The sequence below is a fragment of the Nocardioides proteolyticus genome, from assembly GCF_051280635.3.
In the GTDB taxonomy this organism is placed as follows: domain Bacteria; phylum Actinomycetota; class Actinomycetes; order Propionibacteriales; family Nocardioidaceae; genus Nocardioides.
In genome coordinates this window covers 1-56710 of record NZ_JBNBPO030000026.1, presented here as the reverse complement: position 1 = coordinate 56710, position 56710 = coordinate 1, and the positions used below count along the sequence as shown (strand labels likewise).

Below are 56710 nucleotides of genomic sequence, written 5' to 3'. Positions count from 1 at the left end.
CTGGCCGGCAGCGTCGCGCTCACCGGCTGCATCAGCAGTGGCAGCGGCGACGACAGCGGCAGCGACGACACGATCACCATCGGCATCTCGCTGCCGCTGACCGGCGACTTCTCCGAGCCGGGCAAGGGCGTGGAGCGCGGCTACGAAGCGTGGGCGAAGTACGTCAACGACAACGGCGGCCTGCTGGGCAAGCAGGTGGAGCTGAAGATCCTCGACGACCAGTCCAACGCGGACCGGGTCGCCTCCGACTACGAGAAGCTGATCAACCAGGACAACGTCGACCTCGTCTTCGGCCCGTTCTCGACGCGGCTCGTGGTGCCGGCCGCCCAGGTCGCGCAGGACTACGGGTTCCTCTTCGTGGAGCCCGCGGGCGCCGCCCCGGAGGTCTTCGAGCAGGGCTTCGACAACCTCTTCTACGCCGCGCCCGCGGTGGCCGACGACCACTACGACCACCTCGCCGACTACATCGAGTCGATGCCCGCCGACCAGCGGCCGAAGACCGCCGCCTACGCCGCCATGGACGACCCGTTCGCCCAGGGCACCGCCTACGGCCTCAAGGACCGGCTCGAGGAGATGGGCGTGCGCACCCTGGTCGACGAGGTCTACCCGCCGAACACGACCGACTTCAGCAGCATCGCGGCGAAGATCAAGGACAGCAACGCCGACATCATCGTCGGCGGCACCCAGTACCAGGACGCGGTGAACCTGATCATCGCCCTGCAGCAGCTGAACTACCAGCCGAAGATGGCCGCGTTCTCCACCGCGCCGACCAACCCCGAGTTCCCCGAGGCCATCGGCGAGAAGACCGAGGGCATCCTCTCCCCCACCGGCTACACGCCGGAGGCGGACTTCCCGGCCAACCAGGAGTTCGTCGACTTCTACACCGAGCTCCACGGCAACCCGCCGGGCGAGGACGAGGCCAACGCCTGGACGACCGGCGAGGTCGTGGCCGCGGCGGTCGAGGCCGTCGGCTGCGCCGACCCCGACCCGGAGTGCCAGCAGCAGCTGATCGACTGGCTGCACGAGAACGAGGTGGACACCGTGGTGGGTCCGCTGTCCTGGGACGAGGCCGGCCGCCCGCAGAGCGCCCACCTGATCCAGCAGTACGTCGACGGCGAGATCCGCATCGTCCTGCCCGAGGAGCAGGCCGAGGCGGAGATCATCCCCGTCAAGCCGAAGTGGTGACCGGCGCGAGCCGCGCGTCCACCGAGCCCCGACAGAGAGCCTGACCTGCCATGTCCCTGCTCTTCCAGAGCCTCATCCTCGGCGTGCTGCTCGGAGGCCTCTACGCCCTCCTGGCAGCGGGCCTGACCCTCTACTTCGGCGTGATGCGCGTGGTGATGATCGCCCACTCGGCGTTCCTGATCCTCGCCGCCTACCTGGGGTGGTGGTTCTCCACCGAGACCGGGCTGGACCCGCTGCTCTCGCTGATCGTCACCGTGCCGCTGTTCTTCGGCATCGGCGTGGGGATGCAGCGGCTGCTGATGGCCCGGCTGCGCCCCGCGACGATGACGATGATGTCGGTGCTGCTGACCTTCGCCGTGGCCCTGACCATCGAGGGGCTGCTCGGCTACGTGTTCACCGGCACGCAGCGCCGGGTGCGCCTGCCCTACGGCGGCGGCGACTTCGAGGTCCTCGGCGCCCACATCGCGGTGGTGAAGCTGATCGCGTTCGGTCTCGCCGCCGCCTCGCTGCTCGCGCTCTACCTGCTGCTCACCCGCACCAAGTTCGGCCAGGCGCTACGGGCCACCATCCAGCACCCGGAGGCGGCGCGCCTGGTCGGCATCAACACCGACCGGATCGCCGGCTACGGGTTCGGCCTCGGCCTCGCCACTGCTGCGATCGGCGGCACCGCCCTGTCGCTGGACTCCACCATCTATCCGTCCCTGCACTGGCACTGGATCGGCCCGCTGATGGCGATCATCGTGGTGGGCGGCCTGGGCAGCATCCCCGGCGCTGCGATCGCCGCGATGGTCCTGGGGCTCGGCCAGAGCCTGCTGCAGATCCCGCTCGGGACCACGTGGGCGCAGACGTTCTTCTACATCGCGCTCTTCGCGACGCTGATGGTTCGCCCGCAGGGATTCTTCGGAGGTCGTCTTGCCCAGCGTTTCTGACACCCGCAGCCGGGCCGTCCCGACGGTGCTCAGGGCCGTCGGCGTCCTCGCCCTCGCAGCCGCCGTGCTGTCCTTCCCCACGGTCGCCGCGAACCCGTTCATCCTGTCGGTGGGCGTGGTGATCATGAGCTACGCCGTGCTCGCCACGTCGTGGAACTACGTCGGCGGCTTCACCGGCTACATGTCGCTGGGCCACGCCGCCTACTCCGGCCTGGGCGGCTACGCCACCGGGCTGATCATCATCCACTCCGACATCAACCCGTGGGTGGCGCTGCTGCTCGGCGGGCTGCTGGTCGCAGCCATCGCCGTCCCGGTGGGCATCGCCAGCCTCCGGGTCCGCGGTGCGTCGTTCGTCATCGTGTCCATCGCCCTCGTGCTGATCCTGCTGCTGGTGTTCCAGTCGTGGGGCGAGTTCACCGGCGGCTCCAACGGCCTCCGCGTGCCGCGCCCGTTCGGCCCCGACGTGCTCCGCCCCGAGCAGCACGAGCGGTTCTTCTACCTGCACGCCGCGCTGCTGGCCGTGGCGCTGCTCGGCTGGTGGCTGATCGACCGGTCCCGGTTCGGCATCGGGCTCAAGGCGATCCGCGAGGACGAGGACAAGGCGCAGGCGCTCGGCGTGCCGACCTTCAACTACAAGCTGGTCGCCTTCGTGATCTCCGCGTTCCTCACCGCGCTCGGCGGCGGCCTCTACGCCCTCTGGTTCGGCTTCCTCGACCCGATCTTCCAGTTCTCCATCCTGGTCGGCTCCTACATGGTGCTGATGAGCCTGCTGGGCGGCATCCGCAGCCTCTTCGGGCCGCTGCTCGGCGCCGTGATCGTCGGCTACGCGCTGGAGTTCTTCAAGGCCGAGTACGGCGACACGCAGTTCCACCTCGTCGCGCTGGGCCTGCTGCTCGGGATCGTCGTGCTGTTCATGCCCGACGGCATCATCCCGGCGGTGACCTCGCTGGCGCGGCGGTTCGCTCCGGAGGCCTCGAGCATCCGCGAGATGACGCAGGCCGACCTGGCCGAGCAGCGGCGCGCCGGCCAGGACGGAGCAGACGGATCAGACGGAGCAGGTGGACCGGGCGGATCGTCCGACGAGACCAACGGGACCGAGCGCCCCGTGACGGAAGGAGCGCGGTCGTGACCGCCACCGAGCACCCCACATCCGCGCACGCCGCGCCCGAGGCTCAGCCGCCCGCCGAGGTGGGCCTCGCCACCGAGGGGCTGAGCAAGGCGTTCGGCGGCGTCCGGGCCGTCGACGGCGCCACCGTGCAGTTCCACCACGGCAAGGTCAACGCCCTGATCGGCCCCAACGGCTCGGGGAAGACGACGTTCTTCAACTGCGTCACCGGGATGATCAAGCCCGACAGCGGCAGCGTCTCCTACCGTGGCCGCGACATCACCGGACGGGCGCCGCACCGCATCGCGCGGGCCGGCATCGGCCGCAGCTTCCAGCTGTGCCGGGTGTTCCCGCGGATGACGGTGCTGGAGAACGTGCTGGCCGCGGTGCGGCCCGGCGGCCTCTCGCGGATGCTGGCGCCGGCCCATCACCACGACGACGTCGAGCGGGCCCGCGAGCTGCTCACCCGGGTCGGCATCGAGCACCTCGAGCGCGCCGAGGCACGGGACATCTCCTACGGCCAGCAGAAGCTGCTCGAGCTCGCCGGGGTGCTGATGGCCGACCCCGAGACGATCATGCTCGACGAGCCCGCCGGCGGCGTGAACCCCGCCCTGATCGACCGCATCGCCGGGCTGGTCCGCTCGCTCAACGCGGAGGGCCGCACGTTCATCGTGGTCGAGCACAACATGGACCTCGTCATGAGCCTCTCCGACCACGTGGTCGTCTTCGACCGCGGTCGGCCCATCTGCGAGGGACCGCCCTCGGTCGTGCAGAACGACCCCCGAGTCCTGGAGGCCTACCTTGGCATCTGAGTACCTGCTCGAGCTCGACGACATCGAGGCGGGCTACGGCCGCGCGGCGCTGGTGCTGCGCGGGCTCACCGTGAAGGTCCCGCCGGCCACCGTCGTCTGCCTCGTCGGGCCCAACGGCGCCGGCAAGTCCACGGTCCTCAAGGTCGCCAGCGGCATGCTGCCGCCCCGGTCCGGCACCATCCGGGTCGCCGGCCAGGACGTGACCGGCCACAACCCCCAGCGGATGCTGGGCGCCGGCCTCTCCCACGTGCTCCAGGGACACAGCGTGTTCAAGGAGATGACGGTCGAGGAGAACGTCCACCTCGGCGCCTACTCATTGACCGACCGGGCTGAGATCGCCGAGCGCGTGGCGTTCGTGAAGGACCTGTTCCCGGTCGTCGCCGAGCGCTGGAAGGCGCTGGCCGGCGCGCTCTCCGGCGGCCAGCAGAAGCAGGTGGAGTTCGCCCGATCGCTGATGGTCAGCCCGCAGGTGGTACTCCTCGACGAGCCGTCGATGGGTCTGGACCCCAAGGCCACGGCGACCGTGTTCGAGCAGGTGGTCCGGATGCGGGACGCCGGCACCGCGGTGCTGCTCGTCGAGCAGAACGCCCGGCGCGCGCTCGAGACCGCCGACCTCGGCTGCGTGCTCGACCTCGGCCGGGTGCACATCGCGGGCTCGGCCTCCGAGCTGCTCGCCGACCCGCAGCTCGCCGAGCTCTACCTCGGCGGCCGGCCGGCGCCGACGACCACCAGCTGACCCCCCGATCGCGACACGACGAGGAACCTCCATGCCCGACACCACCTACCGCATCCTCATGAACGGCGTGACCGGCCGGATGGGCTACCGCCAGCACCTGCTCCGGTCGATCCTCGCCATCCGCGACGAGGGCGGGGTCCCGCTGCCCGACGGCAGCCGGCTCCAGGTCGAGCCGGTGCTGATCGGGCGCAACGCCGACAAGCTGGCCCGGCTCGCCGCCGAGCACCGGATCGCCGACTGGACCACCGACCTCGACGCCGTGCTCGCCGAGGACGGCGACAGGGCGGCGCCGATCTACTTCGACGCCCAGGTGACCAGCGAGCGCAAGAAGGCGATCCTCAAGGCGGCGGCGGCCGGCAAGCACGTCTTCACCGAGAAGCCGATCGCGGAGTCCGTGGAGGAGGGGCTCGAGCTCGTCGAGGCCGCCGAGCGGCACGGCATCCTCAACGGCGTCGTGCACGACAAGCTGTACCTCCCCGGACTGATGAAGCTGAAGCGGCTGATCGACGGCGGCTTCTTCGGCCGCATCCTCTCCGTCCGCGGCGAGTTCGGCTACTGGGTCTTCGAGGGCGACTACCTGCCGGCGCAGCGGCCGAGCTGGAACTACCGCGCCGCCGACGGTGGCGGGATGGTCCTGGACATGTTCTGCCACTGGAACTACGTGCTGGAGAACCTCTTCGGCCGGGTCGAGGCGGTCACCGCCAAGGCGGTGACGCACATCCCCGAGCGGTGGGACGAGAACGGCGAGCGGTACGACGCCACGGCCGACGACGCGGCGTACGCGATCTTCGAGCTGGCGGGCGGCGTGATCGCGCAGGTGAACTCCTCGTGGGCCGTGCGCGTCGAGCGCAAGGAGCTGGTGGAGTTCCAGGTGGACGGCACCCACGGCTCCGCCGTCGCCGGCCTCTTCGGCTGCCGGGTGCAGCCGCGCGAGCTGACGCCGATGCCGGTGTGGAACCCCGACCTGCCGACGACCGAGGACTTCCGCGCCCAGTGGGCGGAGGTGCCCGACAACACCCGGTTCGGCAACGGGTTCCGGGCGCAGTGGGAGCAGTTCCTGCTCGACGTGCACCACGGCCGGCCGCACCCGTACGACTTCGCCGCCGGCGTCCGCGGGCTGCAGCTCGTCGACGCCGGGCTCCGCTCGTCGGCGGAGGGTCGCCGAATCGAGATGCCCGCGCGATGACGCACGTGGACCGGGTCGAGATCCCCCTCGCCGACGGCGGGTGGGAGACGGTGGCGCTCCGCGAGCCGCGGCAGTGGAAGGACCACCCCGGGCCGCACGCGAGCCGGGTGGCGTTCGCCGCCGCCCACGTCGTCGCCGACCCCCGCGGCGAGAACGTGCCGGGCGCGCCTGCCGCCGTCGACTGGGAGTCGACCCTCGCCTTCCGGCGCGAGCTGTTCCGCTACGGGTTCGGCGTCGCGGAGGCGATGGACACCGCCCAGCGCAACATGGGGCTGGACTGGGCGGCCGTGCAGGAGCTGGTCCGCCGCAGCGCCGAGCAGGCCGCCGACTACGGCGCCCGCATCGCCTCCGGCGCCGGGACCGACCACCGGGAGCGGCTCGGCTCCCTCGCCGAGGTCCGCGACGCCTACCTCGAGCAGGTGGCCTTCGTCGAGTCGACCGGGTCCCAGGTGATCCTGATGGCGTCCCGCCACCTCGCGGCGGTCGCCGCCGGCCCCGACGACTACCTCGCGGTGTACGCCGACCTGCTCGGCCAGGTGCGCGAGCCGGTGGTGCTCCACTGGCTCGGCGAGGCGTTCGACCCGCAGCTGCGCGGCTACTGGGGATCGGCCGACGTCGCCGCCGCGACCGCGACCTTCCTCGACCTGGTGGCCGCCCACGCCGACAAGGTCGACGGGGTGAAGGTCTCCCTGCTCTCCGCCGACCACGAGATCGGGCTGCGCGCGGCGCTTCCCGCCGGCGTGCGGCTCTACACCGGCGACGACTTCAACTATCCCGAGCTCATCCGCGGCGACGGCACCCACCACTCCGACGCCCTGCTCGGCGCGTTCGCCGCCATCGCCCCGGCCGCCTCCGCGGCGCTCACCGCGCTCGACGACGGCGACCTGGCGACGTACGACGCCGAGCTGGCGCCGACGCTGCCGCTCTCGCGCCACCTGTTCGAGGCGCCGACCTGGCACTACAAGACCGGCATCGCCTTCCTGTCCTGGCTGTGCGGCCACCAGCCGGGCTTCACCATGGTCGGCGGGATGCAGTCGGCCCGCAGCGTCGTGCACCTCGGCCGCCTCTTCGCCCTCGCCAACGGCGCCCAGCTGCTGCCCGACCCGGAGCTCGCGGCGCACCGCCTGCGGCTGTGGCTCGAGGCCGCCGGAGCGGCGCGATGACCGCTCTCGACGTGCCCTCGGGCTCGACGCCGCGGGTCCCGACCCCCGCGCCGGGCGACCCTCGGCTGGCGCGGCTCTCCCTGAACCAGAAGACGGTCGACGGGTGGTCGCTCCGTGACGCGGTCGAGGGCTGTGTCCGTCACGGCATCCCGGCGCTCGGTGTCTGGCGCGAGCCGCTGGCCGAGGCCGGCGTCGACAAGGGCGTCCGCTGGGTCCAGGAGGCGGGGCTGCGGGTCTCCTCGCTGTGCCGCGGCGGGTTCTTCACCGTCGCCGACGGTGCGGAGCGACGGCGCCGCCACGACGACAACCTCCGCGCCCTCGACGAGGCGGCCGCCCTCGGCGCCCCGTGCCTGGTGCTGGTGCCGGGCGGCCTCCCGGCCGGCGACCGCGACCTCCGGGGTGCCCGCGACCGTGCCGCGGAGGCGATCGAGGAGCTCGTGCCGCACGCGCTCGAGGTCGGCGTGCGGCTGGCCATCGAGCCGATGCACCCGATCTTCGCTGCCGACCGCGGCGTCGTCTCCACGCTGGGCCAGGCCCTCGACATCGCCGAGCCGCTCCCGGTCGACGCGGTCGGGGTCGTCGTGGACACCTTCCACGTCTGGTGGGAGCCGGGGGTCGAGGAGCAGATCGCCCGTGCCGGCGACCGCGTCGCGTCCTACCAGGTCTGCGAGTGGATCACCCCACTGCCGCCCGACGCCCTGCTCTCGCGCGGGATGATGGGCGACGGCCACATCGACTTCGCGCACCTCTCGCGCTGCGTGGCCGCCACCGGCTACGGCGGCGACGTCGAGGTCGAGATCTTCAACGCCGACGTCTGGGCCGCCGACGGCGACGCCGTGCTCGACACCCTGGCCCGCCGCTACGCCGAGCTCGTGGAGCCGCACGTGTAGCGATCGACCGATCCCTCGGGCGGACCCGCCCGACTCGGAAGGAGTGAGGAATGAAGCGCACACACAGGAGAGCTGTCGGCCTCGCCGCCAGTGCCGGTCTCGGGGCGGCACTGGTCGGCGGGCCGGCGCCCGCGGTGGCCGACCGTCCCGACCAGCCGGTCGGGCCGTCGCAGGTACGGGTGCAGGCGGCGCCGGCGCCGCACCACTGGGACCCGCTGACGGACGCGAAGTGGTCCTTCGAGCGCGGCCAGGTCGTGCTCACCGAGCGCGGCACCAACCCCGGCGGGCCCCGGCGCCCGTTCGAGTTCGCGGTCGTGACGCAGGGCCCGGAGCTGTCCTCGGTGGACATCTCCGCCGAGGTCCGGATCGACGAGCCGGTCGAGTTCAGCAACCGCGACGTGATCGTGATCTGGAACTACCAGTCGCCCACCCGCTTCTACTACGCGCACCTGTCGCAGGACAACACGATCTACCCGCACAACGGGATCTTCGTCGTCGACGACACCGACCGGCGCCGGATCGACGACCAGTGGAACGGGTCGGTCGGCGCTCCCCCGGCGATCGACGACACCGACTGGCACGACGTGCGGGTCGCCTACGACGCCGCGACCGGCGCCGTCGAGGTGTACGTCGACGGGTCGGCCGAGCCGCTGATGACGGCCACCGACACCACCTTCTCGGGAGGACGCGTGGGCTTCGGCTCCTTCGACAACTACGGCCGCACCCGCCACTTCTCCGTCGTCGGCACGCCCACCGGCTCCGGCACCCCCTGATCCCCGTCGGTCCCGGGGCATCGCCTCGGGACCGACGAGGGCTGCCGGCCGCCACCGGCAGCAGTTGTCTCCAACCAACCCCACAGTGAGGGACGAGAACACGATGCGCAAAACACGCTGGTGGCTCGGCGCCGTCGCGAGCAGCACGCTGCTCGCGGTGACGCTCACGCCGCTCGCGCCGTCCGCCACGGCCGACGACGCCGACACACCCATCACCGACCCCATCCCCCAGCAGATCAAGCCGTCCACCCTCGGGCTGGTGCTCGAGGAGTACGCCCAGCTCCCCGCGTCGACCCCCAACGGTCCGGTGACCGACGCGCGGATCGGCAGCCGCCACAACCGGATCAACTACATCGGCGAGCTGCCGGACGGCTCCGGCCGGATGCAGGTGCCCGACCTCAACGGCTCCCTCTACCTGCTCGACGGCGACCAGCAGCACGAGTACCTCGACTTCGTCGAGCGGTTCCCGCACTTCCTGTCCTGGCGGGGCCTGGGCTCCGGCTTCGGGTTCGCCACCTTCCACCCGGAGTTCGAGGACAACGGCAAGCTCTACACCGTCCACACCGAGGTGCCCACCGCGCCGGGCGACTCCACCTACGAGCCGCAGCGCCTCACCGGCAGCTCGGTGACCAGCGTGGTCACCGAGTGGACCGCGACGGACCCGTCGGCGAACACCTTCAGCGGCACCAGCCGCGAGCTGTTCCGGTTCCGCTTCTCCACGCAGATCCACGCCATCCAGCAGATCGACTTCAACGCGACGGCGCAGCCCGGCGACGAGGACTACGGCCTGCTGTACCTCGCCGTCGGCGACGGCGGCATCGGCGTGAGCAGCGACGTGCCGCAGGACCTCTCCACGCCCTCGGGCAAGATCCTGCGGATCGACCCCCTCGGCGACGACAGCCCCAACGGCCAGTACGGCATCCCGGACTCGAACCCGTACGTCGGCGATCCGGGTGCGCTCGGCGAGATCTACGCCGTCGGCATGCGTGACCCGCACCGGTTCAGCTGGGACGCCGGCGGCGACCACCGGATGTTCCTCGGCCACATCGGGCAGCACGCCATCGAGGCCGTGTACGACGTCGACAAGGGCGACAACTTCGGCTGGCCGGTCATCGAGGGCCGCCTGGCCTACCGCAACCAGAACCAGTGCTACCTCTACCCGCTGACCGACGAGATGGCCGCCGCGGGCTACGACTACCCGGTCACGTCCTACGACCACGACCCGCCGGCCAACTGGTCGTGCAACTCCGACTCCGGCCACGCGATCTCCGGCGGTCTGGTGCACCGGGGCGACCTCAAGGGACTGAAGGGCAAGTACGTCTTCGGCGACCTGGTCGAGGGCCGGGTCTTCTACACCGACCTGGAGGAGATGGACGACGACGCCGCCACCGAGGCGCCGATCCACGAGCTCGCGCTCTACGACACCGACGGCGACCGGATGCGGATGCCGGACCTCGTCGGCGACGGACGCATCGACCTGCGCTTCGGCACCGACTCCGAGCGCAACCTCTACCTGCTGGCCAAGGGCAACGGCAAGGTGTGGAAGGTCGTGGACACCCGGCGCGCGCCGGTGCCCAAGGAGGTCGAGCCGGGCCTGCGCGACGACCTGGTCGCGGCGTACGACTTCGAGCACCCGTTCGCGGCCAACGACGCCTACGAGGAGGACCAGGGCCGGTCGCGGACCCTGCTCCGCCTGATCAACGGCGGCGAGCGCATGCGGGTCGACGACGGGGCCTACCCCGGCAGCCGCAACGCGCTGCAGATCCACAGCGCGGCCGAGTCGCCGACCGGCCAGGCCTGGAAGGCCGGCGTCTGGGACCAGAACGGCGCTCCCTCGCTGCGGGCCTTCAACGGCGCGGAGCAGATCACCGTGATGGGCTGGTTCAAGATGACCGGCCAGAACCCGACGCCGGGCTACAACGCGATCGGCCTCGCCGGTGTGCTCAGCGGCAACTCCGACGGGCACGGCGTGCGGGCGCTGCTGGAGCTGATCCAGGTCAACGGCGAGCTGCGCCTGGTGGCGCTCGGCCGGCGGATCGACACCGGCGCGTCGCAGACGTTCGCGGCGTCGCAGGACTGGCGCGAGCTGCTCCCGCAGGGCGAGTGGGTGCACGTCGCGGCGACGTTCCACTACACCACCGGTGAGATGGCGCTCTACCGCAACGGCAAGCCGCTCGACGGGTTCTACACCTCCTCGAGCGACCCGTGGAAGGTCGACGGCACCGGCACGTCGGAGACCGACCCGCGGGGGATCAAGATCGGGGGCTCGTTCCCGCAGAACGGCACCGAGCGCAACCCCTGCAACTGCCGGATGGACACGCTGATGTTCTTCGACACCGAGCTCAGCCCGTCCGAGGTGGCACGCCAGTACCGCCGCTTCACCAGCAAGGTCGGCTGACCGGCCTCCACCGCGGCGCGGTCCCGTCCCTCGGGGGCGGGGCCGCGCCGTGCCGTTTCCGCAGGTCGGCGATCGTCCTCTGGGAGGGTGGGCACCATGGACGTCGGGATGACGCTGCCGATCATGGAGCCGGACATCGACCCGGCCACCCTGCAGGACTGGTCCGAGCGGATCGACGCCGGGCCGTTCAGCTCGCTGTGCTTCGGGGAGCGGATCGCCTTCGACAACCCCGAGACGCTGACCCTGCTCGGCGCCGTGGCGGCGTGGACCCGGCGCGTCGGCCTGGTCACGACCGTGGTGGTGCCACAGCTGCACGACCCCGTCCTGCTGGCCAAGGCCCTGGCGACCGGCGACCGGCTCAGCGGCGGCCGGCTCACCGTCGGCCTCGGCGTCGGTGGGCGCGAGGAGGACTACGACGCCGTGGGCGCCGACCACGGCACCCGCACCATCGCCGGGCTCGCCGACCGCGCCGCGGTGATCCGGCGCGTGTGGGCCGGGGAGAACGTGACCGGGGCGACCCGGCCGGTCGGACCGCCGCCGCACCGGCCCGGCGGGCCCGGCCTGCTCGTCGGCACCCTGGGCCGGCGTACGGTCCGCAGCGCGGCGGCCTGGGCCGACGGGCTCGCCGGGATGACCATGGACGCCGACGTCGACCAGACCGCGGCGCTCTTCGACGTCGCCCGGGCGGCCTGGGCCGAGGCCGGCAAGCCGCCACCGCGGCTCACCACGTCGTTCTGGTTCGCCCTCGCGGAGACGTCGCCCGATCCCCGGCAGCAGGTCCACGACCACCTGCGTCACTACATGAACTGGCTGCCCGTCGACCTCGTCGACGCGCTCGCGCCGAGTGCCGGGTTCGCCGGCACCCTCACCGAGCTGCGCGAGCTGCTGGCTCGGTTCGCGGCGATCGGCGCCGACGAGGTCCAGCTGATCCCCACGGGTGCGGACCCCGAGCAGGTGGACCGGGTCGCCGAGCTGCTGACCTGAGCCGAGTGCTGAGCCGAGTGCTGAGCCGAGTGCGGGCCGAGCGCACCCGTCGGACCGGTCCTCGAGGAGGGCCACTAGCGTTTCGGGATGTTCGCTTACGAGTTCGAGGGCCGGGTGCCCCAGGTGCACCCCGAGGCGTTCGTGGCGCTGACCGCCACGCTGATCGGTGACGTCCGCGTCGAGAAGGGCGCCAGCGTCTGGTACGGCGCCGTGCTGCGGGCCGACATCTGCACGATCGTGGTGCGGGAGGGCGCCAACGTCCAGGACAACTCCGTGGTGCACGGGGCGCCCGACGCGGTGGTCGAGATCGGTGCCGGTGCGACCGTCGCCCACAGCTGCGTCGTGCACGGCGCCACGCTCGGGCCCAAGGCGCTGGTGGGCAACGGCAGCGTCGTGCTCGACGGCGGCTCGATCGGAGCCGGCTCGATGGTGGCCGCGGGATCGCTGGTGGGCCCGGGCAGCGCGGTGCCCGACGGTGTCCTCGCCGCCGGCGCGCCGGCCGAGGTGAAGAAGCCGATCGAGGGCACCGGCGCACAGTTCTGGGTGGACGCCAACCCGCCGTACTACGCCGAGCTGGCGCAGCGCCACCGGGTCGGGACGAAGGAGGCCGAGGGCGGAGCGGCCGGGCCGGTGTGAAGGGCCGGTGTGCCGGGCCGGTGTGCCGGGCCAGGGTGCCGGGCCGGGGTGCCGACCGGACGCGCCGAGGGCGCGGCACCCGTCGGGGTGCCGCGCCCTCGCGCGTGGTGCAGGTGCTCGACGTCAGACCGTGGTGCGGCCGACGTCGTTGCGACCGGCGTCGTCGCGACCCAGCGCGAGACCCAGGCCGATCATGCCGATGGCCAGCACGAGGTGCAGCCAGTTGTCGGCGGGGTTGACCGGCACGAAGTTCGCCTCGCTGTCGTGGTCGATCAGGATGCCGTAGATGAACAGCACCGCGTAGATGACGCCGCCGCCGATGAGGAAGGCACGAGCGCCGCTCCAGCTGCGCGCCATCGCCAGGCCGGCGATGCCGAACAGCAGGTGCACGATGTTGTGCAGGATGGACACCTGGAAGATGCCCAGGAGCTCAGCCTCGGACTCGTGGCCGGCGAACTGCATCTCGTCGTAGTTCGTGGTCACGCCGGGGACGAAGCCCAGGACGCCGACGAGCAGGAAAACGGCCGCGACCACGGTGGCTGCGGTCTGGAGGGGGGTTGCGGTCATCGACCCTGTGGTCGTGGTGTTGGACATGGCGAAATCTCCTTCGCGATCGGAGCGATGACCCGGAGGTACCCACCGCACGCCGCCCTACCCGTGGTGACCGGCATCCGATCTGCGCGCACCCGGATCGGGGGTGCCGAACCACGCCGACCCCGCTCCCGCGCCCCGCCGGGCGCGTGCCGGACGTCGCGACCGCGACAAGTGCGTCGCGATCCCCTAGGATCCGGACAGGTCCTCGCCCCCACGGCGGCGGACCACTCGACGAGGGCTCCAGCAAGCGGGCCGCGTCTGTTCGTCCTCGCACGAGGAGGCGCGGTGAGCCCGATGAGCCACCGGCAGGATGACCCGGTCTTCGACGCCCTGCCCGTCCCCACCCTGCTGCTCGACACCGACCTGCGGATCAAGGCAGCCAACCGCGCCTACCAGGCGGCCGTACGCCGGACCGCCGACGAGCTGCTGGACATGCCGCTCTTCGAGGCGTTCCCCGACAACCCCGACGACCCCACGGCCGACGGCGTCGCGAACCTGTCCGCCTCGCTGGAGAGGGTGGCGCGCAGGCGGCGAACCGACGACATGCTGGCGCAGCGCTACGACATCCGCGACAGCACGTCCGGCGAGTGGCTGCGCAGGGTGTGGCAGCCACGGAACAGCCCGGTGCTCGACGGCGACCGGGTGGCGGGACTGGTGCACCAGGTCGAGGACGTCACCCCCTGTGGCGAGGACCTGCACCGAGCCCTGGTCGGCTATCGCGACGCGCTCACCGCGAGCGCACCCACCGACGCGCGCACCCGTGAGCTCGTCAAGCAGGTCGACGTGGTCGCCGCGATGCTGCGGCACAGCCACCAGCTCGCCGACGAGGTGATGCACCTGCGCCGCGCCCTCAGCTCCCGCGCCGTCGTCGACCAGGCCAAGGGCATGATCATGGCCGAGCGTCGCTGCTCCGCCGAGGAGGCGTTCCAGGTGCTGACCAAGCTGTCCTCGGAGACCAACGTGCGGGTCGCCGACGTCGCCCTCGCCCTCGTCTACCAGGCGCAGGAGGGGCAGACCACCGGCTCCTAGCGGGCCGGGCGGAGCCCGGCGATCCGGGCGTCGACCGCGGCGGGGCTGAGCACCTCCTCGAGGGCCAGCGCGGCGCACCCCACCAGCCCGGCGCGGTCGCCGTACGTGGAGGGAAGGAAGCGGAGCTCGCGGGTCGCCAGCGCCGAGGCGCGCGCGTAGACCGCCTCGCGCACCCCTGCCGCGTAGACGTCGTAGGCCGCGGCCATGTCGCCGCCGAGGACGACCGCCTCGGGGTTGAGCAGGTTGATGGCGACGGCCAGCAGCTCGCCCACCTGACGGCCGCTCTCCCGCAGCAGCTGCTTGGCCTCGGGGTCGCCGGACTGCGCGTGGGCGACCAGGTCGCGGACGTGCTCGACCTCGCGGCCCTCCTCGCGCAGGCGCGCGACCAGCGCCCAACCGGCGGCGAGAGTCTCCAGGCAGCCGGTGTCACCGCACCGGCAGGCCCGGCCCGCCGCCTCGGGCACCTTCGTGTGCCCCAGGTCGCCCGCGCCGCCGCGGGCGCCGGAGACGATCCGGCCGCCGGCCAGCACGCCGAGCCCGATCCCCGTCGAGGCCTTGAGCACCAGCAGGTCACCGGCGGAGGTGGCGTGGCCGAGGTACTCCGAGCGGGCGAGCACGTCGGCGTCGTTGGCGAGGAGCAGCGGCGCGTCGGTCACCGCCGAGAGGTACGGCGCCAGCGGCACGCCGTCCCAGCCGGCCATCACCGTGGTGTCGACGCTGACGCCGCGGACCCCGTCGACGACCCCGGGCAGCGACACCCCGACCCCGAGCACCGGCGGCGGGTCGGTCGCGAGCAGTCGCGCCAGCTGGTCGGCGACGACCGGCATCACCTCGTCGGGCCCCGCGCCGACCTCGTGGTCGACCGCCGACGACGCCAGCTCGGTGCCGCCGAGGTCGAACACGGCGACCTGCGACCGCGAGCGGCCCACGGCGACCGCCAGGACCACGCCGGCACCGGTGTTGAACTCCAGGCTCCCCGCGGGACGGCCCCCGGTCGCCGTGCGCTCCGCCCCGAGCCGCACCAGTCCGGCGTCGGCGAGCGCGTTGACCCGCGCCACGACGGCCGTCCGGGACAGTCCGGTGACGGCCCTCAGCTCGGACCGGGTGACCGCGCGACCGCTCCGCAGCAGCGCGAGGAGATCACCAGCGGTCGCGGAGTCGCGCACGGACGGGCTCCGCAGGTCGCTCATGGCCGGATCCTAGGCGATCCGGGGCCGCGCCCTCCGGGACTTTTGTCCTTGAAGTACCGAAGAAAGCCTTCCGGAGGACCACCTTCCGCACTAGCGTGGGGTCAGTGAGCCAGCCCGACCTCGACCTGCCTCCCTGTGACTTCACCGTCTTCGGCGCGACCGGAGACCTCGCGCTCCGCAAGCTGGTGCCCGGCCTCTACGAGCGGGAGCGGCAGCGGCAGCTCCCGCCCGACACCCGCATTCTCGGCGTCTCGCGGCACCCGCTGGACGACGCCGGCTACCGCGACCTGGTCACTGAGGCGCTCTTCGACCACGTGCCCGAGGACCACCTGGAGGCCGCGGCCGTGCACCGCCTGGTGAGCAGGCTGCACCACCTCGAGCTCGACGCGACCACACCGGAGGGCTGGGACCGTCTCCACGGCCTGCTGAAGGACAACCCGCGCCGGCCCGACACCGAGGACGCGGCACCCCCGATCCGGGTCTACTACCTGGCAGTCGCCTCCGACCTGTTCGGCCCGGTCTGCGACCGGCTCGACCAGCTGGGGCTGGTGACGCCGCAGTGCCGCGTCGTGCTGGAGAAGCCGATCGGCTCGGACCTCGCGTCGTCGCGGGTGGTCAACGACGCCGTCGGCCGGGTCTTCGACGAGGGCCAGATCTTCCGGATCGACCACTACCTCGGCAAGGAGAGCGTGCAGAACCTCCTGGTCACCCGGTTCGCCAACACCTTCCTGGAGCCGATCTGGAACTCGCGCTGGGTGGACCACGTCCAGATCACCGTCTCGGAGACCCTGGGCGTCGCCGGGCGCGGCGAGTACTACGACCGCGCCGGAGCGCTGCGCGACATGGTCCAGAACCACCTGCTCCAGATGCTCTGCCTGGTCGCGATGGAGCCGCCGACCTACGTCGGCGGTGACTCGGTGCGCGACGAGAAGCTCAAGGTGCTGCGCGCGCTCACCCCACTGACCGGCGTCGCCGTCGACCGCGCGACCGTGCGCGGCCAGTACACGTCGTACGGCGCCGAGCTCGGCCGGCCGAGCACCACCGAGACCTACGTCGCGCTGCGCGCCGAGGTGCAGAACTGGCGCTGGGCGGGCGTCCCGTTCTACCTGCGAACCGGCAAGCGCCTGGCCCGGCAGGAGTCGACGATCGAGGTGGTCTTCAAGGAGCCGCCGCACGCGATGTTCCCGCACAGCGAGGGCACCACGACGCCCAACCGGCTCACCGTCCGGATGCAGCCCAACGAGGGCATGCAGCTGCACGTCACCGCGAAGCACCCCGGCCCGGGCGGGATCCGGCTGCACCCGGCGTCGCTCGACCTGAGCTATGCCGACACCTTCGACGAGCGCTGCCCGGAGCCCTACGAGCGCCTGCTGATGGACGTGATGCGGGGCATCCCGACCCTGTTCATGCGCCGCGACGAGGTCGAGGCGGCGTGGGCCTGGGTCGAGCCGATCCAGGAGCGGTGGCAGGAGGCGGCGGTGGAGCCGGTCCGCTACCACCCCGGGACCGAGGGACCGGCCGCGGCGGGGCTGCTGCCGGGTCGGGACGGCCGGGCCTGGCTGGAGGGCTCGGCATGACCCCGCCGCTGCACCCGGTCCTGGCCGACGTCACCCGGCGGCTGGTGACCCGTTCCGCCGCGACGCGGGCCGGCTACCTCGCCCGGGTGCGCGCAGCGGCGGTCGCCGGCCCCGCACGCGGGCGGCTCGCCTGCGGCAACCTGGCGCACGGCTTCGCGGCCGCGGAGGGCACGCAGAAGGCCGAGCTCGCCCGGGCGCAGAAGCCCAACCTGGCGATCGTCACCAGCTACAACGACATGCTCTCCGCCCACCAGCCGTACGGCGCCTACCCGCCCGTGCTCAAGGACGCCGTGATCGCCGCCGGCGGCCTGGCGCAGGTGGCCGGCGGCGTACCGGCCATGTGCGACGGCGTCACCCAGGGGCGCGACGGGATGCAGCTCTCCCTCTACAGCCGCGACCTGATCGCGATGTCGACCGCGATCGCGCTCTCCCACGACATGTTCGACGGCGCGCTGCTGCTCGGCGTCTGCGACAAGATCGTCCCCGGGCTCCTCATCGGCGCCCTGTCGTTCGGCCACCTCCCCGCGGTGTGGGTCCCCGCCGGCCCGATGGCCTCCGGCCTGCCGAACAAGGAGAAGGCCCGCGTGCGCCAGCTCTTCGCCGAGGGCAAGGCGGGCCGCGAGGAGCTCCTGGCGGCCGAGGCGGCGTCGTACCACTCCGCCGGGACGTGCACCTTCTACGGCACGGCGAACTCCAACCAGCTGCTGATGGAGGTGCTCGGGCTGCACCTGCCCGGCGCCTCCTTCGTCAACCCCGGCACCCCGCTCCGCGACGCGCTGACCAGGGCCGCCGCCGCGCAGGCGGTCACGCGGACGGCGCAGCAGGAGGCCGCCCCGCCGCTCGGCGAGATGGTCGACGAGAAGGCGATCCTCAACGCCTGCGTGGCGCTGCTCGCCAGCGGCGGCTCGACCAACCACACCCTGCACCTGGTGGCGATCGCGCGAGCGGCCGGCATCCTGCTGACCTGGGACGACCTGGCCGAGCTCTCCGCGGTGGTCCCGCTCCTGGCGCGGATCTATCCCAACGGCGACGCGGACGTGAACCACTTCCACGCGGCCGGCGGCGTCGCCTTCCTCGTCCGCACCCTCCTGGACGGCGGGCTCCTGCACGATGACGTCGAGACGGTCGTCGGCCGCGGACTGCGGCGCTACACCGAGGAGCCGGTGCTCCTCGACGGTCGGCTGACCTGGCGCCCGGGCCCGGCGGAGAGCCTGGACACCGCCGTGCTGCGCCCGGTCACCGACCCGTTCTCCGCCGACGGCGGGGTGAAGGTGGTGCGCGGCCCGCTCGGCACGGGGGTGGTGAAGACCTCGGCCGTCGCGCCCGCCCACCGGGTCGTCACCGCACCGGCGCGGGTCTTCGACGACCAGGACGACCTCCTCGCCGCCTTCGCCGCCGGCGAGCTGGACGGCGGCGACCTCGTCGCGGTCGTCCGGTTCCAGGGCCCGGCCGCCAACGGGATGCCGGAGCTGCACAAGCTGACGCCCGCGCTCGGGGTGCTGCAGGACCGCGGCCAGCGGGTGGCGCTGGTGACCGACGGGCGGATGTCGGGCGCCTCCGGCAAGGTCCCGGCAGCCATCCACGTCACGCCCGAGGCGGCGCTGGGCGGCCCGCTCGCCCTGGTCCGCGACGGCGACCTGGTCACCCTCGACGCCGACCGCGGCGTGCTGGCGCTCGGCGCCGACATCGACCTGGGCGGCCGCGAGCCGACGGGGCAGGCGCCGGGGTACGACGCCTGGGCCGGGACCGGGCGCGAGCTGTTCTCGATGTTCCGCAGCGCCGTCGGGCCGGCCGACGAGGGCGCCTCCGTGTTCGCCGTGCCCACGGGGCCCACGGGCGCCACCGGACCGGCCGCGCCGACCGACCGGGAGGTCTCCGTTGTCCACCGCTGAGCGCTCGTCCGTGCTCGACGTCGTGCCGGTGATCCCGGTCGTGGTCGTCGACGACGTGGCCACGGCCGTGCCCCTCGCACGTGCCCTCGTCGCCGGCGGCCTGCCGGCCATCGAGCTCACCCTCCGCACGCCGGTCGCGCTCGATGCCCTGCGCGCGATCGCCGACGAGGTCCCCGACATCCTCCTCGGGGCGGGCACCGTCACCACGCCGGCGCAGGCCGCCGCGGCGGTCGACGCCGGGGCCCAGTTCCTGGTCTCCCCCGGACTGACGCCGGATCTGCTCGACGCCCTGCTCCAGGCCGGGGTGCCGTTCCTCCCGGGCACGTCGACGGTGTCGGAGGTGATGCGGGTGCTCGACGCCGGCCTGACGGAGATGAAGTTCTTCCCCGCCGAGGCGTCGGGCGGCGCGGCCTACCTGAAGGCGGTGTCCGGGCCGCTGCCGCAGGCGCGGTTCTGCCCGACCGGCGGCATCACGGCCGCCTCCGCGCCGTCGTACCTCGCTCTGGTCAACGTCGGCTGCGTCGGGGGCACCTGGCTCACGCCGGCGGACGCCGTCGGCGCCCGCGACTGGGACCGGGTCTCCCGGCTGGCGGCCGCGGCGGCCGCGCTCGGCTGACTGGGCTGACTGGGCTGACTCGGGAGCGGCTCGGCCGTCGTCAGCCGCCCGACGCGTCGTCGGCCGACCTCGGCGCTCCCCCTGCTGCCTCGTCGTCCCGCACGGCGTGCGCGCCGCTGTCGGGAGACCCCTGGCGGGGGTCGTACCTGCCCTCCGCCGCCGGACCGTCGGTCGTGGAGGACTCCTGACGCTCCTCGGCCTCGTCGTCGAGTCGTCCCATGTCCTCCGGCTGCTGGCTCATCGCGTCCTCCTGGGTGGTTGCGTCCCTCACGGGGTACCCGAGCCCGGCCCGGGCATCCGCAACGACGACCCGGGCGGCCCACGGCCCAGCCGGGCGTCAGCGCGCGAGCTTGAGGCCGATCACGCAGCCGACCAGGCCGAGCAGGAGCAGCACCTTCGCCGGCGACGTGGTCTCCGCCCCGGTCAGCATGCCGAAGGCCACGGTCAGCGCCGCGCCGATGCCGACCCAGACGGCGTACGCCGTGCCGACCGGGATCGTCCGCATCGCATACGCCAGGCCGCCCATGCTGAGCACGATCGCCACGAGGAACAGCAGCGACGGGGCCGGGCGGGTGAAGCCCTCGGACCTGCCGAGCGCGACCGCCCACACGGCCTCGAGCACCCCCGAGGCGACCAGGACCAACCACGACACGACGTCCTCCTCGCGGCCGTCTTGTCGCGCTCCGGGTACGGCTCCCTCGTCCGGTCGAGCTCTTCGGGCTCGTCCCGAAGTCTAGGGACGCTGCGGCCCTCGACGGCCAGCGGCCGGCGAGGACGGGCCCGGTCCACCGTCCCAACTGCAGTGCGGCGGAGGAGGCCGGTACCCCCCGGTGGTATCTCGTGCTATCGTCCGATCCGAAATACATTACCCCCGTAGGGTATTTGCCGTGGCACAGTCCGGCGCAGCCGGGCCCTTCCCAAGGAGATCTGACAATGACAACCTCAACGAGGCCGGCGGATCGTCGCTGGCTCGGGCTCGCGGTGATCGCCGCCGCCCAGTTCATGGTCATCATGGACACCTCGATCATCGGCGTGGCGCTGCCGCGCATGCAGGCCGACCTGGGCTTCACCCAGGAGAACCTGTCCTGGGTGTTCAACGCCTACGTGGTCGCGTTCGGTGGCCTGCTGCTGCTCGGCGGCAAGCTGTCCGACGTGCTGGGCGCCCGTCGGGTGTTCGCGGCGGGCTGGGTGGTGCTGCTCGCCGGTTCGCTCGTCGCGGGCCTCGCCGGCAACGTGGAGACGGAGCTCGTCGGGCGGGCCGTGCAGGGGGCCGGCTCCGCGCTGATCGCGCCCTCCGCCCTGACCCTGCTCTTCATGCTGTTCGGGTCCACCCCCGCGGAGCTCCCCCGGGCGCTCGCGCTGTACGGCGCCGCCGCTCCCGCCGGCGGGACGGCCGGCGTGTTCCTCGGCGGCGTGATCACCGAGTACGTCAGCTGGCCGTGGGTCTTCTACGTGAACATCCCGATCGCCCTGGTGATCCTCGCGGTGGTGCCACGGGTGATGCCGGCGGGCGCGGCCGCCGCCGGCCGCCGCGTCGACGTCCTCGGCGCGTCGACGGTGACGGCTGGCCTCGCAGCCGCGGTCTACGCCGTCGTACAGGCGCCGGAGGTGGGCTGGGACGCGGCCCGGACGTGGTGGGGCCTCGCTGTCGCCGCCGTCCTCCTTGCTGCGTTCCTCGTCCTCCAGGTCCGGGGCCGGGAGCCGCTGGTCCGGCTCGGCATCTTCCGCGCGCCCAACCTGGCTGCTGCCAACCTCGCCCAGCTGCTGCTGGGCGCCGCCTGGATCCCGATGTGGTTCTTCCTGAACCTCTACCTCCAGCAGGTCCTGGGCTACACCGCCTTCCCCAGCGGCGCCGCGCTGCTGCCGATGACCTTGTTGATCATGGTGGGGATGATCGGCCTGGCGCCCCGCGTCCTCGCCGCTGTGGGCCCGAAGGCGGCCACCGTGAGCGGCCTGGTGCTGCTCACCGCGGGCATGGCCTGGCTCGCCCTGATCGAGCCCGACGGCTCCTACGCCGTCGACGTCCTCCCCGCGTCGCTGGTCGCCGCGCTCGGCATGTCGCTCGCCTTCATCCCCACCCTCGGCACCGCCATCTCCGCCGCGCCTCCGGAGGAGGGCGGGCTGGCGTCCGGCATCGTCAACACCAGCTACCAGGTGGGGTCGGCCCTGGGCCTGGCCGTCATGACGGCCGTCGCCGCCGCCAACGGCGCCGACCGGCTCGGGGACCCGGTCGCGCTCACCGACGGCTTCTCGGCCGCGTTCGTCGGTGCCGCCGTCGTGGCCGGCGTCGGCGTGCTGAGCACCGTTGCGCTCTTCCGCAGCGACACCGGCTCCCCGACGCCGACGGGTGCCGGCGACGCCGAGCGCGTCAACGCCTGAGCAGGCCCGGCGCGCCGTCACCCCCTCGGTGGCGGCGCGCCGTCACGTCAGTCCGACCAGTCGACGCTGAAGTACTGCGTCTCCTGGAACTCCGCCAGCCCCTCGCGGGCGCCCTCGCGGCCGAGCCCGCTCTGCTTCATGCCGCCGAACGGGGCCGAGGGGTCGGAGACGAGCCCACGGTTGACGCCGACCATGCCGGCCTCGATCGACTCGGCCAGCTGGAGCGCGCGCTTGAGGTCCGCGGAGTAGACGTAGGCCGCGAGCCCCAGCTCCGTGCCGTTGACCATCGCGAGCAGCTCGTCGCGGTCGCGCCAGGTCACCACGGGCGCGACCGGCGCGAAGACCTCCTCCTGCACCACCCGCGCGGCCGGGTCCACGTCGGCGAGCACCGTGGGGGCGAGGAAGTAGCCGCTGAGGTCCTCGGGCACGGCGGCGCGGGCGGCCACCCGGGCCCCGCGGTCCACCGCGTCGGCGACCAGGCCCGCCACCCGGTCGACCGCCGCCTGGTTGATCAGCGGCCCGATCTCGGTCGCCGGGTCGGCGCCGCGCCCGACCCGCAGGCGGGCGACCCGGTCCGCGAGGCGGGCGACGAAGTCGAAGGCCACCGACTCGTGGACGTAGAACCGGTTGGCGGCCGTGCAGGCCTGCCCTCCACCGCGGAACTTCGCGACCATCGCCCCGTCCACCGCCGCGGTCAGGTCGGCGTCGGCGTCGACGACGAACGGCGCGTTGCCACCCAGCTCCATCGAGGCGTTCAGCACCCGGTCGGCGGCCTGGTGGAGCAGGGTGCGGCCGACCGGCGTCGAGCCGGTGAAGGACAGCTTGCGCACCCGCGGATCGCGCAGCCAGGTGCCGACGACGTCCGCCGGCTCCGTCGTGGGCACCACGTTGACCACGCCCGGCGGGATGCCCGCCTCGGCGACCAGCCCGGCGACGGCCAGCGCGGTGAGCGGCGTCTCCGCCGCCGGCTTCAGGACCACGGTGCACCCGGCCGCGAGCGCCGGGGCGATCTTGCGGGTGGCCATGGCCGCCGGGAAGTTCCAGGGCGTGACGAGCGCCGCCACGCCGACCGGCCGGTGGGTGACCACCGTCCGGGTCCCCCCGGCCGGGGCGGGGCCGTAGCCGCCGTCGGTGCGGACCGCCTCCTCCGCGAACCACCGGAAGAACTCCGCCGCGTAGGCGACCTCCGCGCGGGCGTCGGCGCCGGCCTTGCCGTTCTCCGCGACGATCAGCGCAGCCAACACCTCGGCGTCCCGGTGCATGAGCTCGAAGACCCGGTGCAGCAGCTCGGACCGCCGGCGCGGGGGCGTGCGCGCCCAGTCGTCCGCGGCGGCGTGGGCGGCGTCGACAGCCGCAGTGGCCTGGGCCGCGTCAGCGTCGGCCACGGTGGCGACCACCGCCTTGTCGGCCGGGTCGTCGACGTCGAACGTGCCGGCGGCACCGGCGAGGCGCTGGTCGCCGACGAGGACGCCGGAGCCCGCGTCGAGCCGGTCGAGGACGTCGGTCAGGGTGGGCTGGCCGGACGGGGTCGGCCGCATAGGTCGGGTCACGGGTAGAGGCCTCTCTGGTGGTGGGCGGTGGCGACGCGGTCGACGGCGATGCAGGTCGCCGCGTCGCGCAGGCTGATCCCGTCGCGGGTGGCGCGGGCGCTGACGTCGTCCCAGGCCTGGCGCATGCGCTGCGCGAGCCGGGTCTCGACCTCCGCCTCGCTCCACCAGTACGCCTGGTTGGCCTGCACCCACTCGAAGTAGGAGACGACGACGCCGCCGGCGTTGGCAAGGATGTCCGGTACGACGAGCACGCCGTTGGCCGCGAGCGCGGCGTCGGCCGCCGTCGTGGTGGGTCCGTTGGCGCCCTCGACGATGCAGCGGGCCCGCACCCGGGCGGCGTTGCCCTCGTGCAGCACGCCCTCCACGGCCGCGGGCACGAGCAGGTCGACGTCGAGCTCGAGCAGCTCCTCGTTGGTCGTCTCCCGCGCTCCGGGCGACCCGACGACACTGCCGTGCTCGCGCACGTGGGTCGCGAGGGCCTCGAGGTCGAGGCCTCTCGGGTCGCGGACCCCGCCGTACTCGTCGCTGACCGCGACGACGGTGACCCCGTGCTCGGCCAGCAGGGCGGCGGCGCCGGACCCGACCTTGCCGAAGCCCTGGACAGCCGCAGTCGCCCGGGTGGGGTCGATCCCCAGCGACTCCAGCGCCGCGAGCGCGGTGTGCACCACGCCGCGGGAGGTGGCGAGGCCCCGGCCCCGGGAGCCGCCGAGGCTGATCGGCTTGCCGGTGACCACACCGAGCACGGTGTGGCCGCGGCTGACGGAGTAGGTGTCCATCAGCCAGGCCATGGTCTGCTCGTCGGTGCCGATGTCGGGCGCCGGGATGTCGTGCGCCGGACCGATGATCGGACTGATCTCGCTGGCGTAGCGCCGGGTCACCCGCTGCAGCTCGGCAGGGCTGTAGCGGCGCGGGTCGATCCGGATCCCGCCCTTCGCGCCGCCGTACGGGACGTCCAGCAGGGCGCACTTCCACGTCATCCACATGGCGAGTGCGCGGACCTCGTCGAGGTCCACGTCGGCGCTGTAGCGCAGGCCGCCCTTGGCCGGTCCGCGCGAGAAGTTGTGCTGCACGCGATGGCCGACGAGGACCTCGGTCTCTCCCGAGTCGCGGCGCAGCGGGACGCTGACGGTCATCTCGCGGCGTGGGGTGGCCAGCATGTCGAACATGCCGGGACCGAGGTCCAGCCGCTCGCAGGCGGCGGCGAGCTGGCGGCGGGCCTCGCGCAGCGGCGCCAGCCGCCCGCGGTCGACCGCCTCGCTCACCGCCGCGTCGGTGAGCCCGAGGGTCACGACGACCGGGCCTCGGCGGCGAAGGCGGCGTCCAGCACGTCGAACGCCTCGTGCAGCAGGTCGTCGGTGGTGGCCAGCGGCGGCAGGAAGCGGAGCACGTTGCCGTAGGTGCCGCAGGTGAGCACGATGACGCCCTCGCGGTGCGCCGCGGCGGCGACCGCTCGCGCGAGCGCCGGGTCGGGGTCGCCGGTCGCCGGCTCGACGAGCTCGACGGCGACCATCGCGCCGCGGCCGCGGACGTCGCCGAGGCGTGCGTCGCGCTCCTGCAGCCGGCGCAGCCGCTCGTGGAGGAGGTCGCCGATGTCGGCGGCGCGCTGCACGAGGCCCTCCTCCTCGATCGTGTCCATCGTGGCGAGCGCTGCCGCACAGGCGAGCGGGTTGCCGCCGTAGGTGCCTCCGAGGCCGCCGGGGTGCACGGCGTCGAGGAGCTCGGCGCGGCCGGTGACCGCCGAGAGGGGAAGGCCGCCGGCGATGCCCTTGGCAGTCACGATCAGGTCCGGCACCACTTGCTCGTGCTCGCAGGCGAACATCGCGCCGGTGCGGGCGAAGCCGGTCTGCACCTCGTCGGCGACGAGGAGCACCCCGTTGTCACGGCACCATGCGGCGATCGCGGGGAGGAACCCCGGTGCCGGGACGATGAAGCCGCCCTCTCCCTGGATCGGCTCGATCACGACGGCTGCGAGGTTGGCCGCACCGACCTGCTTCTCGATGTGGTCGACCGCGCGGGCAGCCGCCTCCGGACCGCTCATCCCGCCGTCGCGGAACGGGTAGGACAGCGGCGCCCGGTAGACCTCCGGCGCGAAGGGACCGAACCCGTGCTTGTAGGGCATCGACTTGGCCGTCATCGCCATGGTGAGGCTGGTGCGGCCGTGGTAGGCGTGGTCGAACGCCACGACCGCCTGCCGCCCGGTGGCAGCCCGGGCGATCTTCACGGCGTTCTCCACCGCCTCCGCGCCCGAGTTGAACAGCACCGACCGCTTCTCGTGCCCACCGGGGGTCAGTGCGTTGAGCCGCTCGGCCACCTCGACGTAGCCCTCGTAGGGGGTGACCATGAAGCACGTGTGGGTGAACCGCTCGACCTGCTCCTGCACGGCCCGGACCACCCTCGGCGCGCTGGACCCGACGGTCGTCACCGCGATGCCGGAGCCGAGGTCGATCAGCACGTTGCCGTCGACGTCCTCCACGACGCCGCCCCAGGCGCGGCTGGCGTAGACCGGCATCGTCGTGCCGACGCCCCCGGCGACGGCGAGCTGCTTGCGGCGTGCGAGCTCCTCGGACCGGGGGCCGGGGATCGCGGTCCGCAGCAGCCGCGAGCTCGGGACGGCCTGGTCGGTGAACGTCGTCATGGGTCCCATGCTCCGGCCGCGTCAGCCATGTCGTCCAATGCCGATACCGACTCGATCCCATGTCGTTGCTGCATACTCTTCGCGTGGACCTCCGGCTGCTGCACACCTTTCGCACCGTGGTGAGCGCCGGCTCGGTCAGCGCGGCGGCATCGGTGCTCCTGGTCAGCCAGCCGGCGCTCTCCCGGCAGGTGCAGCAGCTGGAGCGACAGGTCGGCGTACGGCTGTTCGACCGCGACCGGGGGCGGCTGCGCCTCACCGTCGCGGGAGAGGTCTTCCTCGAGGCGGCCGAGGAGGTGCTGGCGGCCGCGGAGAACGCGCGATCCGTCGCCGACGCGCTCCGCAGCGGCCGGCTGACGCGGGTGCGGATGGCGGCGCCGACCACCACGCTGACCGACGTGCTCGCCCCGTTCCTGGCGACCCTCCGGCCGGACGACCCGCTCATCACCGTCACCGAGGCCCACGGCGACGAGGCGCTGCGCGGGATCGGCAGCGACCGCGACCTCGCGATCCTCACCGTGCCGCCGCCCCGCCGCCTCGGCACCAGGGTGGTCGCCGTGCTTCCCGTCTGGGCCTACGTCCCCGCGACCCATCCGCTGGCCGGGCGGAGCCATCTCCCCGTCGAGGAGCTGGCCGACCATCCGCTGGTGCTGCTCGACCGCAGCTTCCGGCCCCGGACGCTGGTCGACGAGGCGCTCGCCGCCGTGGGCCGCACCGCCGCCGCGGTCGTCGAGTGCGACGACCCCCAGGTGGCCCAGGCGCTCGCGGCCGCGGGTCGCGGCATCGCCGTCGTCTCCGACGACCCGCGCTTCGACCTGGTGCCGCTGCGCATCGGCAGCGGGCCGGCCTCGCTCAGGCTCGGGCTGCACGCGGCGTGGGACCCGCGCCACCACGCCGCCGCGGAGCTCGCTGCGCTCGCCGACCGGCTGGCGGACTTCTGCCTGGAGCGGTACGGCGACCAGGGCTGACCGTCGGACCGGGGCCGCCCTCAGTCGCCCAGGGAGACGATGGTGAGCGGCAGGTCGCCCATCGGGTAGGCGTGGCGCTTGCGGCGGCCGGAGGCAGGGAGCAGGTCGCCGCACACGTGGCGCCCGCTGTTGCTGGAGAGGATCCGGCCGTCGCCGTTCACGACCGCCAGCCGCGACTCGGCGGCGCAGAGAGCCGGGAGCAGCCGCTGCTCGGCCTGCTTGACCGCGATGTCGGCGCCCGCGACCCCCACGAACCGCCCGTCGACCCGGACCGGCGTGGTGAAGGTGAGCGTGTACTCCTCGGTGCAGAGGTAGTCGACGTAGGGGCCGGTGACGTGGTTGCGCCCGGTGTCGCGCGGCACCACGAACCACGGCAGCGACTCGTAGTCGTAGAAGCCGATCGCCTTCGGGTCGGAGTGGGTGACCAGGCGCTGGACCCGGCCGTCGTCGTCGCGGGCGAACCACTCCAGCCACCACGGCGCGTCGCGCAGCAGACCGCGCTCGGCGACGAACCCCGCTCCCTGGATCGGCCGGGCGGCATCGGCGAGCACCGGCGTGACGAGGGGCTCCACCGCGGCCAGGTCGCCACGGGCTGGCACGGCGCGGGACGCGAGCGCCGGCTCCACGGCGGCCGCGATCCGGTCGGCGAGCGCGAGGGCGTCGCCCACGAGCGCGTCCAGCGCCTGTCGGACGCGCTCGACCTCGGCGGGCAGGTCGCCCCTGGCCGCGGCGGGCGCAGCCTTCGCGGTCCGGCCGGTCCCGCCGGCCTGCTTGGTCGGGTTGCTCATCGCCTGTCCTCACTGAGTCGGTACTCGATCAGGCGGGCGGTCGAGTCGGCCACCCGCTGCTCGGCCGCCTCCCGGGCCGCCCGGGGGTCGTGCTGTCCGATGGCCGCCACCACGGCTCGACAGCTGCGCACCATCTGCGCGTGGCTGGCGTCGTCGCCGAAGGCGATCCACAGCAGCGTGCCGAACTCGGCCTGCAGACGAACCTCCTCGTGGTAGAGCTGCGGCGACTGCGCGGCGGCGGCGACCTCGATGTGGAAGTGGGCGTCGGCCCGGCGCCGGGCGTCGGCGGTCTCGGCCGCGGCGAGCGCGTCGGCGACCCGCCCCAGTCGCGCGAGGTCGTCAGGGCTGGACCGGCGGGCGGCGAGCGCCGCGCTCGCGCCGCAGATGGCCGCGTAGACGTCGCCGAGGTCGCGCAGCTCGCTGAGGCCGAAGCCGTCGAGGCGGCGGCGGGCGAGGTGGCTGATGCCGTTCTCGGGCATCCGGACGAAGCTGCCGCCACCGCGCCCGCGCCGGGTCTCGATGAGGCCCTCCGCACGCAGCACGGAGAGCGCCTCGCGGACGGTCACGGTGGAGACGCCGAAGATGCCGGCCAGGTCGGTCTCACCGGGCAGCTGCTCCGCGTCGGGCAGCAGGCCGAGCGCGATCGCGTCGGTCAGCCGGCGGACCACCAGCTCGGACCGGCTCATCGACTCCAGCGGTGAGAACACCGCTGCCGATGCCCGCCCGTAGAACGGCACCGCCACGGGGCCTCCTGTCCTGTTACCGCTCGATGACGTTTGCGGACCATCTTGCCGCATCCCTTGTGCTTTGAACTCTGAAGTCATAGGTTATCGCACCAATCCGGCGGACCGCGACGAAAGGCACATCCAGATGTCCCTCCCGACGAGCGCCCCTGCGCCGCCCGTTGCTCCCGCCACGGACGCGGGCTCGCCTGCCATCTCGCTCCGCGGCCTCCGCAAGGAGTTCGGCGACGTGGCCGCCGTGGACGGCGTCGACCTCGACATCGCGGACGGTGAGTTCTTCTCGATGCTGGGCCCCTCGGGCTCGGGCAAGACGACGGTCCTGCGGCTGATCGCGGGCTTCGAGTCCGCCACCGCCGGCACCGTGGTCCTCGGCGGGGTGGACGTGACCCGGGCGGCGCCGTTCGAGCGTGACGTGCACACCGTCTTCCAGGACTACGCGCTCTTCCCGCACATGAGCGTCCTCGACAACGTCGGCTACGGGCTGCGGGTCCGCGGCCTGGGCAAGAAGGACCGCCGGGAGCGCGCACAGCGCGCACTCGAGACCGTGCGGCTGGGCCACCTGGGGGGCCGGCGGCCGACCCAGCTCTCCGGCGGTCAGCGACAGCGGGTCGCCCTGGCCCGGGCCATCGTGCTGGAGCCCCGCGTCCTCCTGCTCGACGAGCCGCTCGGGGCGCTCGACCTCAAGCTGCGCGAGCAGATGCAGGTGGAGCTCAAGCAGCTCCAGCGCGACCTCGGCATCACCTTCGTCTTCGTCACCCACGACCAGGAGGAGGCGCTGACCCTCAGCGACCGGATCGCCGTCTTCGACGCCGGCCGGATCCAGCAGCTCGGCACGCCGCGCGAGATCTACGAGCACCCCAGCTCGGCGTACGTCGCCGGCTTCGTCGGCACCACCAACCTGCTCGACAGCGACACCTCGCGGCGGGTGCTCGGCGTGGCCGGGGAGCACGCCGTCCGGCCCGAGCGGTTGCGCCTGTCCGCCGCCGGCGACGCCGGACCCGCCGAGCCCGACGAGGTCCGCCTCGACGCGGTCGTCGTGGAGTCCATCTACCTCGGCACCGGCCACCGGGTGCACCTGCGCACCGACGACGGCCTCGAGCTCGTCGCCCTGGAGCAGACCTCCGGCTCCCTCGCCCGCTCCGACCACCGTGGCGACGCGGTGACCGTCCGGTTCGCGCGTGCCGACGTGGTCGCCCTCGGCCGGCCCACCTGACCCCTCTGCAGCTCCACACCAACCCACCGAGAAAGCCCAACGAGAAAGCGGAGATCACCATGAAATCCACCCTCCGGCGCGGCCGCGTGAAGATGGCCTGCCTCTCCCTGCTGTCGGTCTCCGTGCTGACCGCCTGCGGCAGCGGCGACGACGAGAAGAACACCGATGCCGTCGAGGAGCTCGGCGAGATGGAGGGCCAGGTCTCCATCCTCGCCTGGCCCGGCTACGTCGAGGACGGCAGCAACGACCCGAACGTCGACTGGGTGTCGGCGTTCGAGAAGGACACCGGCTGCGAGGTGACCAGCAAGGTCTACGGCACCTCCGACGAGGCGCTCAACCTCGCCAAGTCCGGTGAGTACGACGTCATCGCGGCCTCCGGCGACCTCTCGCTCCGGCTGATCGCCTCCGACGAGGCGCAGGAGATCAACACCGACCTGGTGCCGAACTACGAGAACGTCTACGACTTCCTCAAGGACACCGAGTGGAACTCGGTGGACGGCAAGAACTACGGCGTCCCCCACGGGTACGGCGCCAACCTGCTCATGTACAACAAGAAGAGCTTCGACGAGCCGCCGACGTCGTGGGGCGCGGTGTTCGACAAGGCCCAGCTGGAGCGCAACAAGGGCAAGGTGACGGCGTACGACTCGCCGATCTACATCGCCGACGCCGCGCTCTACCTGATGAAGACCCAGCCCGAGCTGGGCATCGAGAACCCCTACGCGCTGGACCAGGAGCAGCTGGACGCCGCGGTGGACCTGCTCAAGCTCCAGCGGCAGTACGTCGGGGAGTACTGGTCGGACTACCTGAAGGAGATCCAGGCCTTCGAGACCGGCGACTCGGTCGTCGGCACCACCTGGCAGGTGATCAAGAACAACATCAAGAACAAGGACGTCGACGTCACCCTCCCCACCGAGGGCGCCACGGCGTGGAACGACACCTGGATGCTGTCCTCGCAGGCGAAGAGCCCCAACTGCGCCTACGCGTGGATGGACTACATCCTCAGCCCGGAGGCCAACGCCCAGGCGACGGAGTACTTCGGTGAGGCCCCGAACAGCCCGGAGGCCTGCGAGAAGACGACGAACCCGAAGCACTGCGAGACGTTCCACGCCGGTGACGAGGAGTACGCCGAGCAGCTCTGGTTCTGGCGCACGCCGATCAAGGACTGCCTCGACGGCCGCACCGACGTCGAGTGCACCGACTACGCGCAGTGGACCCAGGCCTGGACGGAGATCAAGGGCTGACCATGGCCACCTCCACCCCCGTCACCGACGGCCGGACCGGCCGGTCCGCCGACCCCGCACCGCGGGCGTCGGCGGCCCGGCCGGGCTCCCGGCTGCTGCACCGCCTCGGCTGGCTGCGGCTGGGCCTGCTGCTCTCCGCTCCGCTCGCGTGGATGCTCCTCGTGTACGTCGTCGCGCTGGCGGCGCTGCTGATCACCTCGCTGTGGTCGGTGGACAGCCTCAGCAGCGAGATCGACCGCACCTGGACGCTGGAGAACTTCCGCACGCTGGTCGAGAACGAGGTGTACCGCAACGTCACCGTCCGGACGATCGCGGTGGCACTGGTGGTGACGGTGATCGACGTGGCGATCGCGCTCCCGATCGCCTTCTACATGGCCAAGGTGGCCTCGCCGCGGGTCCGCCGCATGCTCGTCGTCGCGGTGCTCACCCCGCTGTGGGCCAGCTACCTGGTGAAGGTCTTCTCCTGGCGCGTCGTGCTCTCCGAGGGCGGGCTCGCGGAGTGGACCGGCCTCGGCTCGCCCGGCTACGGGCTCACGGCCGTGGTGATCACCCAGGCCTACATCTGGCTGCCCTACGTCATCCTGCCGATCTTCGCGGCGCTGGAGCGGGTCCCCGACTCGCTGCTCGAGGCGGCCGGCGACCTCGGCGCCACGAGCGGGATGGTGCTCCGCTCGATCGTCCTTCCGCTGCTGGTGCCCGGCATCGTGGCGGGCGCCATCTTCAGCTTCTCGCTCACCATGGGCGACTACATCACCGTCAACATCGTCGGCGGGGCGAACCAGATGCTCGGCAACCTCGTCTTCGTCAACGCCGGCGCCGCCAACAACCTGCCCCTCGCCGCGGCGATCGCCATGATCCCGATCGTCGTGATGCTGGTGCTGCTCACCGCGATCCGTCGTACCGGCGCCCTGGAGAACCTCTGATGAACCTCAGCCGTGCCGCGCGCCGCGTGCTCGCCGTGCTCACCTTCGGGGTGCTGGCCCTGATCTACCTGCCGCTGCTGGTGGTCGTCGCCAACTCGGTCAACGCCAGCCAGTCCATGACCTGGCCACCGCAGGGCCTCACCCTGGAGTGGTGGCGGCGGGCCGCCCACAGCGACGGCGCCCGGGAGGCGCTGGTCACCAGCCTGCAGGTGGCGGCGATCGCGACGCTCGTGGCCCTCGTGCTGGGCACCCTGCTCGCCCTGGCCCTGCAGCGCTACGACTTCTTCGGCAAGCATTCGGTGAACCTGTTGGTGATCCTGCCGATCGCGCTGCCGGGCGTGGTCACCGGCATCGCGCTCAACAACGGCTTCCGCACGATCCTCGGCGTCCAGCTGTCGCTGTGGACCATCGTCATCGCGCACGCCACGTTCTGCATCGTCACCGTGTTCAACAACGTGCAGGCGCGGCTGCGGCGGATGGGCACCAGCCTCGAGGAGGCCTCCGCCGACCTCGGTGCCGGCATCTTCACCACGTTCCGGCTGGTCACGCTCCCGCAGCTCCGGTCGGCGCTGCTGGCCGGCGGCATGCTGGCCTTCGCGCTGAGCTTCGACGAGATCATCGTGACCACGTTCACCGCGGGGAACGGCGCCAACACGCTGCCCATCTGGATCCTCAACAACATGTTCCGTCCCAATCAGGCGCCGGTGGTCAACGTCGTCGCCGTCGTCCTGATCGTCTTCTCCATCGTCCCCGTCTGGCTGGCGCAACGACTGTCCTCGGACGTCGAGTCCGCCCGCTGAGCCGTCCCCGCCGACCAAGGAGCACCACCATGCCCGACTACGCCGTGCTGAACCCTGCCACCGGAGAGCTCGTGGAGACCTTCCCGACGGCCACCGACGACGCCGTCGCCGCGGCCGTGGACGCCGCGGCGACGGCGTTCACCACCTGGGGGCGGACCTCCTCGGTCGAGGACCGCGCCGCGCTGCTGCGGCGGGTCGCCCAGCTGCACCGGGACCGCAGCGCCGAGCTGTCGGCGACGATGGTGGAGGAGATGGGCAAGCCGCTCGCCGACGCCGAGGGCGAGGTCGACTTCTCGGCCGACATCTACGACTACTACGCCGACCACGCCGCCAGGTTCCTCGCCGACGAGCCGATCGAGCTGGCCGACGGCGAGGGCACCGCGCTGGTACGACGCGCGCCGGTCGGCGTGCTGCTGGGCATCATGCCGTGGAACTTCCCGACCTATCAGGTGGCGAGGTTCGTCGCCCCCAACCTGGCCACCGGCAACACCATCGTGCTCAAGCACGCGCCGCAGTGCCCCCGGTCGGCGGCGTTGCTCCAGCAGCTGTTCCTCGACGCGGGCCTTCCCGCCGGCGCCTACGTCAACGTCTACGCCTCCCACGAGCAGGTCGAGCGGATCATCGCCGACCCGCGGGTGCAGGGCGTCTCGCTGACCGGGTCGGAGCGGGCCGGCGCCGCGGTCGCCGAGATCGCCGGGCGGCACCTGAAGAAGGTGGTGCTCGAGCTCGGCGGCTCCGACCCGTTCCTGGTGCTCGGGTCCGACGACCTCGACGCCACGGTCCAGGCCGCCGTGGCGGCCCGGATGGAGAACACCGGGCAGGCCTGCAACGCCGGCAAGCGGTTCATCGTGGTCGACGAGCTCTACGACGACTTCGTCGCCAAGTTCACCGAGGCACTGCTCGCCGCGTCGCCGGGATCGCCCCTGGTCTCGGAGGCGGCGGCGGCGGGGCTCGCCGACCAGGTGGACGCCGCCGTGGCCGGGGGCGCGTCGCTGGCCAGCGCCGGCGACCGCAAGGGCGCGTTCCACCCCAGCGGGGTGCTGACCGGCGTCGGGTCCGACAACCCGGCCTACCGGCAGGAGCTGTTCGGCCCCGTGGCGATGGTCTTCCGCGCGGCCGACGAGGACGACGCGGTCCGGCTGGCCAACGACACGCCGTACGGCCTCGGCTCGTTCGTCTTCACCGACGACCCCGAGCAGGCGCAGCGGGTCGCAGACCGGATCGAGGCGGGCATGGTCTTCGTCAACGGGGTCGGCCTCGACGCGGCGGAGCTGCCCTTCGGCGGGATCAAGCGGTCGGGCTTCGGCCGGGAGCTCGGGCGGTACGGCATGGAGGAGTTCGTCAACAAGAAGATGATCCGCACCGTCCGGTGACCGGCATCCCCCTCCACGCGGGTGGAACAGGTTCTACTCTCGGACCCGACCGCCGAACGAGGGAGAGCCCGATGGACCAGCCAGACGCAGCGCGCCGCTTCGAGGGGAAGCGGGTCGTCGTCACCGGCGCGGCCGGCGGCGTGGGCAGCACACTGGTCGCGGCGTTCCGGCGCGAGGGCGCCACGGTCGTCGCCACCGACGCGGTCGCCGGGGACGGCGTCGTGGTCACCGACCTGCGCGACGACGCGGCGGTCGAGGCGTTCGCCGAGCAGGCGGTCGCCGACCTGGGCGGCCTCGACGTGCTCTGCAACGTGGCGGGCGTGCAGCGCTTCGCGCGGCTCGGCGACATCACCGCCGCCGACCTCCGGCTGCACACCGACGTCAACCTCGTCGCGCCGGTGCTGCTGACCCAGGCGGTCGCCCCGGCGCTCGCCGAGTCCCGCGGCAACGTCGTCACCATCGCCTCGATCTCGGCCACCTTCGCCCAGCCCTACAACTCGGTGTACTGCGCGAGCAAGGCCGGCGTGCTGCTGGCCATGCGGTCCCTCGCGATCGAGCTGGCCAAGCAGAAGGTGCGGGTCAACTGCGTCTCCCCCGGCGGGATCGACACCCCGATGCCGCACACCTCCGCCAAGGACCTGCCCGCCGACATCGACTGGGACCTGCTGATGAAGAGCCAGAGCGCCTTCCCCGGCTTCATGCCGCCGGCCGACGTCTGCGACGCCGTGCTGTTCCTCGCCTCGAGCGCGGCGGCGTCGATCACCGGCTCCAACCTGGTGGTCGACCGCGGCGTCGTCTTCTGAGCTCCGGGGTCCAGGCACACCGGCTCCGTACGCTGACGTCGTGGTGGAGGCACCGACGCCCGATGAGGCGATCGACAGCTACGACGCGCTCGCCGGGGCGGGCGGCCGCGACCTGCAGGCCCTCGTCGAGCTGGCCGCGCTGGTCTGCGACGTGCCCAACGCCGCGATCAACCTGATCACCCACGACCACCAGCACCAGATCGCCGCGACTGGCATCGATCCCTCGGTGTGCGCGCGGGAGGACTCGATGTGCGCGGCGGTGCTCGACGACGACCGCACCGTCGTGGCTCCGGACGCGAGCATCGACCGGCGGTTCTCCGCCAACCCCTTCGTCACCGGGGAGATCGACACCGTCCGGTTCTACGCCTCCGCGCCGCTGGTCACGCCGCAGGGCACGACGATCGGCCGCCTCTGCGTCTTCGACACCGAGCCGCACGAGCTCGCGGCCGAGCGCGCCGCCGTGCTCCGCGTGGTCGCGGAGCGGGTGGTCGACGTGCTCGAGCTCCGGCTGCGCAGCCGGCAGCTCGAGCAGTCGCTGGCCGAGCTGACCCGGACCCAGGCCGAGCTGAGCCGCTCCAACGAGCTGCTCTCGCTCTTCGCCGGCCAGGTCAGCCACGACCTCCGCTCCCCGCTGACGGCGGTGCTCGCCAACAGCGAGCTGCTCGCGTCCGAGCCCGCCGTGGCCCGGGATCCCGACGCCGCCGCGCTGGTGGAGGCCACCACCAGCGCCGGGCACCGGATGGCGGCGATGATCGACACGATCCTCGCCTACGCCCGGGTCGGCGCCGAGCTGGACCGCACGCCGGTCGAGCTGGACGTCGTCCTCGACCACGCCCTGGCCGACCTCGCCCCGGTGCTCGACGAGCGGTCCGCACTGGTGCGCCGCGAGCCACTCCCCCAGGTGCTGGCCGACGCCGACCAGATCTACGCCGTGCTGCTGAACCTGCTGTCCAACGCCGTGAAGTTCACCCCGGCGGACCGCCGTCCCGAGATCGGCGTCTCGGCCCGCCGCCAGGACGGGCAGTGGCGGGTCGCGGTCACCGACAACGGGTCCGGCATCCCGCCGGAGAGCCGCGCGTCGGTCTTCGACCTGCACGCCCGCGCCCACCGCTCGGTGACCGGCACCGGCATCGGCCTGGCGACGGCGAAGCGCGCGGTCGAGGCGCACGGCGGCCGGATCGGCGTCGAGGACGCGTCGTCGGGCGGCACGACGGTCTGGTTCTCGCTGCCTGCTTAAGGCCCGCTGAGGCCTGCGGGAGGCCTGCCTGACGCCTGCCGCACGGACCGGCGGCCGACGGACCCGGTGGTCGCGGGACCTTCGCCCCTGTCCGGCGGCCGCTGCTGCCGCTCACGCTGGGGGTGTGTCCGAGATCCACGAGCTGACCTACGACGAGAGCGAGGCGCTGCTGCGCGCCGGAGTCTTCGGCCGGATGGCGCTGTGCCGGCCGACCGGACCGGAGGTGGTGCCGGTCAACTACGTCGCGGTGGGCGGCGCCGTACTCGTGCGCACGGCGCCGGGCTCGCTGCTGGACCGCTTCGCCCCCGGCGCGGCGCTCGTTTTCGAGGTCGACAACGTCAGCCACGAGCAGTGGCACGGCTGGTCCGTGGTCGCCCGAGGACGCGGGGAGCGGGTCGCTCCTGACGAGCTCTCGGAGGAGGAGCGGCGGGCGCCCGGCCCGCCGGCCTGGGCCCGCGACGAGGAGGTCGTGATCCGGCTCCCCTGGGTCACCCTGACCGGTCGGCGGATCGGGCGGGGCTGGAACCCGCTGGCGGAGCTGCCGGTGCGGCGGGTGCCGGTCTGAGCGCCCGGCCACGCCGGCACGGTGCGGCGTGTGCAGCCTCGACCGAGGCCTCACAGCTCACTGGAGCCGCCTGTCGGAATCGAACCGACGACCTAATCATTACGAGTGATTCGCTCTACCGACTGAGCTAAGGCGGCGTGCCGGCGCAAGCACCGACGACGCGGAAGCATACCGGCGGGGCCGGTGGTCCACGGAATCCGGGGCGCCGGGCGGGCGAGCGCGAGCCGCGTCGCTGTACGCCGGCCCGCCCGGCGACCGGGTCAGCCGGTCAGCACTCGAGTCCGTCCTCGGGCACCGTCCCGTCGATCAGGTAGCCGTGGACCGCGTCGTCGATGCAGGCGTTGCCGCGGTTGTAGGCCGTGTGGCCGTCACCGTCGCGGCTGACCAGCACGCCGGACTCGAGCTGCTCGGCCATCGCGACCGCCTCCTCGTACGGCGTCGCGGGGTCGCGGGTGGTGCCGATGACCACGATCGGAGCCGCACCGGAGCCGTCGATCTCGAGGTCGGGCTCGTCGGTGGAGGTGAACGGGATCCCGTTGCACGCGGTCAGTCCCCAGGCGAAGACCCGGCCGAACGTGGGCGAGGCCTTCTCGAAGTCCGCGAAGTGGTCGGGGACCTCCTCGGCGGTGATCGACCACGGGTCGTCGAGGCAGTTGATGACGCTGATCGCCTCGAGGCTGTTGTCGGTGTACTCGCCGTTCTCGCGCGATCCGTAGAAGTCGGAGAGGAACAGCAGGGTGCTGCCGTCGCCGTCGAGCGCCTCCTTGAGACCGGTGTCGAGGTAGGTCCAGTTCTCCTTGGCGTACAGCGGGGTGATCAGGCCGTAGAACGCCAGGCCGACCGTCAGCTCGCGGCCCTCGGGGTCCTCGGTCTCCAGCGGCTTCTCGTCGATGTCCTCGAGCAGCCCCTTGATCGTCGCCAGGCCCTCCTCGACGCTGCCGCCCAGGAAGCAGCTGCCGCCGTCGACACAGTCCTGGACGTAGGCGCGCAGCGCGGTCTCGAAGCCCTTGGCCTGGCTCAGCGAGCCCTCGCGGGAGGAGATCGAGGGGTCGATCGCGCCGTCGAGGACGAAGCGGCCGACGTTGTCGGGGTAGAGCTCGGCGTACGTCGCGCCGAGGCGGGTGCCGTAGGAGAAGCCGAGGTAGTCGAGCTTGTCCTCGCCGAGCACCTCGCGCAACACGTCCATGTCGCGGGCCGCCTCGACGGTGCTGACGTGGGCGGCGACCTCGCCGGACTTCTGCTCGCACCCGGTCCAGAACTCCTCGGAGTTCTCGACCCCCTCCTCGACCTCCTGGGGGGTGTCGGGATCGGGGTCGGCCGCGATCTGCTCGTCGAGGTCGTCGTCGCTGAGGCAGTCGACGGGCTCGGACTCGCCCGTGCCGCGCGGGTCGAAGCCGACGATGTCGTAGGAGGCCCGGAGCTTCTCGGCGAAGTAGGAGTCGGCCTGCTCGACGGTGGAGGTGCCGGGCGCGCCCGGGCCGCCGGGGTTGACCACCAGCGAGCCGATCTTGTCGCCGGTGGCCTTCGCCCGCTCGAGCGCGAGCAGGATGGTGCCCTCCCCCGGGTCCTCGTAGCTGATCGGCACCTCGAGCTCACCGCACTCGTTGTCGCCGCACTCCTTCCAGGAGATCTCCTGGTCGTAGAACCGCTCCAGGCCGTCGCCGGTCGGCGGCGCCTGGCTGGAGGGCGAGTCCGACTCCCGCTCGGCCGCCGGATCGGCGTCGTCGTCGGTGAGGAGCAGCACGCCCACCCCGATCGCGCCGGCCACGACCAACGTCCAGATCACCGCGACCGCGACGATCAACTGCTTCTTCACCTGGTGCTCCTCACCGTTGCGGTGCCTTCAACGCCACCATCATCGACTCCAGGGCCAAGGCGACCGGGACATTGAACTCCAACATCTGCTCCCGTGCGGTGAAGATCCACCCGATCCGCCGCAGGTTGAGCTCCGGCGTCGAGGTCCGCACGATCTCCTCGACCTGGTCGCGGATCTCCTCGTTGACCAGCGCGCCGGGGGCGCCGGTGGCCACCGCGATCGCGTCGCGGTAGACCGACACCAGGTCGGTGAGCCCGCGGTCGACCACGTCGAGGTGACGCCGCTTGGCCCTAGTCCTCTGCCCCTTCTCCAGGGCGGCCAGCGCCGGGCCGTACTCCCGCGGGCGGCGGCCGCGCTCCACGACGCCGTACGCCGAGTCGAGGTCGGCCTTCTCGCGGGCGTCGAGGTCGGCCGTGATGGCGTCGGCCTCCTCCTTGGCCGTCTCGGCCAGCCGGGTGGCGGCGTCCATGCACCGCCCCAGGCTGGTGAGCCGGGCGGGGATCCGGACGACCTCCTCGCGCCGCCGGCGGACCGCCTCGTCGAACGCCAGCGCCCGCGCCCGCCCGATGTGGCCCTGGCTCGCCCGGGCGGCGTACGACGCCAGCGAACCTTCGACGCCCTTGGCCACCAGGAAGCCGGCGACCTCCTCGGTCGTCGGCGTGGACAGCGTCACCAGCCGGCAGCGGGAGCGGATCGTCGGGAGCACGTCCTCGACGGTCGGGGCGCAGAGCATCCACACGGTGCGGCCGTTGGGCTCCTCGATCGCCTTGAGCAGGGCGTTGCAGGCCTGGTCGGTGAGCCGGTCGGCGTCCTCGACGACGAGGATCTGCCAGCGGTCGCCCATCGGGCTCAGCGACGCCCGGCGGACCAGGTCGCGGACCTCGTCGACGCCGATGGAGAGCTTCTCGGTGCGGATCACCGACACGTCGGCGTGGCTGCCGGCGAGCACGGTGTGACAGGCGTGGCAGGTGTCCGGGCAGTCGGGGCCGGCGCCGCCGTGCTCGCACTGCAGGGCGGCCGCGAAGGCCACGGCGGCGTTCGAGCGGCCGGACCCGGGCGGCCCGGTGAACAGCCAGGCGTGGGTCATGCCGTGGCCGGCGACCGCCTGCTGGAGGGCGGTGATCGTCGGCCGCTGGCCGACCAGGGTGCTCCAGACCGTCATCGCCGGCTCGCCTGCTGCAGCAGGGGGCGCACGCGGCCGCAGATCGTCCCGGCGAGCTCGTCGACCGGGGCCCGCGCGTCCAGCACGACGTAGTGCTCCGGGTCGCGGGCGGCGAGCTCGAGGAACGACCGCCGCACCCGCTGGTGGAACTCCAGCGACTCCCCCTCGATCCGGTCGCGCTCCGCGAAGCGGCCCAGCCCCGCCTCCGGCTCCAGGTCCAGCACCACGGTCAGGTGCGGGCGCAGGTCGCCGGTCGCCCAGCGGGCCACCTCCTCGACCTCCGCGGCATCGAGCGCCCGGCCCGCACCCTGGTAGGCCAGCGTGGAGTCGACGTAGCGGTCGGTGACCACCACCTCGCCCCGCTCCAGCGCCGGCCGTACGACGGTCTCGACGTGCTCGGCCTTGTCGGCGGCGTACAGCAGCACCTCGGTCTTGTCGGCCAGGGCGCCGGTCTCGGGGCTCAGCACGATCCGGCGCAGCTCCTGGCCCACCGGGGTGTCGCCGGGCTCGTGGGTCAGCAGCACGGTGTAGCCGTCGGCGGCGAGCCGGTCGCGCAGCAGCCGCGACTGGGTCGACTTGCCCGCGCCCTCGCCGCCCTCGAAGCACACGAAGACGCCGGTGGCGGCGTACTGGCCGGGGTAGCGGGTCACGGGACTGAACCTACGAGACGGGGCCGACGGTGTGGTCGGGCGGGCGGTCGGGCGGGCGGGTGGGTGTTCGAGGGCGGGCAGGACGTCGACGGGCGGGGGCCGCCGGTGGGCGGCCCAGGCTCACCCGTCACAGCCCCCGGCCGACCCCCTACGACTTCTTCGCCGCCTTGGTGGCGGTCTTCTTCGCCGCCGCCTTCTTGGTCGTCTTCTTGGTGGTCTTCTTGGCCGCCTTCTTCGCGGTGGCCTTCTTCGCGCCCTTCTTGGCCGCCTTCTTCGCCGGGCCCTTGGCGCGCCGCTCGGCGAGGAGCTCGGCGGCCCGCTCGAGGGTGATCGCCTCGACCGAGTCGTCCTTGCGCAGGGTGGCGTTGTACTCGCCGTCGGTGACGTACTCGCCGAACCGGCCGGCCTTCACCACGACCGGCTGGCCGGAGACCGGGTCGTTGCCGAGCTCCTTCAGCGGCGCGGCGGCCGCGGCCCGGCCGCGCTGCTTGGGCTGGGCGTAGATGCGGAGCGCCTCGTCGAGGGTGATCGTGAAGATCTGGTCCTCGCTGGCCAGCGACCGGGAGTCCGACCCCTTCTTGAGGTAGGGCCCGTAGCGGCCGTTCTGGGCGGTGATCTCGTCGCCGGACTCGGGGTCGGCGCCGACCACCCGCGGCAGCGAGAGCAGCTTGACCGCGTCGTCGAGGGTGACGGTGTCGAGCGACATCGACTTGAACAGCGAGCCCGTGCGCGGCTTCGCCGACTTCGGGGCGTCGTCGGGGAGCAGCTCGGTGACGTAGGGCCCGAACCGGCCGTTCTTCGCCACCACCTGCAGCCCGGTCTCGGGGTGCACGCCGAGGTCGATCTCCTCGCCGGCCGGGTTGGCCAGCAGCTCCTTCGCCTTCTCGACGGTGAGCTCGTCGGGCGGCAGGTCGTCGGGGACGTTGGCCCGCACCGGAGCGCCGTCGGCGCCGGGGCCCTCCAGGTAGGGGCCGTACTTGCCGACCCGGAGCTGGATCCCGTCGTCGTCGCTGCCGACCGGGAAGGTCGCCAGCTCCTTGGCGTCGATGTCGCCGAGGCCCTGCACCAGCGGGAGCAGCCCCTCGAGCTTGTCCGACCCGTAGTAGAACTCCGACAGCTCGGTGACCCGGTCCTTCTGGCCGCGGGCGATCTGGTCGAGCACGCCCTCCATCCCGGCCGTGAACTCGTAGTCGATCAGCCGCGGGAAGTGCTCGGTGAGCAGCCGCACCACCGAGAACGCGATCCACGCCGGCACCAGCGCGGTGCCCTTCTTGTAGACGTAGCCGCGGTTCAGGATCGTCCCGATGATCGAGGCGTACGTCGAGGGGCGGCCGATCTCCCGCTCCTCGAGCTCCTTGATCAGGGTCGCCTCGGTGTAGCGGGCGGGCGGCTTGGTCTCGTGGCCGTTCGCCGTCAGCGACGCGGCCGAGACCCGGTCGCCCTGCTCGAGCGCGGGCAGCCGGGTCTCCGCGTCGTCCTTGGCGGTGGTGGAGTCGTCGGTGCCCTCGACGTAGGCCTTGAGGAAGCCGTGGAAGGTGATCACCCGGCCGGAGGCGGAGAAGACGACGTCCTCGGTCTTCCCGTCCGGGTGCCGGGCCTGGCCGCCGATCCGGATCGACACCGACTGACCCACGGCGTCCTTCATCTGGGAGGCGACGGTGCGCATCCAGATCAGCTCGTAGAGGCGGAACTGGTCGCCGGTCAACCCGGTCTGCGCCGGGGTGCGGAACGTCTCGCCCGCCGGGCGGATCGCCTCGTGCGCCTCCTGGGCGTTGGCCACCTTGCTGGCGTAGGTGCGCGGTGCGTCGGGGAGGTACTCCGCGCCGTACAGCTCCTGCACCTGCTGCCGGGCGGCCGCGACCGCACTGCTCGACAGCGTCGTCGAGTCGGTGCGCATGTAGGTGATGAAGCCGTTCTCGTAGAGGCGCTGCGCCACCGACATGGTGACGCTCGCGCCCATGCCGAGCTTGCGGCTGGCCTCCTGCTGGAGGGTGGTCGTGCGGAACGGTGCGTACGGCGAACGGCGGTAGGGCTTCGCCTCGACCGACCTGACGTCGTACTCGGTGTTCTCGAGCGCGGCGACGAGGGCCTCGGCGCGCGGGCGGTCGAGGTGGACGACCGAGGCGCCGGGCTTGACCCGGCCGTCGGGCCCGAAGTTGGCGCCGCTCGCGACGCGGGCGCCGTCGATCGTGTGCAGCCGGGCGGGGAACATCCGCTGGTCGTGCTTCGAGCCCGCGTCGAAGGTGCCCTCGAGGTCCCAGTACGAGGCGACCTTGAAGGCCATCCGCTCCTTCTCGCGGTCGACCACCAGCCGGGTCGCCACCGACTGCACGCGACCCGCCGACAGCCCCGACATCACCTTGCGCCACAGGACGGGCGAGACCTCGTAGCCGTAGAGCCGGTCGAGGATCCGTCGCGTCTCCTGCGCCTCGACCAGGTCCATGTCGAGGTCGCGCGGGTTGGCGGCGGCGTCCTGGATCGCCGAGCGGGTGATCTCGTGGAAGACCATCCGGCGCACCGGGATGCCCTTCGGCTTCAGCTCGTCGAGGAGGTGCCAGGCGATCGCCTCGCCCTCGCGGTCCTCATCGGTGGCGAGATAGAGCTCGTCGGCGTCCTTGAGCAGCTGCTTGAGCTTGGAGATGTGGCTCTTCTTGTCGCGCGGGACGACGTAGTAGGGCTGGAAGCCGTTCTCCACGTCGATGGCCAGCCGGCCCCACGGCTTGTCCTTGATCTTGGCGGGGGTGTCGGCGGCGTTGTTCGGGAGGTCCCGGATGTGGCCGATGGAGGACTCGACGACGTAGCCGTCGCCGAGGTACCCGCCGATGGTGCGGGCCTTGGCCGGTGACTCGACGATCACCAACTTGTGTGCCACGGGGACCTTCTCTGCTTGCTGTGGGTGTGGTTCGACCGGCCACGGTAGCGCTTGTGTCCAGCGGTCCCGCGAGCGCTGTCCCGCGCCGCCGCGCCGCGACGGCCCGCCGGGTGGGCCGGCGAGGTGGGCCGACGGGGCGGGTCAGCTCACCCGGATCCGGTCGATGACCCGCTCCTGCTGGGCGATCAGGTTGGTGTCGCCGATGGGCACCACGCCGAGGTAGACGCCGAAGGTCTCGGGGTCGCCGGTGTCGACGACGACCACCGAGGTGACGTCGCCCTCGAGCGACACGTCGGGGTCGTCGACGCGGATCTCGGAGGTGATCAGGTGGGCCGGCCGGCCGTCCACGGTGATCGCCTCGTTCTTCACGTCGGTGCGGGTGTCGAAGCCCCGGTAGACCTGGTCGTTCATCGTCAGGCACTGCATGACGATCTCCGCCGCCTGGGCCGGGTCCTCGAAGCCGCTGTCCTTGGGAAGCGCGCCGACGGCGTACTCGGAGACCCACTGGTCGCTGACGAAGGAGTACTGCACGACGATGTCGTCGGCGAAGGTGAGCGCCTCCGACACGCGCAGGTCGACGGTGTAGCCGCCGAGCCGGGGGATGGTCAGCCCGCCGCCGCTGATCCGCCTGGGCGTCTCGCCCGGGTCCTCCTCCGGCTTCGGGTCGCCGCCGGTGCACTGGATGCCGGTCGGCGCGACGGTGCCCGACGAGCTCGGCCCCTCGGTGCCGCCGCTGCCCGACTCGGGGCCGTCGTCGGTCGCGGTGGTCGGGTCGTCACCGCCTCGCGCGGGGTCGTCGTCGTCGCTGAGCGCCCGGAACCCGAAGAAGCCGCCGACGCCGATCAGCACCAGCACGAGCACCGCCGCCACCGCGATAGCGATCGCCTTGCCCGCGCCGCCACCCTTGGCCGGCGGCTGACCCCACCCGGGCTGGCCGTAGCCGCCCGGCGCGCCGGGACCGGCCGGGCCACCGGGCCCCTGCGGGGCGCCGGGGTACGGCGGCGGTGCGGCGCCGTACGGCTGGCCGGGCTGCTGGGTGGGCTGCGGCTGGCCGGGCTGCTGGCCGACGTGCTGGGTGGGCTGCTGGCCGGGGTGCTGCTCGGGCGGGCCGGGCTGCTGACCGCCCTGGCCCGGCGCACTCTGGCCGGGGCCGCCCTGGCCGGGGCCGCCCTGAACCGGACCGCCGGGCGCGGCGCCCGACGGGTTGTTGGTGGTCATCTGGCTCCACGACTGGCCGTCCCAGTAGCGGTAGGTGTTGGGTGCACCAGCGGGGTCGGGGTACCAGCCTGCGTTCGTCACGGGCCCAGTCTGCCGCAGCCGGGCGCGGAGGTCTGCGCTTCCCGGTCCGCGTGACGGCCGTTCAGTCGTCGGCCGGCGCGAGGAAGCCCTCGGCGACCAGGTCGCGCACCTCCGGCAGGTAGACCTCGCGCAGCGCCGACGGGTCCTGCTCCAGCAGCTGCCCGACCGCGTCGACCAACGGGCCGAGCGGGAGGTCGCCGTCACAGGCACCGGCCACCGCGGCGACGACCGTGTCCACGCGGCGCGCCCGCCGGAACCCGCGCTGCTGGCGGAGCACGATCGCCGCCGGGTCCTCGGCGCCGACCGAGCCGCTGGTCTCCTGGAGCACGTCGGGGCGCAGCACCAGCCGGGTCTCCGGACCGACGGTGGCCGCCGCGGCGGACGCGTCGGCCCAGCCGGCGATGGCGGTCGCGATCGGCTGCTCGACGTCGTAGGGCCACTCGAGCAGCTCGCGCGCGAGTCTGCCGGGCGTGGCCCCGGGCCGGTGGCGCAGGCTGATCCAGCCGAACCCGATGCCGCCGACGCCCTGCTCCTCCAGCCAGGAGAGCCAGGTGTCGTAGCGGTCGGCGTAGGTGGCGGCGGTGCCGCCCGTCGCCGGGTGGTGGCCGGAGTCCTTCAGCCAGAGCTCGACGTACGCCGCCGGGTCGAGCACCTCACGCTGCACCACGAGCGCGTCGCACTCGTCGGGCAGCCAGCCGGCCAGCCGCTCGTCCCACGGGCGGTCGCGCTCGATCACCCAGTTGGCCAGGACCTGGCACCAGCCGCCGTCGGTGAGGTGGTCGGGCGCGGCGCGCACGATGTGCTCGACCACCTGGTCGCCCGGCAGGCCGGAGTCGCGGTAGACCAGCCGCTCACCGCTGGCCGGCGAGATCACGAACGGCGGGTTGGTCGCGATCAGGTCGAACCGCTCGCCGGCCACCGGCGCGAAGAAGGACCCGTCCCGCACGTCGACCACGTCGTCGACGTCGTTGAGCGCCGCGTTGAACCGGGCGAGGGCGATCGCGCGTGCGTTGACGTCGGTGGCCACCACCCGGTCGCTGTGGGTGGCCAGATGGAGCGCCTGGACGCCGCAGCCGGTGCCGAGGTCGAGCGACGTGCCGACGTCGTGGCGCAGGGTCAGCTGCGCGAGGCTGGAGGACGCGGGGCTGATGCCGAGCACGTAGTCGGCGGTCACCGAGGTCGCCCGTCCGTCGAGGCCCGGCGTCAGGTCGCTGACCACCCACAGGTCGACCGGCCGGGACGAGCCGGCCGATCCGGGCGAGGCGGCGGCGTCGGTCGCGTAGGGCCGCACGTCCAGCCGCGCCGCGACCTCGCCGACGCTCTGCACCAGCACGCCCGCCGCGGCCAGGCGGTCGATCAGCCCGGGCAGCGCGCGCTCGGCAGCGGCGGTGGGGACCGGGCGCTGGAGCAGGAAGAGCCGCACCAGCGTGGCCAGCAGCCCGTCGTCGTCACGGACCCGGCGCAGCGCCGGCGTGGTCTCGTTGCGCGACAGCGCGGTGTGCGCCTCGGGCCCGAGCAGCGCGCTGACGGCGTCGTAGGTGAAGTCGGCGGCGACGAGCGCGTCGCGCAGCGGGGCGGCGAGGTCGACGGAGGGCACGGGGCAACGGTAGACGTGGCTTGTAACTCGGTGTTCGGACCTCCACCACGGTGGTCGGGCATCTGCCACGGTCTCAGAACCGGTCACAAGACCGTGGTAGCGGACCTAACACCGAGTTACATGCGAGCCCCGCGAGCCCCGCGAGCCCCGCGAGCCCCGCGAGCCCCGCGAGCCCCGCGAGCCACCCCGCCCACCCTCACCGCACCAGCGCCGCCGCCGCGATCCCCCGGCCGGCCTTGACGGTCCGGTAGCGGGTGGAGGGGCGGGCGCCGTACTCGATGGTGGTGGCGACGCCGTGGTCGCGGAACCGGGCGTTGTACCACCCGGTCAGGGTCGGGGAGACCGTGCCGGTGGGGTTGCCGACGCCGAGCCAGCGGCGCGGCAGGTCGAGGTTGCGGGCCAGCCGCCGCTGCCAGTAGATCCCGCCGCGGTGCTTGCCGACGGCCCGCAGGGGCTGGTGGATCGAGGCGATGTAGTCGGGCTTCACCGTCCGCAGGAACTCGATCATCGCGCGGGTCTCCGGCTCGCTCGCCCGCCGCGGGCCGCCCCAGTAGCGCGAGCCCCGGTTGGCGCCGCTCCAGCCGCTGGTCGGCCAGTTTCGGTTGAGGTCGACGCCGCGGGCGTTGCGACGGGTGCCGCGGGCGTTGCCGTCGGGGTTCATCGACGGCACCACCCAGATCCCGGTGCCGGGCCTGGGCCGGACGTGGTCGCGGACCCACCAGGCGGTCGCCCGGCCGGCCTTCTCGTCGCCGTGCATCTGCCCCAGCACCACGAGCACGTGCCGCGCGCCCTCGTAGCCGCGGTAGTAGGCCTTGATCCGCCGGCCCTTCACCGACCGGCCGATGGTCCGCGAGGTCCGGACGTACGGCGCCGCGCCGGCCGCGCCGCGGACCTCCCCTGCCAGGGGTGCCGACCCCGCCTGCCGACCTGGATCACCCAGGCCGACCGTCGCGGACGCCGGCGCTGCCGACGGAGGGACGACGAGCACGACGCCGGCCACGGCGGTCAGCACCGCCGTGGCCAGCGCGCTCCCGAACCGGCGCCGGGTCGGCGTCCCGGGCCGGGTCCGGGGAGCGGTCATCGGGCTAGGCCGACTCGATCGATGACGGCTCCGGCGCGTCCTCGCCGATCACCGACGAGCGCTGCTTGGAGACCAGCACCGCGGCGAAGATGCCGGCCGCTGCCGCGACCGCGATCAGGATCCGGACGACGTCGTTCTCACTGTCGCCGTAGGACAGGCTGATGATGGCGCCCACGATCAGCAGCGAGACCAGGTTCATCACCTTCAGCAGCGGGTTGATCGCCGGACCGGCGGTGTCCTTGAACGGGTCGCCGACGGTGTCGCCGATGACCGTGGCCGCGTGCGCCTCGGACCCCTTGCCGCCGTGGTTGCCGTCCTCGACCAGCTTCTTCGCGTTGTCCCAGGCACCCCCGGCGTTGGCGAGGAAGACCGCCATCAGGGTGCCGGTAGCGATCGCACCCACCAGGAAGCCGGCGAGCGGACCCACGCCGAGTCCGAACCCGACCGCGATCGGGCTCAGGATCGCCAGGATGCCCGGCGTGGCGAGCTCGCGCAGCGAGTCGCGGGTCACGATGTCGACCACGCGGCCGTACTCCGGCCGGGCCGTGCCCTCCATGATCCCGGGGATGTCGCGGAACTGGCGGCGCACCTCCATGACCACCGCGCCCGCTGCCCGGCCGACGGCGTTGATCGCCAGCCCGGAGAAGAGGAACACCACGCCGGCGCCGAGCAGGGTGCCGACGATCAGCTTGGCGTCGAGCACCATGAAGCCGAGCACGACGTCGCCCACCGCGCTGTCAGCCACGCCGTCGGCGTCCTCGAGCGAGGTGAACGCCGACTGGGCGTACGACGCGAACAGGGCGCTCGCCGCGAGCACCGCCGTGGCGATCGCGATCCCCTTGGTGATCGCCTTGGTCGTGTTGCCGACCGCGTCGAGCTCGGTGAGGATCCCGGCGCCCTCCTCGCTGACGTCGCCGGACATCTCGGCGATGCCCTGGGCGTTGTCGGACACCGGGCCGAAGGTGTCCATCGCGACGATCACGCCGACGGTGGTGAGCAGTCCGCAGCCGGCGAGCGCGACGGCGAACAGCGCCAGGGTGGTGGAGCCGCCGGCCAGCAGCGCTGCGCCGAAGACCGCGGCACCGATCACGATCGCGGTGTAGACGGCCGACTCGAAGCCGACCGAGAGGCCGGACAGGATGACGGTAGCGGCGCCGGTGAGCGAGGTCTTGCCGACGTCCTTGACGGGCCGGTGCTCGGTACCGGTGAAGTAGCCGGTCAGCGCGAGGATCGCGGCGGCGAGGACGATGCCGATCACCACGGCGCCCGCGGCGAAGAGTGCCGGGCTGACGCCCGGCTCGTCGGCGCCGAGCAGCGAGTCGAGCACCGAGCCGCCGCCGTTGAGCTCGCTCCACTCGCCGGGCAGGTAGACGAACGCGGCGATGGCGCTGGCGATCGCGCCGACGGCGGCGGAGATGTAGAAGGAGCGGTTGATCGTGGTCAGGCCGCTCTCACCGGCGCGCGGCTTGGTGAGGTAGACGCCGGCGATGGCCGACAGGGCGCCGATGGCCGGGACGATCAGCGGGAAAACCAGGCCCTTGTCGCCGAACGCCTGCGAGCCCAGGATCAGCGCGGCCACCAGCGTCACGGCGTACGACTCGAACAGGTCGGCCGCCATGCCCGCGCAGTCGCCCACGTTGTCGCCCACGTTGTCGGCGATGGTCGCGGCGTTGCGCGGGTCGTCCTCGGGGATGTTCTGCTCGACCTTGCCGACGAGGTCGGCGCCCACGTCGGCCGCCTTGGTGAAGATGCCGCCGCCGACGCGCATGAACATCGCGAGCAGCGCCGCACCGAAGCCGAAGCCCTCGAGCACGTTGGGCGCCGCGTCCTGGAACGCGATCACCACGACCGCCGCGCCCAGCAGTCCCAGGCCGACCGTCGACATGCCCACCACAGCGCCGGTACGGAAGCCGATGTTCATCGCCGGGTCGCGGCCCTGCTCGTTGGCGGCCGCGGCGACGCGCAGGTTGGCGCGCACGGCGAGCGACATGCCGAGGTAGCCGATCGCTCCCGAGAAGCCGGCCCCGACGAGGAAGAACACCGACCGGAAGATCCGGACGCCCCACTCCGACTGCAGGAAGCCGGACCCGTCCTCCGCATGGGCCGGCAGCGCCAGCAGGACCACGAACGCGATCGCCGCGAAGATGCCGAGGGTGCGGAACTGGCGGGTGAGGTAGGCGCTCGCGCCCTCCTGCACCGCCAGGGCGATCCGCTGCATGTTCTCGGTGCCTTCGCCGGCGCGCAGCACCTCGGCTCGGAAGAGCCAGGCCATGGCCAGGCAGAAGAGGGCGATGAGGGCGACGACGATGACGAGGGCGAGATCCCCGCCCGTCACGTCGACGTCCACGAGGAGCGGAGAGGGCATTCCAGTGCCTCCTGGGGAGTTCAGGCGTCGGGTCGTGTGACCCAGGTCATAGAACGTGGGCGGGAGTCTACGCAGACTCGCGCGCCCAAGGCACGAAGGATGTGACGCGGGTCACGTCGATCTTTTCCGCACGGCGACGCCGTCGGAATACCCGGGAAGCGGCGGCCGTCCCTGCGACCGGGCCGCCGGATCAGGCCAGGGCGGCTTCGGAGGAGCCGTGGATCACGAAGACCTTCGCCAGGCCGGTGATCTTGAAGATCTTCAGCAGCCGGTCGGCGTTGCACACCAGCTCCAGCGAGCCGTCGTGGGCACGGACCTTCTTCAGGCCGCCGACCAGCACGCCGAGGCCGGTGGAGTCGAGGAACTCGACGTCCTGCATGTCGATGATCAGGTGATAGGTGCCGCCGGCGACGAGCTCGGTGATCGTGTCGCGCAGCTTGGGGGCGGTGTAGACGTCGATCTCGCCGCCCACGGCGACGACGGTGCGTCCGCCGACGTCGCGCGTCGACAGTGTCAGATTCACGTATCCACCCCGGGAGAGCTCTTCACCATTCCTGCAGTGCGCCCATCAAACCATGCCCCCGGCGAGCGTGCACCAAGAACGCACACGGTCGCGCCACCGGGCGTGCCTGTCGCACCTGTCGGGGGTGCTTGCGACAATCCGTTGGTGACCGCCCAGCCCACCACCCCGCTGCCGACCGCCGGCAGCCGCGTCGACCCCGGCGCGCTGGTCGCGCGGCTCACCGCGGGCCCGGGCCGTGCCGACCGGCTGACCCACCTGGAGCGGGTGCCGGCCCGTGAGGCGGTCACCGCGGACTGGCCGGCGTGGGCCGACCCGACCGTGGTGGCGTCGTACTCCTCGCGCGGCGTGGGCCGGCCCTGGGCCCACCAGGTGGCCGCCGCCGAGGCGGCGTGGCGCGGCGAGCACGTCGTGCTGGCCACGGGCACCGCCTCCGGCAAGTCGCTGGCCTACCTGCTGCCCGCCCTGACCGCCATCCGCGCCGAGCGGGGCCCGCGCGGCCAGCGCGGGGCGTCGGTGCTGTACCTCGCGCCCACCAAGGCGCTCGCCCACGACCAGCGCGCCGCGATCGACGCGCTGGGCCTCGACGTCCGGGTGTGCACCCACGACGGCGACAGCACGACCGAGGAGCGGGAGTGGACGCGCGACTTCGGGGAGTACGTCCTGTCCAACCCCGACATGCTCCACCGCTCCCTGCTGCCCGGCCACCAGCGCTGGACCCAGTTCTTCCGGTCCTTGCGCTACGTCGTGATCGACGAGTGCCACCACTACCGCGGGGTGTTCGGCGCCCACGTCGCCCAAGTCGTACGACGCCTGCGGCGGATCTGCGCGTCCTACGGCGCCTCGCCGACGTTCGTGCTCGCGTCCGCGACGGTGGCCGACCCCGACGTGACGGCGCAGCGGATGATCGGCCTCGACGTGACGGCGGTGACCGGCGACGGCTCACCGCGCGGCGAGCTGGCCGTCGGGCTGTGGGAGCCGCCGCTGACGTCGTTCACCGGCGAGCATGGTGCGCCCGTGCGGCGGCCGGCGACCGCCGAGACCGCCGACCTGATGGCCGACCTCGTCGTCGGCGACGTCCGCACGCTGGCCTTCGTGCGGTCGCGCCGCGGCGTGGAGCTCGTGGCGCAGCGCACCGACGAGCTGGTGGCGGAGGTCGACCCTTCGCTGGCCGGTCGGGTCGACTCCTACCGCGGCGGCTACCTCCCCGAGGAGCGGCGCGCGCTGGAGAACGACCTGCGCAGCGGTCGGCTGCTCGGGATGGCCGCCACCAACGCTCTCGAGCTCGGCATCGACGTGAGCGGCCTCGACGCGGTCCTGCTGACCGGCTATCCCGGCACCAGGGCGGCCTTCTGGCAGCAGGTCGGTCGCGCCGGGCGCCACGGTGGCGGCGCCCTGGGCGTGCTCGTCGCGCGCGACGACCCGCTGGACACCTACCTGGTGCACCACCCCGAGGCCCTCCTCGGCCGGCCGGTCGAGGGCACGGTCTTCGACACCGACAACCCGTACGTGCTCGGCCCCCACCTGTGCGCCGCCGCGCAGGAGCTGCCGGTGACCGCCGCCGACCTGCCCCTGTTCGGGCCGCGCACGCGGGAGGTGCTCGGCGAGCTGGTCGAGCGGGGGCTCCTGCGGCGCCGTCCGGCCGGCTGGTTCTGGACCGACCGCTCCAGAGCTGCCGACCTCGCCGACATCCGCTCCGCCGGCGGGCAGCAGGTCCAGCTCGTCGAGGTCGGCACCGGCCGGGTGGTCGGCACCGTCGACGGCGGCCGGGCGCACAGCACCGCCCACCCCGGGGCGGTCTACCTCCACCGCGGCGAGACCTGGCTCGTGGAGACGCTCGACCTCGACGAACACGTCGCCGAGATGCGGCGGGTCGAGACCGACCACACGACCACGGCCCGCGACGTCACCGACATCGAGATCGTCGAGGAGCGCGCGCACGTCGCCTGGGGGCCCTGCCGGGTGTCGTACGGCACCGTCGAGGTGACCAACCAGGTGACGTCCTACCTGCGCCGCCGGCTGCGCACCGGCGAGGTGATCGACGAGACCCCGCTCGACCTCCCGCCGCGGACCCTGTCGACCACCGCGGTGTGGTGGACCGTGCCCGACGCGGTGCTCGCGTCGACCGATCTCGAGCGCGCCGACCTGCCCGGGGCCGCGCACGCCGCCGAGCACTGCTCGATCGGGCTGCTGCCGCTGTTCGCCACCTGCGACCGGTGGGACATCGGCGGCGTGTCGACCGCGCGTCACCCCGACACCGGGGTGCTGACGGTCTTCGTCCACGACGGCCACGCCGGTGGTGCCGGCTTCGCGGAGCGCGGCTACCGCACGGCCCCCGCGTGGCTGCGGGCCACGCGCGCCACCATCGCGGCCTGCGAGTGCGCGGCCGGTTGCCCGTCGTGCATCCAGTCGCCCAAGTGCGGCAACGGCAACGACCCGCTCGACAAGGCCGGGGCGGTGGCGCTCCTCGACGCGCTGCTCCGGGAGGCGCCGGCCGCGCCGGAGTAGCCTGCCCGACATGGTGATCTTCGGGCTGCTCCTCCTGGTGATCGGCGTCGCCGGCATCATCTCCGGCATCTTCGGCACCGACTACGACACCGTCGAGGGCGAGGACCGGCTCACGACCGAGTTCCTCGGGATCAACTGCGGCCCGGAGGTGATCTTCCTGCTGGGCGTCGCGTCGGGGGCACTGGTCCTCCTCGGGATGTGGCTGATGAAGATCGGGGCGAAGCAGGGCTGGCGGCGCCGCAAGGAGCAGAAGCGCCTCACGGAGCTGTCCGAGAAGCTCGACCGCGCCGAGGCCGACCGGCGCCGCGACGACCTCTCCGGCCGCGAGGAGCCCTGAGGCTCGACCGGCTCACCGGCTCACCGGCTCAGGCTCAGTCACCCCGTCACCGGCTCAGCTCACCGGCTCAGCTCACCGGCCCAGCTCACCGGCCCAGCTCACCGGCCCAGCTCACCGGCCCAGCTCACCGGCCCAGCTCACCGGCCCAGCTCACCGGCCCAGCTCACCGGCCCAGCTCACCGGCCCAGCTCACCGGCTCAGCTCACCGGCCCGGCGCGCGCCCGGCCGACCAGGTCGTCGTCCTGACCGAGCCACCGAGGACCGCGCACGACCACGGACACCAGCACGTCCTCACCGTCGACGGCGCACGAGTCCAGGCTTGCGCCGTTGGCCGCGGCGACGTCGCCGGCGGCCGCGCACGGGTCGCCGGTGCGGTCCGACAGCGCCGTCGCCCCCGCGAGGGCGGCCAGGTCGGCGGCGGACTGCGCCTGTCGGTGGGCGACCATGATCGCGGCCACCACGCCCGCTGCGGCACCGACGAGCAGCAGCACCCCGGCCAGCGCGACGACGAGCACCGTGGCGGCGCCGCGCTCGCACGGGGGTTGCCGGCGGATCACGCCGGCAACCCCGGTGCGAGGTTGCCGGCGGGTCACGGCGGCGCCTCCTGCTCCTCCGCGATCGCCACCGCCTCGGCCTCGAGGTCGGCGCCGGGCAGGCTCCGGAACAGCCCGCCGGGTCCGGACATCCGCCCGGAAGCCCGCACCACCACCCGGCCGCCCGAGCGGGTCACCGACAGACGCACACCGTCAGGGGCCACCCGCTCACCGACCGCGATCGCATCGGCCGGGTCGTCGCCGCGGGCCAGCGCCCGCGCCGCCTCCCGGGCGGCGTCGACGGTGCGGACCTGGCCGACGCCGACCGCCAGGAGCCAGACCAGCCCGGTCGTGACCGCGAGCAGCGTGGGCAGCGCGAGGGCGAGCTCGGCGGTGACGGCACCGCGGTGGCCCCTGCTGCGCGGGCGCACCGGGGTGGTCCCGGTCATCGCAGGCCGAGCAGCCCGAGGACGTGGTCGAACAGCGTCTTGATCAGCCGGTCGCCGAAGCCGCCGCTGAGCAGCTTGTAGAGCAGTCCGGCGAAGCCCGCCCCGGCAGCGGTGGCCACGGCGTACTCCGCGGTGGTCACGCCCCGCTCGTCGGCCGGCCGGCGCAGCGGGCGGAGCCGCCCGGGCCGTGGGCGGGCGGCGCGGGCCGGCGTGGTTGTGGTCGTGGTCGTGGTTGCGGGCGTGGCGGTGGCTGTGGGTGCCATCTCTCCTCCTTCGTCGCGACCGCCGGGTGCGGCCGTCGGAGGACGAGGCTGCGCGACGGCGGTGACATCCGACCGTCGCCGAGGCGCTGCCTGTGGAGGGGGACGGGCCGTCCACAGGACGGCGCGGCTCCGGTGGCCCGCCGCGTGACGCAAGGGACCGGCGGTGTTCAGGCGCCCGAACCCGACCGGCAGCGGCGGAGGTGGAGGAGGGCCGGTCAGGGCAGGACGAGCACCGGGTTCTCGACGCCGCCGTCGAGCCTGACCAGCTGGGGGTCCGTCACCGGGAGCGGGTCCTGGGCGAGGGGATGCTCGCCGGTGACCGCGCTGGCCCACTCGCCGTCGACGAGGGCGGCGGCGTACCCGCCGTACTGCGGCGGCGCGTCGACGGTCGTGCCGTCGACGTCGACCACGACGCAGGCGCCGTCCGGCACGGTGACCTCGGTGTCGTACGCCGTCAGCACGAACGGCTCGCCGCCGTAGTGGCCCACGACCAGGTCCGGCTGCCCGCTCTCCGCGGAGTCCTGGCGATGCTGGGCGGCGAGGACGCTGCGGACCTCGTCGAGGTCGGCGGCGTTCCACAGCTCGGCGCACTCGTGGAGGGCAGCCGCGGGCGCCGTGGTGCCGGTGTCGGCCGGTGACGTCGGGTCGTCCTGCGGAGGGGTCGACTGCTCGGACGAGGTGGTGTCCTCGACCTCGGGGTCGGCGTCCTCGCCACAGGCGGTGGCGCTCAACGCGAGCGCGAGGATGACCGCGGCGAGGGGAGCGAGGGGGGCGCGGAGGCAGCGGGGGTTCTTCACGGGCGTCACCGTAGGAACCCGAGCGCCCGGCGTCCCGCGATCGGCGAAAACTGCCGGTGCCTCAGACGATCGTGGCGGCCAGCGACGCGGCGAGCGGCACGATCCCGAGCAGCAGGAAGGCGGGGAGGAGGCACACGCCGAGGGGTACGGCGGCGCGCACGCCCACGGCTCGCGCGCGGTCCTCCACCTCGGCCCTGGCGCGACGGGACAGCTCGTCGGCGAGCCGCTCCACCGCGCCGACCACCGGTGCACCGGTGCGGTGGGCGCGTGCCAGCGTACGGCCCAGTGGGCCGAGCGCCGGGTCGTCGGCCAGCGTGCCCCAGATGGCGGCGGGGTCGCCGCCCAGCTGGAGCCGCGCGGCGACCGGAGCCAGCTGCTCGGCCGCCGCGCCGGGCAGCGCCCGGCAGACCACGTCGATCGCGGCCGCCGGAGCGGCGCCGGACCGCAGCGCGGCGGCGAGCAACGTCACGACGTGCGGGAGGTCGCGTCGTACCTCCTCGCGCCGGAGGCGTACGACGCGAGGCTCGAGCCGACCGGCCACCACCCAGACCACGGCCGCTGCCCCCAGGCCGGCCGGCACGGCGAGCGGCCCACCGAGCAATGCGCCGGCCCCGGCGCCGGCCAGCAGCGCCCAGGCGGCACGCCAGCGGCGGAGCAGCCCCTCCTCGGCTGCGGCTTCGCCGCTTCCTGCCACCTCGCGCGCCGGAACCTCCCACCTCGCGGTGCGAAAGCTGCCACCTCGTGGGGGGAGGAGGAGGGCGACGGCGAGCGCGGCGGCCAGCCCGGTCAGCACGGCCAGCACGGTCAGCACCGGTAGGGGAGGCAGGGCAACCAGGACAGGCAGGGCGGTCGTGGCTGCGGAGGTGGCGGTCACCGGCGGCCGCCCTCGACGTCGCGGGCGAGCGTCTCGATCCACGCCAGGCCGGCGTAGCCGCAGGCGAGTCCGGCGGCGAGGCACGCCAGGCCGACCGGGTGCCCGAGGAGGAACCGCCACGGGTCGGCACCGGCACCGCTGCCCATCAGCAGCGCCACGACCGGCAGCCCGGCCAGCAGCCGGGCCGTCGCGCGGGCGGAGGCGAGCTCGCCGGACACGACGCGGCGGGTCTGCTCGGCGGCCCGCAGGTCGTCGGCCACCCGGCCGAGCGCGTCGGCCAGCCCGTGGCCGGTGCGGTGGGCGACCTGCCAGGCGGCGGCCACGACGCGCAGCTCGCCCGCGCCGGGCTGCACGGCCAGCTCACGCAGCGCGGCGGGCACGTCGCCACCGGCCTGGGCCGTGCGCGCAGCCGGCGCCACCAGTGGCCACTCGGTGCCGGCGCGGCCCAGGGCGTGTGCGGGTGTCTGCCCGGACGCCAGCTCGGCCTGGAGGCCGTCGCACAGCTCGACGACCCGAGCCCGGGTGTGCAGCGCGGATCGCTCGCGCAGGCGCGAGCGCCCCAGCCGGGTGCCGCCGACGACGACACCCGCCGACAGCAGCGCCAGCACCAGCAGGCGCGGCGAGCCGGCGAGCAGCCAGCAGGTCGCCGCGACCGCGGCGCCCGCCGCGACGAGCCG

The 56710-nt window shown here is 73.1% G+C and carries 52 protein-coding genes, 1 tRNA gene and 1 riboswitch (1 of these 54 cut by a window edge); of the genes, 28 read left to right on the top strand and 25 right to left on the bottom strand.

All coding sequences use genetic code 11. The features are described 5' to 3' along the window. The 12 genes from ACPOLA_RS15450 to ACPOLA_RS15395 form a co-directional block, all read left to right on the top strand. Positions 1–1185: the 3' portion of an amino acid ABC transporter substrate-binding protein gene (locus ACPOLA_RS15450; protein ID WP_435771337.1), read on the top strand. It extends 39 nt beyond the left edge of the window; only the last 1185 of its 1224 coding nucleotides appear in the window; its start codon lies off the left edge, out of view; its stop codon occupies positions 1183–1185. Between the two features lie 50 nt (positions 1186–1235). Then, positions 1236–2114 carry a branched-chain amino acid ABC transporter permease gene (locus ACPOLA_RS15445; protein ID WP_435771335.1) on the top strand — a complete coding sequence of 293 codons (879 nt, stop codon included), beginning with the start codon at positions 1236–1238 and terminating at the stop codon, positions 2112–2114. Continuing rightward, positions 2098–3243, top strand: a complete 1146-nt coding sequence (locus tag ACPOLA_RS15440) for a branched-chain amino acid ABC transporter permease (RefSeq protein ID WP_435771334.1) — start codon at positions 2098–2100, stop codon at positions 3241–3243. The genes ACPOLA_RS15445 and ACPOLA_RS15440 overlap by 17 nt, the downstream gene beginning before the upstream one ends. Then, on the top strand, positions 3240–4031 hold the full coding sequence (locus ACPOLA_RS15435; protein WP_435771332.1) for an ABC transporter ATP-binding protein: 792 nt from the start codon (positions 3240–3242) through the stop codon (positions 4029–4031). The genes ACPOLA_RS15440 and ACPOLA_RS15435 overlap by 4 nt, the downstream gene beginning before the upstream one ends. Beyond that, positions 4021–4767, top strand: coding sequence for an ABC transporter ATP-binding protein (locus tag ACPOLA_RS15430; RefSeq protein WP_435771331.1), 747 nt, complete (start codon positions 4021–4023; stop codon positions 4765–4767). Before ACPOLA_RS15435 ends, ACPOLA_RS15430 begins: the two co-directional genes overlap by 11 nt. Positions 4768–4798: 31 nt before the next feature. Further along, positions 4799–5953, top strand: coding sequence for a Gfo/Idh/MocA family protein (locus ACPOLA_RS15425; protein WP_435771329.1), 1155 nt, complete (start codon positions 4799–4801; stop codon positions 5951–5953). Then, on the top strand, positions 5950–7116 hold the full coding sequence (locus ACPOLA_RS15420; protein ID WP_435771328.1) for a dihydrodipicolinate synthase family protein: 1167 nt from the start codon (positions 5950–5952) through the stop codon (positions 7114–7116). Before ACPOLA_RS15425 ends, ACPOLA_RS15420 begins: the two co-directional genes overlap by 4 nt. Continuing rightward, positions 7113–8006: a sugar phosphate isomerase/epimerase family protein gene (locus tag ACPOLA_RS15415; protein WP_435771326.1), complete on the top strand. Its 894-nt coding sequence runs from the start codon at positions 7113–7115 to the stop codon at positions 8004–8006. The genes ACPOLA_RS15420 and ACPOLA_RS15415 overlap by 4 nt, the downstream gene beginning before the upstream one ends. 50 nt (positions 8007–8056) lie before the next feature. After that, complete coding sequence (locus ACPOLA_RS15410; protein ID WP_435771324.1) at positions 8057–8779, top strand: hypothetical protein; 723 nt, start codon at positions 8057–8059, stop codon at positions 8777–8779. 103 nt (positions 8780–8882) lie between these two features. Then, a complete protein-coding gene (locus ACPOLA_RS15405) occupies positions 8883–11177 on the top strand; it encodes a PQQ-dependent sugar dehydrogenase (RefSeq protein WP_435771323.1) in 2295 nt (764 codons plus the stop codon). Between the two features lie 96 nt (positions 11178–11273). Further along, on the top strand, positions 11274–12161 hold the full coding sequence (locus ACPOLA_RS15400) for an LLM class flavin-dependent oxidoreductase (RefSeq protein ID WP_435771322.1): 888 nt from the start codon (positions 11274–11276) through the stop codon (positions 12159–12161). 87 nt (positions 12162–12248) lie between these two features. Then, positions 12249–12797: a gamma carbonic anhydrase family protein gene (locus tag ACPOLA_RS15395; protein WP_435771321.1), complete on the top strand. Its 549-nt coding sequence runs from the start codon at positions 12249–12251 to the stop codon at positions 12795–12797. Between the two features lie 123 nt (positions 12798–12920). Here ACPOLA_RS15395 and ACPOLA_RS15390 read toward each other — a convergent pair whose 3' ends face one another. Then, positions 12921–13364, bottom strand: a complete 444-nt coding sequence (locus tag ACPOLA_RS15390) for a DUF4383 domain-containing protein (protein WP_435771319.1) — start codon at positions 13362–13364, stop codon at positions 12921–12923. 321 nt (positions 13365–13685) lie between these two features. Here ACPOLA_RS15390 and ACPOLA_RS15385 point away from each other — a divergent pair, with 321 nt between their 5' ends. Continuing rightward, positions 13686–14420, top strand: a complete 735-nt coding sequence (locus tag ACPOLA_RS15385) for an ANTAR domain-containing protein (RefSeq protein ID WP_435771364.1) — start codon at positions 13686–13688, stop codon at positions 14418–14420. Here ACPOLA_RS15385 and ACPOLA_RS15380 read toward each other — a convergent pair. Further along, positions 14417–15610 carry an ROK family protein gene (locus ACPOLA_RS15380; RefSeq protein WP_435771318.1) on the bottom strand — a complete coding sequence of 398 codons (1194 nt, stop codon included), beginning with the start codon at positions 15608–15610 and terminating at the stop codon, positions 14417–14419. The two genes, ACPOLA_RS15385 and ACPOLA_RS15380, sit on opposite strands and share 4 nt — an antisense overlap. 104 nt (positions 15611–15714) lie before the next feature. Here ACPOLA_RS15380 and zwf point away from each other — a divergent pair, with 104 nt between their 5' ends. From zwf to eda, 3 genes are read left to right on the top strand one after another with little or no spacing between them, the layout of a single operon-like run. Then, positions 15715–17187 (top strand): glucose-6-phosphate dehydrogenase, encoded by a 1473-nt coding sequence (gene zwf / locus ACPOLA_RS15375; RefSeq protein ID WP_435771317.1) that lies wholly within the window; start codon positions 15715–15717, stop codon positions 17185–17187. Next, positions 17184–19079: a phosphogluconate dehydratase gene (gene edd, locus ACPOLA_RS15370; RefSeq protein WP_435771315.1), complete on the top strand. Its 1896-nt coding sequence runs from the start codon at positions 17184–17186 to the stop codon at positions 19077–19079. Before zwf ends, edd begins: the two co-directional genes overlap by 4 nt. Then, positions 19066–19695 (top strand): bifunctional 4-hydroxy-2-oxoglutarate aldolase/2-dehydro-3-deoxy-phosphogluconate aldolase, encoded by a 630-nt coding sequence (gene eda, locus ACPOLA_RS15365; protein WP_435771314.1) that lies wholly within the window; start codon positions 19066–19068, stop codon positions 19693–19695. The genes edd and eda overlap by 14 nt, the downstream gene beginning before the upstream one ends. Before the next feature lie 40 nt (positions 19696–19735). Here eda and ACPOLA_RS15360 read toward each other — a convergent pair whose 3' ends face one another. Both ACPOLA_RS15360 and ACPOLA_RS15355 read right to left on the bottom strand, forming a co-directional pair. Continuing rightward, positions 19736–19936: a hypothetical protein gene (locus ACPOLA_RS15360; RefSeq protein ID WP_435771313.1), complete on the bottom strand. Its 201-nt coding sequence runs from the start codon at positions 19934–19936 to the stop codon at positions 19736–19738. A gap of 96 nt (positions 19937–20032) precedes the next feature. Next, entirely contained in the window at positions 20033–20347 is a 315-nt protein-coding gene (locus ACPOLA_RS15355) for a DMT family transporter (protein ID WP_435771311.1), read from the bottom strand. 11 nt (positions 20348–20358) lie between these two features. After that, positions 20359–20423, bottom strand: a riboswitch (guanidine-III (ykkC-III) riboswitch). 205 nt (positions 20424–20628) lie between these two features. Here ACPOLA_RS15355 and ACPOLA_RS15350 point away from each other — a divergent pair. After that, a complete protein-coding gene (locus ACPOLA_RS15350) occupies positions 20629–22074 on the top strand; it encodes an MFS transporter (RefSeq protein ID WP_435771310.1) in 1446 nt (481 codons plus the stop codon). A 47-nt stretch (positions 22075–22121) separates the two neighbouring features. On the opposite strand, the gene ACPOLA_RS15345 is transcribed toward ACPOLA_RS15350, so the two are convergent. Genes ACPOLA_RS15345 through gabT form a run of 3 tightly spaced genes read right to left on the bottom strand, consistent with a single transcriptional unit; the run spans position 22122 to position 26259 of the window. Further along, a complete protein-coding gene (locus tag ACPOLA_RS15345; protein WP_435771362.1) occupies positions 22122–23612 on the bottom strand; it encodes an NAD-dependent succinate-semialdehyde dehydrogenase in 1491 nt (496 codons plus the stop codon). Positions 23613–23620: 8 nt separating this feature from the next. After that, complete coding sequence (locus ACPOLA_RS15340) at positions 23621–24913, bottom strand: Glu/Leu/Phe/Val family dehydrogenase (RefSeq protein WP_435771309.1); 1293 nt, start codon at positions 24911–24913, stop codon at positions 23621–23623. Then, positions 24910–26259, bottom strand: coding sequence for a 4-aminobutyrate--2-oxoglutarate transaminase (gene gabT, locus ACPOLA_RS15335; protein WP_435771308.1), 1350 nt, complete (start codon positions 26257–26259; stop codon positions 24910–24912). The genes ACPOLA_RS15340 and gabT overlap by 4 nt, the downstream gene beginning before the upstream one ends. Before the next feature lie 83 nt (positions 26260–26342). Between gabT and ACPOLA_RS15330 the strand changes: the two genes are divergently transcribed. Then, a complete protein-coding gene (locus ACPOLA_RS15330) occupies positions 26343–27224 on the top strand; it encodes a LysR family transcriptional regulator (protein WP_435771307.1) in 882 nt (293 codons plus the stop codon). A 20-nt stretch (positions 27225–27244) separates the two neighbouring features. On the opposite strand, the gene ACPOLA_RS15325 is transcribed toward ACPOLA_RS15330, so the two are convergent. Continuing rightward, a complete protein-coding gene (locus ACPOLA_RS15325; RefSeq protein ID WP_435771306.1) occupies positions 27245–28012 on the bottom strand; it encodes a cache domain-containing protein in 768 nt (255 codons plus the stop codon). Then, the gene (locus ACPOLA_RS15320) at positions 28009–28755 is read right to left on the bottom strand and encodes a FadR/GntR family transcriptional regulator (RefSeq protein WP_435771305.1); all 747 of its coding nucleotides are present in this window, start codon (positions 28753–28755) and stop codon (positions 28009–28011) included. The genes ACPOLA_RS15325 and ACPOLA_RS15320 overlap by 4 nt, the downstream gene beginning before the upstream one ends. Positions 28756–28882: 127 nt before the next feature. Between ACPOLA_RS15320 and ACPOLA_RS15315 the strand changes: the two genes are divergently transcribed. The 8 genes from ACPOLA_RS15315 (at position 28883) to ACPOLA_RS15280 (ending at position 36910) form a co-directional block, all read left to right on the top strand. Beyond that, positions 28883–29968, top strand: coding sequence for an ABC transporter ATP-binding protein (locus tag ACPOLA_RS15315; RefSeq protein WP_435771304.1), 1086 nt, complete (start codon positions 28883–28885; stop codon positions 29966–29968). A 59-nt stretch (positions 29969–30027) separates the two neighbouring features. Then, positions 30028–31209, top strand: a complete 1182-nt coding sequence (locus ACPOLA_RS15310) for an extracellular solute-binding protein (protein ID WP_435771303.1) — start codon at positions 30028–30030, stop codon at positions 31207–31209. A gap of 2 nt (positions 31210–31211) precedes the next feature. Then, positions 31212–32132 carry an ABC transporter permease gene (locus ACPOLA_RS15305; protein WP_435771302.1) on the top strand — a complete coding sequence of 307 codons (921 nt, stop codon included), beginning with the start codon at positions 31212–31214 and terminating at the stop codon, positions 32130–32132. Further along, positions 32132–32932 (top strand): ABC transporter permease, encoded by an 801-nt coding sequence (locus ACPOLA_RS15300; RefSeq protein ID WP_435771301.1) that lies wholly within the window; start codon positions 32132–32134, stop codon positions 32930–32932. Before ACPOLA_RS15305 ends, ACPOLA_RS15300 begins: the two co-directional genes overlap by 1 nt. 29 nt (positions 32933–32961) lie before the next feature. Beyond that, positions 32962–34305, top strand: a complete 1344-nt coding sequence (locus tag ACPOLA_RS15295) for an NAD-dependent succinate-semialdehyde dehydrogenase (RefSeq protein WP_435771300.1) — start codon at positions 32962–32964, stop codon at positions 34303–34305. 71 nt (positions 34306–34376) lie between these two features. After that, positions 34377–35108 (top strand): SDR family NAD(P)-dependent oxidoreductase, encoded by a 732-nt coding sequence (locus tag ACPOLA_RS15290; RefSeq protein ID WP_435771299.1) that lies wholly within the window; start codon positions 34377–34379, stop codon positions 35106–35108. 40 nt (positions 35109–35148) lie between these two features. Continuing rightward, a complete protein-coding gene (locus tag ACPOLA_RS15285) occupies positions 35149–36345 on the top strand; it encodes a sensor histidine kinase (protein WP_435771298.1) in 1197 nt (398 codons plus the stop codon). Between the two features lie 124 nt (positions 36346–36469). Then, positions 36470–36910, top strand: coding sequence for a pyridoxamine 5'-phosphate oxidase family protein (locus ACPOLA_RS15280; protein WP_435771297.1), 441 nt, complete (start codon positions 36470–36472; stop codon positions 36908–36910). Between the two features lie 61 nt (positions 36911–36971). Here ACPOLA_RS15280 and ACPOLA_RS15275 read toward each other — a convergent pair. The 10 genes from ACPOLA_RS15275 to ACPOLA_RS15230 all read right to left on the bottom strand — a co-directional run bounded on the left by ACPOLA_RS15275 (position 36972) and on the right by ACPOLA_RS15230 (position 50275). After that, a tRNA-Thr gene (locus ACPOLA_RS15275) sits at positions 36972–37047 on the bottom strand. Between the two features lie 131 nt (positions 37048–37178). Then, on the bottom strand, positions 37179–38726 hold the full coding sequence (locus tag ACPOLA_RS15270) for an alpha/beta hydrolase (RefSeq protein ID WP_435771296.1): 1548 nt from the start codon (positions 38724–38726) through the stop codon (positions 37179–37181). A gap of 10 nt (positions 38727–38736) precedes the next feature. After that, a complete protein-coding gene (locus ACPOLA_RS15265; protein ID WP_435771295.1) occupies positions 38737–39888 on the bottom strand; it encodes a DNA polymerase III subunit delta' in 1152 nt (383 codons plus the stop codon). Continuing rightward, positions 39885–40538 (bottom strand): dTMP kinase, encoded by a 654-nt coding sequence (tmk, locus tag ACPOLA_RS15260; protein ID WP_435771294.1) that lies wholly within the window; start codon positions 40536–40538, stop codon positions 39885–39887. Before tmk ends, ACPOLA_RS15265 begins: the two co-directional genes overlap by 4 nt. Positions 40539–40686: 148 nt before the next feature. Continuing rightward, entirely contained in the window at positions 40687–43410 is a 2724-nt protein-coding gene (topA, locus tag ACPOLA_RS15255) for a type I DNA topoisomerase (RefSeq protein ID WP_435771293.1), read from the bottom strand. Positions 43411–43551: 141 nt separating this feature from the next. Further along, positions 43552–44709 (bottom strand): DUF2510 domain-containing protein, encoded by a 1158-nt coding sequence (locus ACPOLA_RS15250; protein ID WP_435771292.1) that lies wholly within the window; start codon positions 44707–44709, stop codon positions 43552–43554. Between the two features lie 61 nt (positions 44710–44770). Beyond that, entirely contained in the window at positions 44771–46306 is a 1536-nt protein-coding gene (locus tag ACPOLA_RS15245; protein WP_435771291.1) for a DUF7059 domain-containing protein, read from the bottom strand. 196 nt (positions 46307–46502) lie between these two features. After that, entirely contained in the window at positions 46503–47387 is an 885-nt protein-coding gene (locus tag ACPOLA_RS15240; RefSeq protein ID WP_435771290.1) for a M14 family zinc carboxypeptidase, read from the bottom strand. Positions 47388–47391: 4 nt separating this feature from the next. Further along, positions 47392–49752, bottom strand: coding sequence for a sodium-translocating pyrophosphatase (locus ACPOLA_RS15235; RefSeq protein ID WP_435771289.1), 2361 nt, complete (start codon positions 49750–49752; stop codon positions 47392–47394). 190 nt (positions 49753–49942) lie between these two features. Next, a complete protein-coding gene (locus ACPOLA_RS15230; RefSeq protein WP_435771288.1) occupies positions 49943–50275 on the bottom strand; it encodes an STAS domain-containing protein in 333 nt (110 codons plus the stop codon). A 144-nt stretch (positions 50276–50419) separates the two neighbouring features. Between ACPOLA_RS15230 and ACPOLA_RS15225 the strand changes: the two genes are divergently transcribed. Continuing rightward, complete coding sequence (locus tag ACPOLA_RS15225) at positions 50420–52780, top strand: DEAD/DEAH box helicase (protein ID WP_435771287.1); 2361 nt, start codon at positions 50420–50422, stop codon at positions 52778–52780. 10 nt (positions 52781–52790) lie between these two features. Beyond that, positions 52791–53117 (top strand): hypothetical protein, encoded by a 327-nt coding sequence (locus ACPOLA_RS15220; RefSeq protein WP_435771286.1) that lies wholly within the window; start codon positions 52791–52793, stop codon positions 53115–53117. Between the two features lie 197 nt (positions 53118–53314). On the opposite strand, the gene ACPOLA_RS15215 is transcribed toward ACPOLA_RS15220, so the two are convergent. The 6 genes from ACPOLA_RS15215 to ACPOLA_RS15190 form a co-directional block, all read right to left on the bottom strand. After that, on the bottom strand, positions 53315–53674 hold the full coding sequence (locus ACPOLA_RS15215) for an Rv3654c family TadE-like protein (RefSeq protein ID WP_435771285.1): 360 nt from the start codon (positions 53672–53674) through the stop codon (positions 53315–53317). 32 nt (positions 53675–53706) lie between these two features. Further along, positions 53707–54099, bottom strand: coding sequence for a TadE family type IV pilus minor pilin (locus ACPOLA_RS15210; RefSeq protein WP_435771284.1), 393 nt, complete (start codon positions 54097–54099; stop codon positions 53707–53709). Further along, entirely contained in the window at positions 54096–54362 is a 267-nt protein-coding gene (locus ACPOLA_RS15205; protein ID WP_435771283.1) for a DUF4244 domain-containing protein, read from the bottom strand. Before ACPOLA_RS15205 ends, ACPOLA_RS15210 begins: the two co-directional genes overlap by 4 nt. 215 nt (positions 54363–54577) lie before the next feature. Next, positions 54578–55159: a hypothetical protein gene (locus ACPOLA_RS15200; protein WP_435771282.1), complete on the bottom strand. Its 582-nt coding sequence runs from the start codon at positions 55157–55159 to the stop codon at positions 54578–54580. A gap of 61 nt (positions 55160–55220) precedes the next feature. Beyond that, a complete protein-coding gene (locus ACPOLA_RS15195; protein ID WP_435771281.1) occupies positions 55221–56033 on the bottom strand; it encodes a type II secretion system F family protein in 813 nt (270 codons plus the stop codon). Further along, the coding region (locus ACPOLA_RS15190) for a type II secretion system F family protein (protein WP_435771280.1) at positions 56030–56710 on the bottom strand (681 nt) is incomplete at its 5' end. The genes ACPOLA_RS15195 and ACPOLA_RS15190, both read right to left, overlap by 4 nt.

Excerpts from the sequence above, each read along its gene's own strand:
- ACPOLA_RS15350 (WP_435771310.1), top strand. The coding sequence starts at position 20,629 with ATGACAACCTCAACGAGGCCGGCGGATCGTCGCTGGCTCGGGCTCGCG.
- ACPOLA_RS15385 (WP_435771364.1), top strand. The coding sequence starts at position 13,686 with ATGAGCCACCGGCAGGATGACCCGGTCTTCGACGCCCTGCCCGTCCCC.
- ACPOLA_RS15360 (WP_435771313.1), bottom strand. The coding sequence starts at position 19,936 with ATGAGCCAGCAGCCGGAGGACATGGGACGACTCGACGACGAGGCCGAG.
- ACPOLA_RS15220 (WP_435771286.1), top strand. The coding sequence starts at position 52,791 with ATGGTGATCTTCGGGCTGCTCCTCCTGGTGATCGGCGTCGCCGGCATC.
- ACPOLA_RS15380 (WP_435771318.1), bottom strand. The coding sequence starts at position 15,610 with ATGAGCGACCTGCGGAGCCCGTCCGTGCGCGACTCCGCGACCGCTGGT.
- ACPOLA_RS15300 (WP_435771301.1), top strand. The coding sequence starts at position 32,132 with ATGAACCTCAGCCGTGCCGCGCGCCGCGTGCTCGCCGTGCTCACCTTC.
- ACPOLA_RS15390 (WP_435771319.1), bottom strand. The coding sequence starts at position 13,364 with ATGACCGCAACCCCCCTCCAGACCGCAGCCACCGTGGTCGCGGCCGTT.
- ACPOLA_RS15210 (WP_435771284.1), bottom strand. The coding sequence starts at position 54,099 with ATGACCGGGACCACCCCGGTGCGCCCGCGCAGCAGGGGCCACCGCGGT.
- ACPOLA_RS15325 (WP_435771306.1), bottom strand. The coding sequence starts at position 28,012 with ATGAGCAACCCGACCAAGCAGGCCGGCGGGACCGGCCGGACCGCGAAG.
- ACPOLA_RS15295 (WP_435771300.1), top strand. The coding sequence starts at position 32,962 with ATGCCCGACTACGCCGTGCTGAACCCTGCCACCGGAGAGCTCGTGGAG.
- ACPOLA_RS15425 (WP_435771329.1), top strand. The coding sequence starts at position 4,799 with ATGCCCGACACCACCTACCGCATCCTCATGAACGGCGTGACCGGCCGG.
- ACPOLA_RS15205 (WP_435771283.1), bottom strand. The coding sequence starts at position 54,362 with ATGGCACCCACAGCCACCGCCACGCCCGCAACCACGACCACGACCACA.
- ACPOLA_RS15315 (WP_435771304.1), top strand. The coding sequence starts at position 28,883 with ATGTCCCTCCCGACGAGCGCCCCTGCGCCGCCCGTTGCTCCCGCCACG.
- ACPOLA_RS15395 (WP_435771321.1), top strand. The coding sequence starts at position 12,249 with ATGTTCGCTTACGAGTTCGAGGGCCGGGTGCCCCAGGTGCACCCCGAG.
- ACPOLA_RS15240 (WP_435771290.1), bottom strand. The coding sequence starts at position 47,387 with ATGACCGCTCCCCGGACCCGGCCCGGGACGCCGACCCGGCGCCGGTTC.
- edd (WP_435771315.1), top strand. The coding sequence starts at position 17,184 with ATGACCCCGCCGCTGCACCCGGTCCTGGCCGACGTCACCCGGCGGCTG.
- ACPOLA_RS15445 (WP_435771335.1), top strand. The coding sequence starts at position 1,236 with ATGTCCCTGCTCTTCCAGAGCCTCATCCTCGGCGTGCTGCTCGGAGGC.
- gabT (WP_435771308.1), bottom strand. The coding sequence starts at position 26,259 with ATGACGACGTTCACCGACCAGGCCGTCCCGAGCTCGCGGCTGCTGCGG.
- ACPOLA_RS15290 (WP_435771299.1), top strand. The coding sequence starts at position 34,377 with ATGGACCAGCCAGACGCAGCGCGCCGCTTCGAGGGGAAGCGGGTCGTC.
- ACPOLA_RS15265 (WP_435771295.1), bottom strand. The coding sequence starts at position 39,888 with ATGACGGTCTGGAGCACCCTGGTCGGCCAGCGGCCGACGATCACCGCC.
- ACPOLA_RS15415 (WP_435771326.1), top strand. The coding sequence starts at position 7,113 with ATGACCGCTCTCGACGTGCCCTCGGGCTCGACGCCGCGGGTCCCGACC.
- ACPOLA_RS15405 (WP_435771323.1), top strand. The coding sequence starts at position 8,883 with ATGCGCAAAACACGCTGGTGGCTCGGCGCCGTCGCGAGCAGCACGCTG.
- ACPOLA_RS15345 (WP_435771362.1), bottom strand. The coding sequence starts at position 23,612 with ATGCGGCCGACCCCGTCCGGCCAGCCCACCCTGACCGACGTCCTCGAC.
- ACPOLA_RS15420 (WP_435771328.1), top strand. The coding sequence starts at position 5,950 with ATGACGCACGTGGACCGGGTCGAGATCCCCCTCGCCGACGGCGGGTGG.
- ACPOLA_RS15235 (WP_435771289.1), bottom strand. The coding sequence starts at position 49,752 with ATGCCCTCTCCGCTCCTCGTGGACGTCGACGTGACGGGCGGGGATCTC.
- ACPOLA_RS15400 (WP_435771322.1), top strand. The coding sequence starts at position 11,274 with ATGGACGTCGGGATGACGCTGCCGATCATGGAGCCGGACATCGACCCG.
- ACPOLA_RS15310 (WP_435771303.1), top strand. The coding sequence starts at position 30,028 with ATGAAATCCACCCTCCGGCGCGGCCGCGTGAAGATGGCCTGCCTCTCC.
- ACPOLA_RS15410 (WP_435771324.1), top strand. The coding sequence starts at position 8,057 with ATGAAGCGCACACACAGGAGAGCTGTCGGCCTCGCCGCCAGTGCCGGT.
- ACPOLA_RS15305 (WP_435771302.1), top strand. The coding sequence starts at position 31,212 with ATGGCCACCTCCACCCCCGTCACCGACGGCCGGACCGGCCGGTCCGCC.